We start from the raw sequence: 53,666 nt of genomic DNA on the forward strand, positions 1-53,666 counted from the left end.
GTCGGTCCATTACCAACCGTCGCAAATGCGGGCACAGTCGATATAGCTCCGCGAAGTAGTCAAAGGGGGACAACTCCCCGCGTCCGAAAGGGGGACAGAATGCCGTCCCTGGCCTTGCTGAGCGCCGTATGCGTCATCGTCGCCATTCTCTGGCTCACCTACTACGCGATCAGGCGACTGTCAGACGTCGCCCCGACGGCCATCGCGGCCGTGATCGCCGCACTGGCGGCGTTGCTGACCGCTGCCGCCGACCTGTTCGGGCTGCTGCCCATCTGACCCGCGACCGGATCGCCTCCCTCCGCCCGAGCGGTGGAGGGAGGCCCATGCACCGGCCCGCATCGACGTGCCGGGCCCGTCCGAGCCCCGCCCGAGCCCCGCCCGAGCCCCGCTCAGTGGCCGCCGCCCGCCAGGTTCAGGCCGACGACGCCGCAGACGATGAGGGCGATCGACACGATCCGCACCGGCGAGGCGTCCTCGCCGAGCAGCGCCATCCCGAGCACCGCCGTGCCCACCGCGCCGATGCCGGTCCACACCGCGTACGCCGTGCCGACGTCCAGGCTCTTCAGCGCGTACGCCAGCAGCCCGAAGCTGAGCAGCGCGAACGTGACGAAACCCGCGCTGGGCAGCGGCCGGGAGAACCCGTCGCTGAGCTTGAGCGAGTAGGCCATGGCGACCTCGAACAGACCGGCGACGATGACCACGAACCAGGCCATGACGGCTCCTTCCACGATCAGGGAGCGTCGTCTTGGCAGTCCGGGTACGGCGCGTCTCGTCCGGGCCGACCCGGGAGCGGGTCCGCGTTCAGGACAACGGCCCCCGCTCCGGGTCGATTCCCGCACCGGACGGTTCCAGGTTGAGCAAACGGGCCAGCCGGCTGCCGGGCCGGGACATCAGCTCGGCGTAGCCGCCCTGTTCGGCCACCCGGCCATCCTCCAGCAGCACGATGTGGTCGGCCCGGCGGATCGTGGCCGGCCGGTGGGCGACGACTAGCGTGGCCCGGCGCGCGGCCGCCGCCTCCAGGGCACGGGCGAGGCGGGCCTCGTTCTCCGGGTCGAGGTTGGCCACCGCCTCGTCGAGGACGAGCACGGGCGGGTCACCGGCGAGGGCCCTGGCGATGGCGACGCGCGCCCGCTGCCCGCCCGACAGGGCGACACCGCGCTCGCCGGCGGTCGTGTCCGGGTCCAGGTCGAGCTGCGCCGTGCGCAGCGCCGACGTCACGTCGGCTCCGGGGGCGCCGAGGCGCACGTTGTCCGCCACCGTGCCGGCGAACAGGTGCACGTCCTGCGGCACCACGCTGACGTGGGCCGGCAGGTCGGCGACGCGGTCCAGCGGGACGCCGCCGAGCAGGATGCGCCCGCCGTCAGGATCCCAGTAGCGCAGCAGCAGCGACACGCAGGTGGACTTGCCCGCGCCGGAGGCGCCCACGAGGGCGACCGTCCGGCCGGGGGCGACGGTGAACGACACGCCGCGCAGCACCTCGGGGCCGTCCGGGGTGTAGCGGAACCGCACGTCCTCGAAGACCACGGCGTACGGCTCGGCGGGCGGCACCGGGTCGCGCGGCTCGGCGACGTTGGCCGGTGCGGTGACGAGGGCGTGCACCCGCCCGGCGGCCGCCCGCAGCGTGCCGTACTCCTTGAGCAGCGTCGCCACCTGGGCGGCCGGGCCGAGCGACCCCGCCGCGACGACCATCGCGAGCGGGCCGTCGGCCACGGCCAGCTCGCCGGAGCGCACCAGCAGCGCCACGACCAGCAGCGTCCCCGCCGCCGCCAGCGCCAGCAGCGCGTCGATCAGGGCCGCCTCCGCCCCGCCGCGCGCCGCCGCCGCGGCCTGGGCGCGGGCCAGGGCGCGCGTGCGCCGGGCCAGCAGCTCCCTGCGCCGGTCGAGCGCCCCGAACGCGGTCAGCTCCCGCAGCCCCTGAACGGTGTCCACGACGTCGGAGGTCAGCTCCGCCGTGGCCGCGCGCAGCTCGTCACCGTGCCGGCGTGACAGGCGGCGCAGCCACAGCGGGAGCGTGAGCACGCACAGCGCGACCGGCAGGCAGACGGCGAGCAGCCACGGGTGCAGCGCCGCCGCGACGGCCGTGCCCGCGGCGAGCACCACCGAGCCGGTGACGAGCTGGGCGAGGGTGTGGGCGAACAGCCACTCCAACGTCTCCACGTCCGACAGCAGGGCGGCGGACAGGTCGCCGGTGCGCCGTCCGAGCAGCCGGGCCGGGGCGATCCTGGCCACCGCGTCGTACACCTGGCCGCGCAGCCCCGCCAGGACGAGGTAGGCCAGATCGTGCGAGACGTACATCTCCCACCAGGTCGCCAGCGTCACCACCAGCACGAGGACGGCGAGCACGGCGGCGAGCGGCCCCAGCGGGGACGCCTGGCCGGTGACGACCCGGCCGAGCAGCCAGGCCGCGCCCGCGGCGGCCGCCAGGGTCGCGGTCTGGCCGACGAGGTTGGCGACGAGGGTGGCCGTGAAGGCGCGACGGTGACCGCCCACGGCCCCCGCCAGCCACCGCATCGGCGCACTGGGAGGGGTCACGGGGACACCTCCTGGGCGGCGAGCAGACGGTGGTAGCCGCCGGCCGCGGCGGTCAGCGCGGCGTGGTCGCCGCTCTCGGTCACCGCGCCCGCGTCCAGCACGACGATCCGGCTCACGTCCCTGACCAGGGCCAGGCGGTGGGCGATGAGCAGGCAGGTACGGCCGCGGCGCAGCCTGGCCAGCGCCTCCTCGGTACGCGGGTCCACGTGGGAGGTGGCCTCGTCCAGGAGCAGCACGGGAGCGTCCGCCAGCAGGGCGCGGGCGATGGCCAGCCGCTGCCGCTGCCCGCCGGACAGGGTGGCGCCGCGCTCACCCAGCGGGGTCGCGTACCCCTGCGGCAGCGCGGCGACGAAGTCGTGGGCGTGTGCCAGCCGCGCGGCGCGCTCCAGGTCGGCGTCGGAGGCGTCGGGGCGGGCCAGCCGCAGGTTGTCGGCCACCGTGCCGTGGAACAGGTAGGTGTCCTGGGCCACCACGGCGATCCCGGCGCGCAGCGTGGCCAAGGTCAGCTCCGCCAGCGGCAGGCCACCCACCGTGATGACGCCGGCGTCGGGGTCGTGGTGGCGCTGGAGCAGCGCGGCCAGCGTGGACTTGCCCGCGCCGGACGGACCCACCACCGCGACGGTCTCCCCCGCCGGGACGGTGAACGAGACGTCCCGTACGGCCGGCCGCCCGGAGCCCGGGTAGGTGAAGGCGACCCGGTCGAACCTGATCTCCGGCCGGGCCGGGAACGCGGTGACCGTGCCCCCGTCGCGGACCGCCGGCCGCGCCGACAGCAGCTCCTCCAGGCCGTCGGCCGCCGTCAGGCCCAGGTATCCGGCATGCCACGAGTCCGACAGGCCGCGTACGGGCCGGAAGCACTCGACGGCCACCAGCAGCACCGCGAACGCGCTCCACGGGTCGCCCGGCGTCACGGCGACGGCCAGGACCGCGCCGGCGGTGCCCGCCTGGACGAAGAAGGCGCTGAGCCCGCTCTCCACCAGGGAGATCCTGAGCTGGCCCATCGTCGTCAGGTAGAGGGCGCGGGCGCGGGCGGCCAGCTTGGCGCCGATCCGGCCGACCGCGCCGAAGGCGCGCAGCGTGGCCATGCCCTGCAGCGCCTCCAGGTAGTCGGCGGCCAGCTCGGCGAACGCCGTCCATCGGGTCCGGCCCCGGCGCAGCAGGGTGGCGTCCCAGAACCTCGGCACGACGAGCACGCCGCCGACCGCCGCCGCCAGCACGCCGGCCGCGGGGGCGTGCACGGTGAACAGCCAGCCGACCAGCGCCACGGGCACGCAGCAGGTCACGACGACCTGGGGCAGGTAGCGGCTGAAGTAGGCGTCCAGGCCCTCGACGCCGTCCACGAGCGTGGTCTGCACGCGCCCCGTCCGCGCTGCGGTCAGGTGGGCGGGCCCGAGCGCGCCGAGGCGGGCCACCAGCCGGTCGCGCAGCCGGGCCCGGATCAGCGCGCCCGCCCACGCGGCCACGCTCTCCCGCGTCCACAGCAGCACCCCGCGCACCGCGATGGCGGCGAACGCCCAGGCCAGGGGGATGGCCGCGGCGCCGTACCGGCCGGCGGCCAGCTCGCTCAGGGCGGCGGCGAGCAGCAGCGCCTGCGACACGTAGGCGGCGGAGACGGCGAGCCCCACGCCGGCGCAGGCGGCCACGGGGGCCCGCACGTCGCCGGCGAGCTGGAGCAGCCGCCGATGGACCATCACCGGCGACGGCCGCTTCTGAGGAAGGACTTTGCACACACAGCGGCAAATGGTAATCATTACCGGAACCATTTTCACCTTTTTGGGGAGGCTTGACGGTGATTCGTACCGGTGTGGCGGTGTTGCTGCTGCTCACGGCCGCGATGGCGGCCTGCGGACGACAGGACGCCCCCGCGAACACCTCCGCGAGCAGCCCTCGACCGGCCGCCACCACGACCGCCCCCGCGACGCCGGTCACGCCTTCGCTGACCGTCACCGACGCGTCCGGCAAGGCCCTCACCCTGCCCAAGGCCCCCCGGAGGATCGTCTGCCTGACCGGCATCTGCGACGACATGCTCGTCGAGCTGGGCCTGACCCCCGCCGCGACGGCCACACCGAAACTGCTGTCGCGACCCGACTACCTGGGCGCGGCGGCGGCCCGGGTACCCGTGATCCCCGGCGGGTTCGGCGCCGAGGACGCCGCTGCCATCGCCAGGGCCGAGCCCGACCTGGTCATCGGCCTGGCCGGAGTGCACGACCAGCTCCGGGCGGCGGTGGAGAAGTTCGCGCCGCTGTGGGTGGTGAAGGTGGGCGGCCACGAGGACTCCGTCGCCCACCTGCGCGCCCTCGCCGCGCTCACCGGGCGCGGAACGCAGCAGGCCGAAGCCGAGAACCGCTTCCGCGCCAAGCTCGCCGCCGGCCTCGCCACCTCGCGCGCCAAGGGACTCGACCGGGTGACCGCCCTGGCCATGTACGGCAGCACGTCCGTGGGCGTCAACACCACCGACGACGTGCTGGGCGGGTTCCTGTCCGGGTTCTTCGCCTACCCGTGGCCCAGCAAGGGCGGCGGCTTCGAGACCGCGCAGGCCTACAGCGTCGAGGAGATCCTCGCCAAGGCCCCGCAGGTCATCTTCGTGCAGTCGTTCGCGTTCGGCGGCGGCAAGCCCGTGACCGAGACCTACCGGGACAACCCCGTGTGGAAGCGCATCCCGGCCGTCGCCCACGGCAAGGTGTTCGAGGTGCGGCCCGAGCTGTGGGCCTCCGGACGGGGCACCAGGGCGTTCGGGATCATCCTCGACGAGGCGATCGCGAAGGCCGCGGGGTGACCGGCGCCCGCCTGGCGGCCCGCGGCCGGTCGCCGGCGTCCACCGTGGTGGGCGCGGCGCCGGCCGTGCTCGTCACAGCCGGGGTGCTGGCCGCGCTCGTCGCGGCGGGGCTCTGCCTCGGCACGCCGTCCATCGCGCCGCAGCGCCTGCCCGCCGTGCTCGCCGATCCCGCGTCGCTGGAGTACGTCGTGCTCTGGGAGCTGCGCCTGCCCCGCGTCCTCGTCGGCCTGCTCGGCGGCGCCGCCGTGGGCGTGGCCGGGCTGCTGCTGCAGGAGGCGCTGCGCAACCCGCTGGCCGTGCCCGAACTGGCGGGCGTGTCCGCCGGGGCGGCGCTGGCGGTGGTGGTGTGCGTGGTGTGGGCGCTGCCGGTGCCGGTCGCGCTGCACCCCGTCGCCGGGCTCGCCGGGGCCGTCGCCGGGGGCGCGGTGACGCTGGCCGTGGCCGGCACGGCGCGCAGCGCCCAGGGGGTGCTGCTGGTCGGGGCGGCCGTGTCGACCGGGATCCAGGCACTCATGCTGGCGGTGCTCGCCACGGCCGACCGGCTCCAGTACGACCTGCTGTTCCGCTACCTCGTCGGCAGCCTGAACGGCCTCATGTGGGAGCAGGCCGGCCGGGTGCTCCCCTGGTTCGCCGTCGCGGCGCTCCTCGCACCGGCCTGCGTTCCCGCCCTGAACCTGCTGCGGCTCGGCGACGAGGCGGCGGCCGCGCTCGGCAGCCGTGTCCGGGCCGCCCGGCTCGGCGTGCTCGCCGTCGCCGCGCTGCTCGTCGGCTCCGTGGCCGGCCCGTGCGGCCCCGTGGCGTGGGTGGGCTTCGTCGCTCCGCTGCTGGCCAGGCGGCTGCGCCCGTACGGTGGGGCGCGCACGTGGCTGCCCTGGACGGCGGCGCTCGGCGCGGCCGTCACGGTGGCGGCCGATCTGGTCGCCCGGCTGGCGTTCGCGCCGGTCGAGACCCCGCTGGGCGCCTGGACGGCACTCGCCGGCGTCCTCGTCGGCACCGCCCTGCTCCGCCATCGGGCGCGGCCATGAACGGCCCCAACCGGCCCGCTCCCCCACCGACCGCACACACGAACAACCCCAACCCACCCGCTCCCCCACCGACCGCACACACGAACAGCCCGAACCGGCCCGCTCCCCCACCGACCGCAGACACGAACGGCCCGAAGCGGACGGACGGCGTTCGGCCTGGTGTTCCTGGGATGCCTTTCGTCGCGATGCTCTGCGTCGCGGTCCTCGTCGTGGCGGCGGCCGTGGCGCACCTGCTCTCCCCCGGCGTCGCGCCCCGCACGCTGGCGGGCGTGCTCGACGGCTCGCCGCACGGCCTGGCGGAGCGGATCGTCTGGGAGCTCGGACTGCCGCGCCTGCTGACCGCCGCGCTCACCGGGGCGGCGCTGGGCGTGGCCGGGCTGGTGCTGCAGGGAGCGCTCCGCAACCCGCTGGCGGCCCCCGAGTTCACCGGCGTCAACCCCGGGGCGGTGCTGGGCGTGCTCGCCGGGGTGGCGTCCGGAGTCGTACCCGCCGACTCCCCGGCGGGCACCCTGGCCGCCGCCGTGCTCGGCGGAGCCGTAGGCGGCGTGCTGAGCTGGGTGTTCACCGCACGCGGCGGCCCCGAACGGCTCATCGCCGGCGGCCTGCTGTGCTCGGCCGTGCTCGCCGGGCTCAGCACCATGCTGCTCGCCTACCAGCCGGCCCGTTTCGGCAACGCGCTGCGCTGGCTGGTCGGTTCGGCCGAGGGCCGGGTGTGGGATCACCTCGGCGTGGTGAGCTGGTGGATCGTCGCCTGGATCGCCGTCATGTGGGCGTGCTCGCCGGCGCTGGCCGTACTCGCCGGGGGTGACGATCACGCCGCCTCGCTCGGACTGCCCCCGCACGCGGCGCGCGCGGCGGCCCTGGCCGGCGCGGTCGCGCTGACGGCGGGCGCGGCGGGCCTGGCCGGAGCGGTCGCGTTCGTCGGGCTGGCCGTCCCGCACGCCGCCCGGTGGCTGGCCCGCCGCGAGCCCCGCGCCGGTGTCCCCGCCGCCGCCCTGACCGGCGCGGTCGCCCTCATCTGCGCCGACGCCCTCGCCCAGGTCCTCACCCGGCTGGTCTCCGGCGGCGTGCTGGCCCAGCGCGTCGGCGTGCCGACCGGCGTGGTCACCGCCCTGGCCGGCGCCGCCGTCCTGATAGCGCTCGTCCGCAGAGAAAGGACCCCATGACCACCATCGAGGCCCGCGGCCTGGCGTTCTCCTACGGCGGCGATCCGGTGCTGTCGGGGGTCGACCTGACCGTCTCCTCGGGCGAGTTCGTCGCCCTCGTCGGCGTGAACGGCTGCGGCAAGAGCACCCTGCTCAAGATGTTCGCCGGGCTGCTCGGCCCCACCGAGGGAACCGTCCTGCTGGACGGCGTCCCACTGTCCGGGCTCTCCCGCCGCGAGGTGGCCCGCCGGGTCGCCGTCCTGCACCAGACCCTGCCCCCGGTGCCGGGGCTGACCGTGCGCCAGCTCGTCCGGCAGGGCCGCTTCCCCACCCGCGGCGCCCTCGGCATGCTGTGGGAGCCCGACGCCGACCACCACGCCGACCAGGCCCTCGACCTCACCGGCGTGGCCCACCTGGCCGACCGCGTCCTCGACACCCTGTCGGGCGGCGAGCGTCAGCGCGTCCGGCTCGCCCTGGCCGTCGCCCAGCGGGCGCCCGTCCTGCTGCTCGACGAGCTGACCGCCCATCTCGACCTCCGCCACCAACTGGAGGTCCTCAGCCTGGTCCGCGAGCTGCGCGCCACCCGCGGCCTGACCGTCGTCGCCGTCCTGCACGAGATCGACCACGCCGCCCGCTTCGCCGAACGGGTCGTCGCGCTGCACCAGGGCCGGGTGCACGCCGACGGCCCGCCCGGCCAGGTGATCACGCCACGGTTGCTGGCCGAGGTGTTCGGCGTGGCGGGCCGGGTCGTCGTGGACGAGCTGCACGGCACGCCCCGATGCCTCCCCGACCACCCCCTGACACCGAGCTCGCCGAACCTGTGACCCCTGCTGGAACCAGCCTGACCGCAGGTCGCTCACGTGATCTCGTTCACGAAGTATCCGATGACCCCACCGACGGCCGCCATCACCGAACCGGTGATCCAGTCATCCCGGGTGCGCTGGAAGAACGAGGGCCGGTCGCGGCGGTAGGCGTTGATCAGGTGAGCCCCGTCCTGGCGGAACGGCCACCCGAACCTGCCACGGCGTCGCGCCGCGCAGATCTCGTCGATCCGGAAGGCGATGCCATAGCTGCGCGTGTCGGGTTCCGTCAACACCAGAGCCGCGGCACCTCGGTCGAGCCGTACGTCGAGACGAGCGGCAGAGCCTTGCCCAGCGCTCATACAGACCTCGCCGAGGCGCTCAGGGAGTTCGTCGAAGTCCCCCGGCCCCGTGGCGGCGAACCCCGCGCACCGGATCTCCAGCCCGCCCAGTTCGCCCATCAAGCGAGCGATGCCCTGAAGATCTTCCCTGTAGAGGACGACATTCCCGAGAGAACGGATCTCGACGTGTTCGTCCACGCGCTTGATAGCCATGAGGGAATGATCGCCACCACCCGCACCCGACGTGAAGGGCAGGGTCGCGGTCACCGCGTCCACGGACGCCTTGCCGCGCTCGGCCGCGAGACATCAGGTCCAGGTGATCATTCAGCCCTGGGCGCGGACCGGCGGCGCCGATGGCCCCCTGCGCCAAGGATGCCTTGCAGCGCAGGCAGCGCGAAGCCCCGACGCGCCGTCGAAAGCGGGCGAGATGCTGGGGTTTGTCGGCTCGACGGGCGCTACTTCTCGTAGTGGTATCGACAGGCGGCGATCATGATGGTGTCGTCGTTGACACGGTAGACGAGCCGGTGTTCTGAGGTGATACGCCGGGACCAGTAGCCGGACCATTCGTACTTGAGCGGCTCCGGTTTGCCGATGCCTTCGTTCTCGTTGCGGCCTATGTCGGCGATCAGCTGGTTGATCCGTTTGAGGATGCGTCGATCTTCGCGCTGCCAGAAGCAGTAGTCCTCCCAGGCAAGTTCATCGAAAAGGATCTTCATGAGATGGCGTCCTCGTCGGCCAGTTCGCGGACGGCGCCACCTCCGGCCTCCAAACGGGCGACCGCCTCCGACAGACGCCTGCGGTTGACGGGAGAGGCCATCAGATAGAGCGTCTCGCGCATCGACTCGTATTCGCGCTGCGACACCATGACGACGCCTTCTCCGCCAGGGCGGGTGATGAGGACTTCTTCCTGGTCGTCGATGACGGCGTCGAGGGTGGCGGCGTAGTTGGCCCGCGATTCGGACATGGTCATCACCTTCATATCATCAGTGTACACAATGATGTACATCAAAGCCGGAATGGGCCCGGGCGCACCACGACGCCACAGCCTCGGCGAGATGCGCTTCCGCCGCACCTGCGCGACGCTCCTACTCACCCTCGGCTTCCCGCCCCAGGTCGTCCGCGACGCCGCCGGCCACAGCAACATCGAGGCCACGTGACACGTCGTGCTCAGGACGTGCGTGATCATCCGACTGGTGCGGTAGTCAGCTCAGCGGGAGCCCTGAGAGCCGCCTGCGAGGCCCGGTACGGCTCGTTCCAGCTCGACCAGGGCAAGTGGCGGGCCGTCGCCGAAGTCGTGGTCGTGGGTCCTGCCGGTCTCGGCGAAGCCGTTCTTGGCGTAGAAGCGGCGTGCTTGGGCGGAGTCCCGGAGGGTCCACAGATGCACGTCGTCGTATCCGGCGTCTCGCACTCGGTCCAACACAGCCGTCAACAGGACCATCGAGATGCCGCTGCCCCAGACGTCTGGGTGGGCGAAGAAGGTGTGGATCTCCGCGAGGCCGGGGCGGGAGGTGGAGGTCCCGAACCAGGCGAAGGCCGCCGGCCGCTCGTTCAAGTGCGCCAGCAGGATCCCCTCCCCGCCCTCGGCCAGAATGCCGTGCCACTTGGTGCGCCGTTCCTCGATCCCGGCCGCGGCGACCTTCGGCGTGCAGAACGGGCCGTGGGAGACACCCCAGGACAGGGCGTGGATCTCGCCGAGGACGTCCCCGTCACCGGGTTCCGCGGGGCGGACGGTGATCGCATCAGGCATGGGGCCGACCCTACAAGTAGGGTCTACGCGTCCTGGTTGCAGGGCGGGATGACGATGGAGCCTTTGCCGGACTCGACAGTGAAGGAAGCATCTGGCCTCGGAAGGAACGGGTACGCCGACTTCATCCAGGCCACCACTGGAACGGTGAAGCGCGTGCAGGGCTCAGCCCGGACCCAAGAGGACGCCAGGAAGAAGCTGACCGAGCTTTTCCGCCAGGCCGACGAGGAACGTATGGCTACGGTAATGAACGTTGCAGTCAGGGTTGTCGTCGGCGTTCAGCGAGGTACTACCTGAGCGCGCACGCCCGGGAGATCGTCGAATGCAGCAGACGCATCCATCGTCAGCACCGTTCTCGCGGTGGCCACAGCCGTAGCTGCGATCAGCAGATCGTACGCGCCTCGAGACTTGCCCTTTCGCCGGACATGCGCCAGAAGACGGGCGTGGACTCTGGCCACGTCCGTCGTGTACTCCTCGACAGGGATCAACGCGAGAACTTCATCCACAAAGGCCTGCCGATCGGGCCGTCGTGCCGCATCGGCCAGTTCCACGCCGACAAGCAACTCGGCCACAGTGATCGCCGAGATCGCCACGTCATCGGCGTCTCCTATGACCGCGTCCACGGATGCCTTGCCTCGCTCGGCGGCAATGAGCACACCGGTGTCAAGGATCAGGCGTCGGGCCATGTGCCCCTCATCTCGTTGTCGATCACCTCGCGGGCCGCCGCTACGTCAGCTTCGAAATCGGCGTCCAACGTCCCCGCCCTGCTTGCCAGAAACGCCTTGACCATCCGTCCCGGCGCTGTAGGCGCTGGGCCGATCACAGCGATCTGCTTCCCACCGCGAGTCACCACGATCGTTTCCCCATGCTCGACCTCATCGAGAACCGTCGCGAAGCTGCGAGACGCTTCAGTGGCAGTCATCACCTTCATGGAATCAGATTATCTGATCCCTCAGATCGGGCCGCGGAATCCAGGATCCCTTGCGAAGGGCGCCTGGTAGCCGCCCACTGGAGCCGATCTTCCGCCTGACCACCGGAATGGGCACCCCCGAGGTCTACTCGACTCGCCCTGTCAGGTACATCGTGGGCCTCATGGCTTCCTGATTCGCTCCCCGCGGGCGACCATCCGTCTGGCGTTGCCGTCAGTAGACGCGAAAACGCCCCGGAGCGATCTTCGCTTCGGGGCATCTTGGCTGGTCGTGTGAGGTGGTCAGGGGCGGGGTCGAACCGCCGACCTTCCGCTTTTCAGGCGGACGCTCGTACCAACTGAGCTACCTGACCCAGAGCGGTCCTGACGGGACTTGAACCCGCGACCTCCACCTTGACAGGGTGGCGAGCACTCCAAACTGCTCTACAGGACCTTGCGTTGTCTTTCCTTGCCTTGCGACTCGTTTAGCTTACCAGTCTTTCGGAGGTCTTCGACCATCCGTTTCCCGGTGCGCCAGGCGCGTCGCGGTGCCCCCAACGGGATTCGAACCCGTGCCGCCGCCTTGAAAGGGCGGTGTCCTAGGCCGCTAGACGATGGGGGCTTAGGATTCCCTGTCGCCTTCCGTCGGAGACCTCTGAAGCATAGGGGACGATCGCCCCTGATGCCAAAGTGGCGGGCCGGCGGCCGGCGTCGGGGAGCCGCTCACGGTCCCCGTTGGCGACGGGGCGTTCGTTGGCTCAGGGGAAATCATACGTCCAGGCTCGTCCTCCACGTGACGCTGGACGTACACCGACTGCTCCCCGAGCCCGCCCAGCGTGATGTCGTCCCAGGCCTGCAGGCGTCTGGTCTCCCGGTCGAAGTAGAGGACGGAGGCCTGGACGGGGGTGGGCGCGGCGTGTTCGAGGGCGCGCAGGCCGGCGCCGCCGGTGGAGCCCTGGACCATGACGCGGGTGCCGGTGGGCAGGAGCGCGGTGGACCGCTTGTGGGCGTGCCCGGCCAGGACGAGCGGGGTGGCGCCGGAGAAGCCGCGGGCGACGATGTCGTCGTGCACGGCGACCAGGTCGGCCCCGGCCAGGTTGGGGACGCGGGCGCGGCCGTACTGCCGCAGGTTGGCCGGATCCGCGTCGGCCGCCACCGACTTGTCCGGGGTGAAGCGGGGATCGCCGAGCCCGTAGATCTTCAGGCCCGCGACCGTCCGGGTCCGGTCGTCCAGCACGACGGCGTTCTTCTGCCTGGCCACGGCCTGCTGCGTGACCATCGAGTCGTGGTTCCCGCGGACGAACACGTACGGCACGCCGAGGCGGCCGATCTCCTCGACGAACTTGTTCTCGGCCTTGGTGCCGTGGTCGGAGATGTCGCCGGTGTCGACGATCAGGTCCACGGAGAACTGGTCCTTCAAAGAGCGGATGACGTTCCAGCCGATGGGGTTGATGTGGATGTCCGACACGTGGAGCACCCGGATGGAACGCGGGTCCGCGTCGTACACGGGCAATGTCGAGACCGTGTCGTACAGCTTGGAGACGTTCGTCACGAGCTTGGTGAGCTGCGACCGGTACGACTCGAACTTCGTCACGATCGACTCGGCGCTACCGACCAGGGACGGCGCGGCGGCCACCAGGCCGGAGTAGCGCGGTTCCACCAGCGAGCCGGGCCGGAACGTGAGCGCCGCGAGGGCACCCGTGGCGGCGAGCCCCACGGCGGCGGCCAGCAGGCCCGACAGGGCGACGCGCGGGCGCCGGTAGACCATGAGGACGGCCAGCAGCGCCCCCGCGCCGGCGCACAGCAGCGAGCGGATGACCAGCGCCCGCACTCCGTCGAGCAGATCGCGCTCGACGATCTCGGGGAGGCGGTCGGCCAGCCGCGGGTCCTCGAGCAGCGACTTGGCGCGCTCCTGGTCGATGTTCTCCAGCGTGATGCGCAGGCGCAGCGGGGCGTCGTGGGTGCGGAAGGTCAGCGTGCCCAACGGGCTGGCGTCGACGACGGTCTCGCCGCCCCACGCCGGGCGGAGCGACATCCCGGTCTCCACGGGCCCGATCTGGGTCCTGACGGTGCCGCTGAGGAAGATCCCCAGCCAGGCCCCGACGGCGGCGACGAGAAGCACGACCAGCGCCCTCGACGCGCGTGAGCGGATGACTGCGTTCAAGCTGCGGACGAACTTCATACGGACTTACCTGACCAGCGGGGCAGAATGGCAACTGTGATCGACGTATCGCGGGAGAGGTTCGAGGAGCTCGTGGCCGAGGCGCTCGACACGATCCCACCCGAGCTGACGCAGGCGATGAGCAATGTCGTCGTCACGGTGGTCGACGAACCCCCCGAGCCGGACCTGCTGGGCCTCTACACAGGTGTCCCCCTAACCGAGCGCGGCGACTGGTACTCAGGGGTTCTGCCCGACCGGATCGAGATCTACCGTCATTCGATCTGCCGAGTGTGCGACACGGAGGACGACGTGGTCGACGAGGTGCGCATCACGGTCGTGCACGAGGTGGGCCACCACTTCGGCATCGACGACCAGAGACTGCACGAGCTGGGCTGGTGATCCGCCCGGCGGGTTGACCGCTTCCGCTTGCGGTGCGGGCCGGGTTCAGGCACCTTAGGTGACATACTGAACACGCTCAGTCAGGCACAGCGGAGTCCAATGGGGGCCATGCGGACGCGACGGCTGCCGGGGCGGCATCGCCGTGCTGGAGACCATCACGCCACCTACGGCGAGGTCATCGCCATCAGCGAGTTCCGCGCGCTCTGGTACGGCCAGGGCCTGTCGCTGCTGGGCGACCAGCTCGCCCAGGTGGCGCTCGCGGTGCTCGTCTACGACCGCACCGGCTCGCCGCTGGCGACCGCCGCCGTCTACGCCCTGACCTACCTGCCGTCCATCGTGGGCGGGCCGGTGCTGGCCGGCCTGGCCGACCGGTTCGCCCGCCGGGGCGTGATGCTGGCCTGCGACCTGGCCCGGGCCGCGCTGGTCTCCGTGATGGCGCTGCCGGGCATGCCGTTCTGGCTGTTGTGCGGGCTGGTGTTCCTGGTCGTGCTGCTCAGCGCGCCGTTCTCGGCGGCCCGCGCGGCGTTGCTGCCCGAGGTGCTGGAGGGCGACCGGTACGTGGTCGGCTCCGCGTTGCAGAACATGACCAACCAGGCCGTGCAGATGCTGGGGTTCGCCGCGGGCGGGGCGGTGATCGCCGGCATGGGCCCCTACCGGGCGCTGGCGCTCGACGCGGCGACGTTCCTCGGCTCCGCGCTGATCCTGGTCACCGGCGTACGGCGGCGCCCGGCCGCGAGCTCCGACGGCCCGAAGGCGTCCATGTGGACGACGACCAGGGCCGGCGCGCGGCTGGTGTTCGGCGATCGGAGGCTGCGCACGCTGGTGCTGTTCGCGTGGCTGTGCGGGTTCTACATCCTGCCGGAGGGGCTGGCCGCGCCGTACGCCGCGCGGCTCTACACCGGCACGCTGCCGGTGCCGGTGATCACCGGCCTACTGATGGCGGCGATGCCGCTGGGGACGGTGGTGGGGGCGTTCGTGTTCAGCAGGTTCGTCGCGCCGTCGAGACGGCTGCGGATGATGGGCTGGCTGGCCACTCTGAGCTGCCTGCCGCTCGTGGTGACCGCGCTGCGGCCGCCGCTGGCCGTGGTGCTGGCGGCGTGGGTCCTGTCGGGGATCGGAGGCGCCTACCAGCTCGCGGCCAACGCCGCGTTCGTCCAGCGGGTGCCCGCCGAACGTCGTGGGCAGGCGTTCGGCCTGGTGCAGTCGGGGCTGATGGCCGTACAGGGCGCCGGGATCCTGCTGGGCGGGCTGGCGGCGGAGAGACTCGGCCCCGAGCCGGTGATCGCGCTCGCCGGCGTCGTGGGAGTGGTGTGCGCGGTCGCGCTGGCCCTGGTCTGGGCCGAGTCCCGCCGTGACAAGGACGCCCGTGCCGGTGCCCCGGCCACCACCTGATCACTGCTGGGTCTTCGGCCGGTCGTCCCAGGTGTCGGTGGTGCCCTGCCAGGTGTCGGCGGACGTGGACTTGGCCTGCTGCTTGTTGATGAGATCCTGGACGATGGAGGAGTCGCTGCCCTCGTCCGGCATGAGCAGCCAGCCGATCGCGTACACGCCGATCCCCATCCCGCCGAACAGCGTCGCGATCGCCAGTCCGATGCGGATCAGGTTGGCGTCGATGCCGAGGTAGTGTCCGACGCCCGAGCAGACGCCGGCGATGATCCGGCCGTCGCGGGTCCTGCGCAGCTGCTTGATGCTCTTTTCGTTCATGCCTCCAGACTGCCCCTGCGCAGGGCGTTCGCACATCGGGATTCCCCCTGGTAGAACCCTGGTAGTCCCTTACGCGAAGGAAGGACACGGCATGGACGACCTGCTGCGCGTCGACGACCGGCTCAGCGGTGACCAGCGGTTGATCCGCGACACGGTGACGTCGTTCGTCGCCGACCGGGTCCTGCCGCACGTGGCCGACTGGTTCGAGGAGGGCACCTTCCCAGCGCGTGAGCTGGCGCCCGAGCTGGGCTCGCTCGGCCTGCTCGGCATGCACCTGGAGGGCTACGGCTGCGCCGGCACCGACGCCGTCTCCTACGGCGTGGCCTGCCGCGAGCTGGAAGCCGGCGACTCGGGCCTGCGCTCGTTCGTGTCGGTACAGGGCTCGCTCGCGATGTTCCCCATCTGGCGGTACGGCTCCGAAGAGCAGAAGCAGGAGTGGCTGCCCCGGATGGCGGCCGGCGAGGCGATCGGCTGCTTCGGCCTCACCGAGCCCGACCACGGCTCCGACCCGGCCGGCATGCGCACCTACGCCAAGCGCGACGGCTCCGACTGGGTGCTCAACGGCTCCAAGATGTGGATCACCAACGGTTCCGTCGCCGACGTGGCCGTGGTGTGGGCGCAGACCGACGAGGGTGTCCGCGGGTTCGTGGTGCCCACCGACACGCCCGGCTTCTCCGCCCCCGAGATCCACAAGAAGCTGTCCCTGAGAGCGTCGATCACCTCGTCGCTGTACCTCGACGACGTCCGGCTGCCCGGCTCCGCCGTTCTGCCCGGCGTCACGGGCCTCAAGGGCCCGCTGTCGTGCCTCACGGAGGCCCGCTTCGGCATCCTGTGGGGCGTCGTGGGCGCCGCCCGGTCATGCCTGGAGGCCGCGGTCGAGTACGCCAAGACGCGCGTGCAGTTCGGCAAACCGATCGGCGCCTTCCAGCTCACCCAGGAGAAGCTGGCCTGGATGTACGTCGGGATGACGCAGGCGTCCCTGACCGCCTTCCACCTGGGCGAGCTGAAGGACGCCGGGCGGCTGGAGCCGCGCCAGGTCAGCTTCGGCAAGCTGGCCAACGTCCGCGCGGCGCTCGACATCGCCCGCCAGTCCCGCTCGGTGCTGGGCGGCAACGGAATCACCCTGGAGTACCCGGTGATCCGGCACATGAACAACCTGGAGTCGGTGCTGACGTACGAGGGCACGGAGGAGATCCACACGCTGGTCCTGGGCGAGGCGCTCACGGGGATCGCGGCCTATCGGTGAGCTTGCGGGCTTCTCGCCGGAAACCGGCGGGAAGCCCCATCCGTTACTGTGATGAGGGCCGTTACGACGTCGCGTACCAGGCGGTAGTCTCTGTACCCTTGCTGTGCATGGGGCGTTAGCTCAATTGGCAGAGCTGCGGACTTTTAATCCGTAGGTTCCGGGTTCGAGCCCCGGGCGCCCTACCACTCCTCGCCTCGCATTCTGGCCCTGAGCTGGGCTTTCACCTTGATGCTGCGTGTGGCCCGTAGGCAGGTGAATGCCGTCCGAAGCAGCCGTATGCCAGGCGTCGCGGAACATACGCGGAATGGATCTCGGCGCGTTTCTCCAGGTCGGCTCTGAGATTCGGCGGCGTTCCGGAGGCATTCCGGGGGCCGACACGACGAAGGACCCCGAGGCGTCTCGGGGTCCCGCTGCCAGGTGAGCTGTCACGCGACGAGGGCATCCAGGATGCGCTGATTGGCGACCTCGCGTTGGCCGTCGATGCACTTGGCGTACACCCTGAATGATTTTCATCCTCGGGCGGCGTGGGCGACACGGTGGTTCTGAAGGACGGCGATGGCCTTACAGAGGTGGCCGGCCTTGGAAGGGCTGTAGCGTAACTTTCGCAGGATCTTCCAGCCTTTGAGCTGGGCGTTCGCGCGTTCGCCGGGTCCGCGAAGTCTGGCGTGGGCGCGATTGGCCCGCCGGCGCCCGCCGTCTCTCGCGACGGCGGGGCGGGCGGTCCGGATCAAATGACGCCGCTCTTCCCGACGCAGCTCGTGACACCGTTCCTACCGGCCAGCTTCACGAAGACCCGATGCGCCCTCGGCCGGGTCGCCGAGATCGCCCTGCTGCCGGCGTTGCCCGTGATCACGGTCGCCAGGAACTCGGCGTCCGGAAGGCCGCCCCGATCCTGGACGAGGCTGACCTTGACCGTGGTGGGGCCTCCGGAGGCCGTCCAGTGGACACGGCTGAAGCGGTGCCCATACGTCGTGTCGATGTAGGTGACGGTCACCTTCAGCCTGTAGGACCCCTTCGAACAGGTCGCGACGAGGGCCTTGGCTGCCGACGTGGTCACCGACGCCGCCGGCGCGGACGCCGAGGCGGACGCGGTCACCGACGCCGACGCGGGCGCGGGCGCGCCCATCATGGCCACGGCCCCCATGGCCCCGAGGACGACCGCGGTACGCATGATCTTCATATGGTTCCCTCCGTTGATTTCCCGTCGAGGTGAGACCATACGGAGACGCGGTATGGCGGAGGTATGTCCCAATCAGACCACTCGGAGCGCGCTACTGCTGTGACCGGAAACAATCACCGGGTTGGGTGAAGGGTTCAGGCTGCTGTTGCGAGTGGTCGTCTGCCCCAGCGGATGCCTTTCTCGCTGCGTACGCGGGCGCGTTCGCGGCGTTGGGCGGTCGATCGGGTTGGCCCGGGAGGCGTGGGTCGGCGTGAACAGCAGCCTGACCTTGTGCTTCTCAGCCCAGGCGCGGATGCGCCAGTTCTTGTGCGCCGACAGGTTATCCAGGATGACGTAGCTCGGGGCGCCGTCCGGACTCCACTCCCGTAGACGGCCCCATCGACATCGAAGCGCTCGCGGGCGCGGTCGCCGCCGCCAACCGCAACTACCAGGCGTGCCGATACGCCGAGGTGACCGCCAAACTGCCGGTCCTTTTGCGCCGGCTCCGCGCCGCCTGCGCCTGTCTGCACGGCGACGAGCGGCTACTAGCTCACGCCCTGTGCGCCGAGGCGTACCACGTGACCGCCTCCCTCCTGCTCAAGCAGGAAGACAAGGGCCTGGCATGGCTCGCCGCGGACCGCAGCGTCCAAGCCGCGAACGCCAGCCAGAGCCCCCTCATGATCGGCTCAAGCTCCCGGATCATCACTCACGCCCTCATTGACGGCGGACACCACCGCGCCGCCACCGACAACGCACGCGGCCTGGTGATCACCAGCGGCGGCGTGCAGCACAAGCGACTGTTGCGCCTGCAGCCCGCCCTGGTCGCCGGCTTCAGCATCACGTGCCCCGCTGACGCGACGACCCGGCGCAGGTCAGCGATATACCGGCAATATACCGCCGCTCTCTATCGTCTCTCAGGCAATGCAGGTCAACGACGACGAGAGAAGGCATCATGCGACTGACCACCGTTCTACGGAAGGCGGCGATCGTCGGGCTGGCGGTGGGGGTGTGCGGCGCCATGGGCGCCTCGGCCTCCGCGTCCGCGTCCGCGTCCGCGTCCGACAATCGGTATCTCAGCGGTGAGTGCTCGAAGGACAACAAGAGGCTCGGCGGCACCGCGCGGTACTACTACAACAACGCCGGAGGCGACGTCTTCACCAAGTTCAGCTGGAACATCTCCGGCAGCGTCGGATCGAAGAACAACGTGGCCATCGACGTGTACGTCGACAAGAACAACGCAGTCGACCCTTGGGAGGGCGGGTACTACACGGACAGTGCGAAGAAGGGGTCGGGCAGCACGACGGTCCATATCAATGCGCCGGCCAAGGAGAAGGTCTACGTGCGCTTCGGCGTGGACTTCGACAAGGCCAACGCCGTCGACCCCTCGTGCAGCTTCCAGACCAAGCGGATCTAGGGGCCGATGAACCACCGCGCACTCGCCGGGTTCCTGCTCGCCGCGCTGGCTGTCGCCTCGTGTTCCGCCACGGACGAGCAGGAGCGCATCGCCCCGGTCTTCGTCGCCGCCTCCTCGACGGGGGCGATCCTGTACGACCCGGAGGCCGGTTCGTACCTCGGATACTCCTCGGACGGCCGGCGGGTGTGGACGGACGATCAGGCCGCGATCTGCGCAGCCCGCTGCCCGGAGGCGGCCTTCTCCACCGCCACCCGGAAGGTGCTGAGCTGGGTGGGCGAGCGAAACATGGTGGTCGCTGAGGGCGATGAGCTGCGGATCGTTCGTCCTGACGGGACGAAGGACCGCCGTCCGGTCGCCGACGCGGGCAAAGCCCTGTGGCGGGAAAGCCCGGACAGGCGGGCGGCCCTGCTGCTGTACGCCGATCCCACCGCGGCCGGCGGGGAGATCCTGCGCTTCCGGCGGGACGCTCGCGGGTGGCGGGAGACCGGGGAGCGCCTGCCCTCCGGAGGGTACTGGGGTGCCTGCGTGGGCGGGGACTGGGCGATCCTGACCGGTGAGCGCGGCGGGCTTTTCAAGGGGGGAGCCGTAGCTCCGCTCCAGGTCGATCTCGACCAGGTGGGGGAATGCGTGGTCGGTACGGCAGGCGGCGCGGTGGTCTCGCGGTACGTCGATGACCGCGGTGTGCATCACACCGAGGTACGCGGCATCGACTCGAGCGGCCGGCAGAGGTGGTCGCGTGACATCGCGACTCGGGCCGGCGTGATCACCGATCCTTCCGGCGCGGTCGGTCTGGTCCACGGTGGTGAGCTGGAACTGCTGGACGCCGAGGGAGAGGTACGGCGGCGGCACGCGGACGTCGTCGCGGCCGGCTTCACCGAGACAGGGCAACTGGTCACCATGAACGCCGAAGGCAAGGTCACCTGGACCGCGTAGGCGCGGCCGGTGTTGCGCGACCCCTGAGCCAGCGGAACCGTACTTCGGGTTCGGGTGGTTGATGGCGCCGGAACCGATCTCCACCGGGGTGGGTCAGCGGGTACGGCGGGCGATGAAGGTGATCACGCCGGTGGCCGTCGCCACCGCCGCGAGCCAGATGAGGACGTCCCCGGCCGACAGCCCACCCCCGCCGCCGTCGGCCGTGGCCTGGGGCGACGCCTTCGGCGTGGTCGCGGCCCTGGCGGGGCTTGGGGGTGGGGGCGGGCGTGGGCTGGGCGCGGGCCGGCAGCGGGACCCGGTAGACCGGGCTCTTCGGCCCCTCCGTGCCGGTGAGCAGCGCCTTGCCGTCCCTCGTGTACGCGATCGACTCGGCCTGTTCGAGCTCCGGCATCATCACCCTGAAGATCGTTTCGCCGGAGGGTTGTAGAGGGTGGCGGAGAATGCAGCCTGTCTACTCCACGCGACGGTCCGCGTCGAGCCACTCCGCGTCGTTCCATGCAACGGCGGTCGCCCCCACCGGCTGGAACACGATGCGCGGATCGTCGGACTGCACCAGGCAGAACATGCGGTGGCCCACCAAAATCGCCGATCGCGCGTTCCAGGCGATGATGTCGAGGGCCCTCTGGGCAACCTCCGGACAGCGTGCTGCGAAGCTGTCGTACCCGATGAGCACCAGGACCAGCCCGGTCGCTTCGGGTGACATCCCGTAGTCACCGGACGCGACATCGTCCAGGCAGTCATTGAGCGCATTCAGGTTGCCGGAAGGTCAACTGAAGGGCGCGGCGGAAGAGGTCGCCCGGCACGCCAGGTTCAGCTTGATCGCAGACACGTCCAAGCACCGGCAAAGCCGCCTTTCGGCGGCGTCGCCCCTGGCCGGCTGGAGCCGAGACCGCGGCGGGAGGCGTCCCCGTCTCGGCCGACCGCACGCACATCACCGTGTGCGACCTGGATGGTGACGGTTATGCGGTCGAGGCCGAGTACGCCGCCTCGATGCTCGGCAATCCCCCGACGCAGCTGGATCTCGGCGGGGCCGCCGTGGCCGCAACCGGCGCACGCGTCAAGGTCGCCGCGGTGACCGATGACCTCACCCCTACCTGGGACCACGTCTGCCAGGCGATCACCCCCGCCACAGAAGCCGCGGTCATCGCCCACCTGCGCGGCGCCCTGGCCACCCTGCCGGCGAGGAACCGCCGACGGCCGGCCGCTGCTGATGGCGGCTCAGGAAGGTGTCGACGCCGTCAGCGATGAGGCGGTCGGTGAGGTCCTGGCCAAGGGCGGCCCCGATGGTGCTGACGATCAGGTGGGGGTAGACGGTCAGACCGAAGAACTGGATGACCGCGACCTCCATGTCGGCGATGTCCAGCTGGCCGCGTTCGCACATGTCGCCGAGGACCTCGCCGAGGACGCCGGCGGACTGGCCGGGCCCGCGCTGCCGGTAGGCCTGGCCAAGCTCGGGGAAGCGGCGCAGTTCGCTGGTGACGAGGTTGCGCAGCGCCACTCTGGCCGGGTCGGTGGCCGCGACCACCATGACGTGCGCGGTGCGGATCAGCGCCTCGCGCACGTCGTGGGTGTCGGCCAGGTGGGCGCGGAGCTCGGCCAGCGTGGCGTTGGCCTCGTCCATGGCCTGCCCGATGACCTCGGTGAAGAGGTCCTCCTTGCTGGCGAAGTGGTTGTAGACGGTCATCTTGGACACGCCTGCCGCGGCGGCGATCGCGTCCATGTTGGTGTCGAAGCCGTCGCGGACGAACATGTCCCGGGCGGCGGCCATGATGGCCTGCCGGTTGCGTTCGGCGCGCTTGCCCGACGGCGCGGACGTTCTGCTGCTGGCTTTGGTCACCTCGGCACCCTACCCCTAACTTGACGCTTCAGTACAAGAGAACTTTCCTGTACGGTACAGTCAAGTTACTCTTGGAGACTCATTCCCATCGGAGAAGCAGATGCCTTCCAGCTCGCCCATCACCACCTCCACCGGACACCTTCGCGTCCCCGGCGCCCATCTGCACTACGAAGTGCGTGGGCACGGCCCCCTCGTCGCACTCGTCGGCGCCCCGATGGACGCCGGCTCGTTCGCACGGCTGGCCGACCTCCTCGCCACCGACCACACCGTGCTCACCACCGACCCCCGCGGCATCAACCGCAGCCTCCTCGACGACCCCGAGCAGGACTCCACCCCCGACCTGCGCGCCGACGACCTGTTCCGGCTCATCGCCCACGTCGACGCCGGCCCTGCGGCGATCCTGGGCTCCAGCGGCGGCGCCATCACCGCGCTGGCCCTCGCCCAGACCCACCCCGAGCAGGTCCACACTGTCATCGCCCACGAGCCTCCGCTGGTCGAACTGCTCGACGACCGCGACCAGATCCACGCCCAGACCGACGACATCATCGCCACCTACCTCGCCGGCGACGTCATCGGCGCCTGGACCGCATTCATGACCCAGGCCAACATCGCCCTGCCCGAAGGCGCGATCGAGTACATGTTCGGCGGCGAGCGCGACCCCCAGCAGGTCGCCGACGAACGCCGCTGGTTCGCCCACGAGCTGCGCGCCACCAACCACTGGCAGCCGGATCTGGCCGCCCTTCGCGCGGCCAAGACCCGCATCGTGGTCGGCATCGGCGAGAACTCGACCGGCCAGGAATGCGACCGCACCTCCCGGGCGCTGGCCGCGGCCCTCGGCATCGAGCCCATGCTGTTCCCCGGCGACCACACCGGCTTCGTCGACGACCCCGGCCACTTCGCCACCCGACTGCGCGCAGTCCTGCGCGATGAGATCAACAGCGGCGCGGTACGAAGGGAGAGCTGAAGAACAGCCTTCCCCGTGGAAGCCGATCAGCGAGTCAGGTCTGTGTCGCGTTCAACGAGGTAGACGTTCGTCAGCCCAGGCAGAACTCGTTGCCTTCGATGTCCTGCATCACGAGGCACGACTCGTTTTCTTCATCGGCGGGCAGAAGCCGCACGCGTTTCGCGCCGAGAGGAATCAATCGTGCGCATTCGGCCTCAAGGGTTGCCAGGCGCTCCGCACCGACGAGTCCGGTGCCGACCCGCACGTCAAGGTGCAGCCGATTCTTGACGACCTTGCCTTCGGGAACGCGCTGGAAGTACAGCCGCGGACCGACACCCGAGGGGTCGCTGCAGGCGAACCATGAGTCCCGCTGCTCGGGCGGCAGCGTGCGATTGAAGTCGTCCCAACTGGCGAACCCCTCAGGCGGCGGCGGCGCGACATACCCCAACACCTCGCACCAGAAGCGACCGACACGCTCAGGTGAAGCGCAATCGAAGGCGACTTGAATCTGCTTGACGGATGCCATGGGAAAACCCTTCCATAAATCACCACGCATACCGTAATCGCCCACCGTGCACCCCAGCCGGAAAGATCCACAGCTCCGGCCTCGCGGGAGCATCGTGTGCTTCTGTGACTCGCCGTCCCTCTGACGATCATCTGGATGGACTGATCGACCGCTGACCACACCGGGTTCGTGGCGCGATGTCAGGGGGCGGGCAGGTGGGGTGGCCGCCAGCGCCAGGTGGCGTTGCCGTCGGGGGTCAGGCCCTTGCGCCACAGTGCGGGCGGTACCAGTCGCACCGTGGTCGTCAGCCATCGGTGGACGGCCGGTGAGGTGGTGCGGCGGCCGTCGGCGCGGGCGCCTCGCGCGGTCGCCTGGGTGCGGGGGCGGCGTTCGGCGTCGTAGCGGCGCAGCGCGGCCTCGACGGCCGGCTCGGCGGACAGGGCGGCGGCGAGCACGACGGCGTCCTCCAAGGACTGCCCGGCGCCCTGCCCGCGGTCGGGGCTCATGGCGTGCGCGGCGTCGCCGAGCAGCACCGCCCGCCCGTGGACGTAGGTCGGCAAGGGGTCGAGGTCGTGGATGTCCACGCGGATGACGGCGCCGTCCGGGGTGGCGGCGATGAGCGCCGGGATCGGGTCGTGCCAGTCCCGTACCTGGTCGAGGAGCGCGGCCTTCTCGTCGTCGTGGCGGACGCCGGGCCGGGGGCAGGTGGTGACGTAGGCCCAGTAGGCACGGTCGCGGCTCAGCGGGTGGATGAGGAAGTAGGCGCCGGGCCCCATGGTGACGCTGCCCGGCGGCCCATCTGCAGGGGCGACGCCCAGCCAGGCTGTGCGGCCGAGGTAGCGGGGCGGTGGCGCGTCCGGCCACAGCAGCCGGCGCACGCTGCTGCGGATGCCGTCGGCGCCGATCAGCAGGTCCGCGGTGGCCTCGCCACCGGTCCAGGTGACCGTCACCTGGTCCCCGCCCTGATGAAGCCCGGTGACTTCGGCGCCGGTACGCACCCATCCCGCGGGCACCGCTTCCAGCAGCAGCCGGTGCAGGTCGGCGCGGTGGAAGGCGAGCAGCGGTGTCGGGTCACCGGCGCGGGCCCGTTGCAGGTGGCGGCCGCCCGGCAGTCGCAGATTGCCGGCCGAGTAGGTGGGCACGCCGATCGCGCGGGCCTGCCCGCCGACACCGAGCGTGTCCAGGCAGCGCATCGCGTTCGGCGCCTGCGACATGCCCGCGCCGATCTCGCCCAGTTCGGCGGCCCGTTCCAGCACCACCGCCTGCCAGCCGATCCGGTGCAGCGCCACCGCGGCGGCCAGCCCGCCGATGCCTCCGCCGACCACGATCGCCTGCCCGCTCATGAATGCTCCTCGTCTGAACTCGCCTCGTCTGAACTCGCCTCGTCCGAATGCGCCTCGTCGTCGGTGCGCAGGGGCGGCGCCTTGGCGAACACGTCGGCCATCCAGGTGAAGGCGGTGTGCGCCTGCCGGATGCGCGCCGCGCGGTCGTCGTCCGGGCCTGCGAGGTCCAGCCCGTCCCTGGTGATGGCCAGGAACGAGGTGATCCCGGCGATCTGCTGCCGCACCACCACCTCCCAGGCGTTCTCGGCCATCCGGTAGTAGACGGTCCGTTCGCCAGGCCGGGTCCGCCAGGTCAGGAAGCCCATGCTGGTCAGCAGCCGCAGGTTGGAGGTCAGCGAGGCGCGGCTGGCGCCGATGGCCTCGCTGATCTGCCCGGCCGACTGCTCCGGCGGATCGCAGATCATCAGCCAGCCCAGCACCCGTCCTGCGATGGGCGGGACCCCGTCGCGGGCCAGGTACATGGCCACGCGCTCCACCCACTCCAGCAACCGATCCTGTTCGCTCATACACACCCCTGTTACAGCTATTTCAGTATGAACTAAAACTCATGCAACCAGATTACCCTCGAATGTCTCGGGACGTGCACATGGAGAGCCGGGAAGGCTGGTCGGCCCGCGACGCCAGCCTGCCGGACGACGCTGGGCCGCCGCGCCCGATCGGCGCAGCGACATCTACGACGCGCGCGGCCGCACGGCCCCGGTGAGCGAGACCGTGACCGGCTTCCCCGGCGCACCCGGCGTGATCGAGGGCGTCGCCCGGGTGATCTCCAGCCCCGAGCAGGGCGACCGACTCAGAACCGGTGAGATCCTGGTGACCACGCTGACGAACGTCGGCTGGACACCCATGTTCCCGCGCGCCGCCGCCGTGGTGACCGACATGGGCGCACCCCTGTCACACGCCTCGATCGTGGCCCGCGAGCTCGGCACCCCCGCCGTCGTCGGCACCGGCAACGCCACCATCCGGCTACGGGACGGCGACCGGATCCGCGTCGACGGCGAGCGCGGCACAGTCGAGTTACTCAGGTGATCGCCGAACCCGAGTCACTGAGTGATCGCCGGACCGCGTCCCGGATGATTCCCCAGGTGAGAGAGCTTGCATGGCCGCTCTGACAGGCTCGTCGCCTTGCCGTCTCGACCGTGCGCTCTCAGGGCCAGGCGGGGGCGCCGGTGGCGGTCTGGGAGAGCGACCACAGGCGTTCGCGGGCCGTCCGGTCGTGGGCCGAGGCCGGGGCGCGGACCGGGTTGAGGTGTTCGTCCACGTACGGCCCGGGCAAGCTGCCGTCCCAGGTGGCGAGGCGGGCATAGGTATCGCCCAGGCGTTCGGCGGGGGCGGCCATGCGGTTCTTGGGCGCGTACAGGACGCGCAGCAACCGCGGCATGGCGGCCACCCGGTCCGGGTCGAGGCGTACGGCGGGGACGCGGACGCAGGTCGCCTCCAGGCACCCGCCGGCCTTCTCGGCCAGGGTGAGTGTGGTCATGATCTGGGCGAGTTTGGCGTGGTAGTAGGCGCGGGTCGGGCTGTACCAGCTCGGGTCGTCGAGTTGGTCAAAGCGAATCCGGATGCGGGGCGTCGACAGCAGTCCCTTGCTGGCGACGTTGATCACGCGAGGTCGGTCGGCGGCGGCGAGCAGCGGGCCGAGGTGGGCGGTGAGCAGGAAGGGGCCCAGGTGGTTGGTGGCCCAGAACAGTTCATGGCCGTCCGCCGTGAAGCGCGGCTCGCGGAGTGTCTGGTCGAAGACGGCGGCGTTGTTGATGAGCACATCAAGGTGGCCGACGGACTGAGCGAGCTGGTCGGCGGCGGCCTTGACGGAGTCGGGCATCGACAGGTCGGCGTGGATGAGGGTGGCCGGGTGGGGGGCGTGGGCGTTGATGTCGGCCAGTGCGGCGCGGCCACGGCCGAGGTCTCGGCAGAGTGCCAGTACGTGGTGGCCGGCGGCGGCGAGGGTGCGGGCGGCGCGGAAGCCGATCCCGGAGTTGGCGCCGGTGATGGCGATGGACAACATGTCGTTCATTCTATTCTGTTCGGAACGATCCGAACAGAATAGAATCGGGTGTGTGGCCAGTGCTGAGGAGTTCGTGGAGAGTGCGGGGCTGTACTTCGAGCGGTTGGGACTCAGTCGTACGGCGGGGCGGGTGGTCGGTGTGCTGCTGATCGATTCGGAGGACTCCGTTGACGCCCCGGGGCTGTGCGAGCGGCTCGGCGTGGCCAAGAGCAGCATGAGCGTGGCTCTGGGGCAGCTCGAACGGGGTGGGCTCGTGGAGCGGTTCCGCCCACCCCGAGGGCGGCGCGATCACTACCGGCTTACCGAGGACGTCTTCGGGCGTGCGTTCCGGGCGAAGATGGCGGAGTTTTCGGCGTTCGCGCGGCTCGCTGAGCAAGGGCTGGCCGTCGTCGGCGACAATCCTGAGAGCCGGGCCAGATTGGAGCTGATGCGCGACATGTACGGCTTCATGGGCCGCGAGTTCCCCAAGCTTCTCGATCGATGGGATGGAGAGCGCCGGCCCGATCGTCGACTCTGATCAACCGGTCCTGTCTCGTCCGCGTCAGCCGCGCCCCGGCGTGGGCGGGGGCGTGCGCGGGGACGAGCCTGGGCGACATGAAGCCGGTGGTAGGGCGCGTCATCACCGGCGTGCGAGGCGTGGCAGGATCGCGGCCATGTCCCTCAGCGTTCCCCGCCTCCGGATCGGCTCGACCGAGATCATCGCCCTCGCCGACGGCGAGGGCCCCTTCTTCTCCCCGCGCGCCGAGGCCTTCCCCGAGGCCACGGCCGCCCAGTGGGCCGAGGCCGACCGCTACGACCCCGGCGCGGTCGACGCCGAGGGCCGCTGGCGGCTCCAGTTCCGCGCGTACGCGATCCGCAGCGACAAGGGCCTCACCGTCGTGGACGCCGGTATCGGTCCTGCGGACGGCCCGGCCGCCTCGTGGGCGCCCGTGCCCGGTGCGCTCCCCGAGTCGCTCGCCGCCGCGGGCATCGACCCGGTGGAGGTCGACACCGTGGTGCTCACGCATCTGCACACCGACCACGTCGGATGGGCGGTCGTGACCGAGGCGGTCGTGACCGAGGCGGTCGTGACCGAGGCGGCCGTGACCGAGGCGGCCGTCCCGTCAGCGGGCGCCACGGTGGACGGCAACCCTTCGACCAGCGGCGCCGCCGCGCCCGGCGGCCGCCGCCCGTACTTCCCGAACGCCGAATACCTGCTCCAGCGGGCCGAGTTCGACGCGCTCGACGCGCTCAACCCGCAGCTTCGCGAGACCCTCACCGACCCGCTCGCGGCGGCCGGTCGGCTCCGGCTCCTCGACGGGGACACGCCGCTGCGCGCCGGGCGCACGGTCGCCACGCCCGGGCACACGCCCGGTCACCAGAGCGTGCTGGTCGCCGACGGGGACGAGCTGGCGCTCGTCACCGGTGACCTCCTGGTGCACGCGCTCCAGTTGCTCCACCCCGAGCTCGCCTACTCGCACGAGATCGACCCTGAGGCGGCCAGGCGCTCCAGGGAGCGCCTGCTCCGTCGCGAAACCGCCACCGCGCTGCATCTGGCGACACCGCATCTGACGGAGCCGTTCATCTCGGTGTGATCGCAGCCCTGACGGAGCTCGGCTTGGAAGTTCAGCCCCACGGCCTGCTGACGCTGATCGCCGATCAGCACGACGCGCGAACCGGCCGCGCACAGCCGCTGCGTCAGCCGAGCTGCGTCGGGTCGTGCACCGGGACGCACGGCTTGACCGGGCCCTGGATCACCGACGCGTTGAGCTGGGACTTGAACGGCCCCTTCGGGTTCTCGGTGAACTCCAGCGCCACCGTCTGGCCCTTTCCGACATGGCGGGGATCGATGACGAAACTCTTCGGCCCCGGCCTGGCGACCTTGTAGTGCACGGACTCGCGCAACTCCTCCGGGCTGGGACTCCCGCAGCGCCCGCCGCCGCTCGGCCGACAGCGTGTTGCGCGCGACGCCGTACAGCCACGCGATCTCGCTGCCCCTGCCCGGACGGTACGTGTGCGCCGAGTCGAACACCGCGAGGAACACATCGGCCGCCAGGTCGGCGACCATGTGCGGGTCGTCGACCCGGCGTGACAGGAAACGCGTGACCGCGTCGATGTGCCGCCGGTAGAAGGCTTCGAACGCCACGGGGTCGGTGGCGAGCTTTCCCCGTTTGAGACGCACCGGCCTTGCTCCCTTCGTCGATCTACACCCGTACTTGGTGAGAACCGGCTGAAGGCTTACAGATCAACGGGCTGGGACATGCCGGCTGCCGACGGCGCGGCAGGCCGTCGGCTGGTGATGAGATCATGAGCCGTCCGCCGACAGCCCGTCCCGGGAGCTCCTCAATGTCCACCGACATGTACGGTGTCCGCGTCCTCGGCGTCGATCCCGGCGCGCTACGTGCGCGGCTGCGAATCTTCGTCGTGTACTACCTGACCCACGAGCAGACGCATGCGTCGCTGCCCGACGGCGACGATCTGGGCTTCTTCTTCAAGATGCTGTGGGACGCGGCATACAACCACCCGGAGTTGGAGCCCTACGACGTACTGATGGTCACCATGGACCAGTTCCTCGATGACGACTGGGTCGACGCCAACAGTCAGCGCTACGTCCGGCAGGTCACCCGGGTCGCCGCCCGAAACCATCCGGTGACCGGCGACCACTGGGCCGGTCTGGAGGACTTCTACTACGAGGACGACGGTCAGTGGCAGGACGAGGACCGGCTCGTCCAGGCGGACTACGACGTCGAGGTCACCGATACGCGTTGGCTGGCGGCGCTGTTCCCCGGCCATAGCTGGGGAACCCCGGTGTACTCGACGTCGCCCTCTCCGCCTCCCTCCTGCTGATCGCCTGGTGGCCCAAGTGACCACCGGATCGTGGACGGGGTCGGAGACGTCCCGTATGTGACGCGCCGCCCGGTGCCTGTCACGAGGGCCGGGCACCGGGCGTCCCTCCGGCGAGGGAACCCGCCGGGACGTGCGGGGCGCTCTGCCGGTGGGGCGCTTTCCGTTGCGGGTGGTGGGCTCGTTGGGGCCCGCCCGGCGAGGAGGCCAGCTCGCGGTAGCGGCCGGAGTGGAAGACCAGCGGCTCCCCTCCCGACCGCTCGTAGTGCTCGACCCGGCCGACGAAGATGTGGTGGTCGCCGCCGTCGTGGACGGTCACCGTACGGCAGGCGAACGTGGCCAGGGCTCCGGCGAGCACCGGCAGCCCGGCGGGGGTGGCGAGCACGTCCACTCCGGCGAACTTGTCCGGCGCCGGCGTCGCGAAGCGGCGCGACAGCTCGGCCTGGCCGGCGGCCAGGACGTTGACCGCGAACTGTCCCGCCCGCAGGAAGACCGGCGCGCTGGGCGCGCGGTCCGACAGGCACCACAGCACCAGCGGCGGATCGAGGGAGACCGAGCTGAAGGAGTTCACCGTCACCCCTGCCCGCTCACCGCTCGGGGTCACGGTGGTGACCACCGCGACCCCGGTGGCGAACTGCCCGAACGCCTCGCGTAGCGCCCTCATGCCGCGACCCGGTCGAGGTAGGCCCGCGCCTTGTCGGCGTCCATGAACCATTCGGCGTAGTCGGCGGGCTCGTCGAAGCCGTTGACGAAGCGGGAGGCGATCTCCGGCACCTGACCGGCGGCGCCGAGGAGCGCCAGGTGGTGCGGTTCGGCCGGGGCGAGCAGGGCGTTGGTCCAGCGGGTGACGTGCTGGGCCGCTGCCCAGAAGCGGTCGAAGGTCCGCTGCATCCAGGCCGCGTCGAACGGCTGCTCGCCGCGGTCGAGGATGGCCCGCAGGTAGGTGGCGGCGCACCTGGCGGCGTTGTTGCTGCCCTGCCCGGTGATCGGGTCGTTGAGCACCACCACGTCGGCCACCCCGAGCACCGGCGCGCCCGACGGCAGGACGGCGACCGGGCGGCGGACCGTGGGGCTGAAGCGCCCGGTCAGCACCGCGTCGGCGTCGGTCAGCTCGATGCCGGAGCAGCGCTCCGCCTCCCAGGGGAAGAACCGCTCCACGATCCGGCGGCTGCGCGCCAGGTGTTCGGCGGGGCCGCGCACGTCGTCCCAGCAGTCCATCGGCCCGCCCGGCACACCCTCGAACACCATGATCTCGCACGGGCCGGTGTGCGTGAGGGCGGGGAAGACGAAGTACTCGCCGACTCCGGGCAGCAGGTTGAAGCAGACCGCGGAGTAGCCGGGCCGGGGGGTCATGCCGTTGACGTAGGTGACCGCCAGCGCCCGCTGCGGGGCGCTGTAGGGCGAGCGCGCCGCGTCGCGCTCGAACAGCGAGGCGATCTCCCCCTTCCCGGCGGCGACGAGGACCAGGTCGTACTGGGTCGCGTAGGTCTCCAGGTCTCCGGCGGTGACGTCGTGGATGACGAGCTTGCCGCCGAGCCGTTCGACCTCCTCCAGCCAGGCCGGCATCTTCATCCGCTGGTCGATCGAGACAGCGGGAGCCCGCAGCCGGGCCGCCCAGCCGAGGGCCTGGTCACCCGCCGGGCCGCCGACGGCCAGGGCGATGCCCTCGATGGGCGGGCAGACGTCCGCCCACCGGTCCAGGCCGAGCGCCCGCTCGTGTGCCCGGGCGGTGCCGAACATGCACTGGCCCGACATCACCCGGCCGTCGCGGATCGACTCCGGGGTGCGGTTGGAGACCACGGTGACGTCGTAGCCGTTCTGCAGCAGACCGATGGCCAGGTGCAGACCGGCCTGACCGGCGCCGACGACGAGGATTCTGCGCATGGGCGGTGTCCCTTCGGTACGGTGGAGTGTCACCTGAAGCTACGGCCGGGGCCACCGGGTGAGCCATCCGCTCAGCGCGGATCCCGTCCCGCCGGCGCGGGATGCGCTTCACCCGTGTCGCAGGGTCTGCGACGGGTGCCGGTCGTACCTCTGGCGGTAGAGCGCGGCGAACCGGCCCTGGTGCAGAAAGCCCCAGCGGGCGGCCACGCTGGTGACGGTGCAGCGGGCCGGGTCCCCGGCGGTCAGGTCGGCATGCGCCCTGGCCAGCCGTACCTCTCTGAGCTGCGCCATCGGCGTGCGGCCCACGTGGGCGCGGAAGCCCTCCTGGAGGGAGCGGCCGCTGACCGCCACAGCGCGGGCGACGTCCTCGGTGGTGATCGGGAGATGGGCGTGCTGCTCCATGAACTCCAGCGCGCGGCGCACCACCTTGGGCAGCGCGGGCGGGCGGGGCGCCGCCAGCCGTTCCCAATAGTTGGAGGGCTGCATGGTGAGCAGGGAGGTGAGCAGCCCGTTCTCCAGGTGGGCGACGGCCAGTGGTTGCGCGGCCAGCCCGTCGTCGTACTCGGCCTCGCGGACGATCAGGTCGGCCATGCCCCGCCAGGCGCGCGCCCAGCCCGTGGTCAGGTCCATGCCCAGGTGGAAGACGACCGGCCGGTCGAGCGGTTCGCCGAGCAGTTGCTCCAGCGAACGCTCGACCGCCGCGCGCTCGAACTTGACCAGCAGTTGGGGGTTTCCCGCCGCCCACCGCATGTCGAGGTGCCGCGTCGGGGAGGGCAGGGCGGCCGTCGCCGGGGTCGAGACGATCTCCTGGTCCCCGCAGCGGATCAGGCTGCGCCCGGCGAGCGGGATCATCACCAGGAAGAAGGTGTCCAGGTCGCCCGGCTCGATGCGGACGTCGGCCCCGTAGTCGAGGTAGCTGATCCGGACCGAGCCGAACTGGACGGAGTTGAACCGGGCCGACAGCGGGGACGCCGTGCCGGCCAGGTCGAGCCGGTGCGGGCAGAAGACCCGGGCCACCTCGTCACGGACCTCGTCGAGGTCGCTGCTGGCGAAGACGGGCCTGTTGCCGAGCAGCACTTCCATCGACTCCCCCACTCCGGCGACCTGTCAGTCGGATCATCGCTGGGGACGTCTCGGCGTTCCACGTAAAAGGACGGGTTTCGCGCGGGCCGGCGTCGCCCTGCGCGATCACGGGGTGATGCGGGCACAGGTCCAGGACCATCGGTGGGTCGCGCCTCATCTCAGCGGCCGGGTCCGGCTCACTTTCGGACGACCCTTATGGTGAGGAAGGCGTATGCGAGGGACCTTGGAGAGCACGTGTTGCACGAGAAACTGTCATCGATCTACGACAACGTCCTGCACCGCAACCCTGGGGAGATCGAGTTCCACCAGGCGGTGCGCGAGGTGCTCGAAAGCATCGGCCCGGTTCTGGGCAAGCATCCCGAGTACGCCGAATCCAAGATCATCGAGCGGATCTGCGAGCCGGAGCGGCAGATCATCTTCCGGGTGCCGTGGGCGGACGACCGGGGCGAGGTGCACATCAACCGCGGCTTCCGGGTCGAGTTCAACAGCGCGCTCGGGCCGTACAAGGGCGGGTTGCGCTTCCACCCGTCGGTCTACCTGGGGATCGTCAAGTTCCTCGGGTTCGAGCAGATCTTCAAGAACAGCCTGACCGGCCTGCCGATCGGCGGCGGCAAGGGCGGCTCCGACTTCGACCCGAAGGGCCGCTCCGACGGCGAGGTGATGCGCTTCTGCCAGAGCTTCATGACGGAGCTCTACCGGCACATCGGCGAGTACACCGACGTGCCGGCCGGGGACATCGGCGTCGGCGGGCGGGAGATCGGCTACCTGTTCGGCCAGTACAAGCGCATCACGAACCGCTACGAGTCGGGCGTGATCACCGGCAAGGGGCTGGTGTACGGCGGCGCGCAGGTGCGCACGGAGGCCACCGGCTACGGGTGCGCGTTCTTCGTGGACGAGATGCTGAAGGCGCGCGGCACGTCGTTCGACGGCAGGCGGGTCGTCGTGTCCGGCTCCGGCAACGTCGCGATCCACACCATCGAGAAGGTGGAACAGCTCGGCGGCGTCGTGGTCGCCTGCTCCGACTCCTCCGGCTACGTCCACGACGAGAAGGGCATCGACCTGGCGCTGCTCAAGCAGATCAAGCAGGTCGAGCGCGGCCGGCTGGACGGGTACGCGACGCGCCGCGGCTCGGCCGTCACCTTCGTGCCCGGCCGCAGCGTGTGGGAGGTGCCGTGCGAGGTGGCGATGCCGTCCGCCACGCAGAACGAGATCACCGGCCGCGACGCCGCCTTCATGGTGGACAACGGCTGCGTCGCGGTCGGCGAGGGCGCGAACATGCCGACCACGCCGGAGGGCATCAAGGTGTTCCGGGAGGCGGGTGTCGCGTTCGGCCCGGGCAAGGCGGCCAACGCGGGCGGCGTGGCGACCAGCGCGCTGGAGATGCAGCAGAACGCCAGCCGCGACTCGTGGACGTTCGAGTTCTCCGAGCACCGGCTGGAGGAGATCATGCGGGACATTCACGACCGTTGTCTGCAGACGGCCGACGAGTACGGCATGCCGGGCGACTACGTGGCCGGCTCCAACATCGACGGGTTCCGCCGGGTCGCCGACGCGATGCTGGCACTGGGTCTGATCTAGGCCGGCTCAGCCGCGCCGGGCGGCCACCGCGCGGCGGGTCTCCTCGGCGATCAGGTCGGCGTTGATCGCCGCTCCCGCCTTCACGCCCGCCGCCGCCGACCCGATGACCTGCTCCAGCGGGTTGGCCACGTTCCCGGCCACCCACACTCCGGCGACGGAGGTCGCCCCGGTGGGGTCGGCCGGGACGTGGCTGCCGACGACGTGACCGTCCCTCTCCAGGTCGGCGGCCTCCAGACCCAGCGCGGCCAGCATCCCGGCGCGCGCGGTCATGCGCGAGGTGATCGCGACCGCGTGGCAGTCCACCACCCGGCCGTCGGCCAGCTCCAGCCCGGCGATCCGGTCGTCGCCCACCCGGACGCCGGTCACCCGTCCCTCGACCACGGTGATGTCCCGGGCCGCGAGCTGCTCGCGGTCGCCGGCGGTGAGTTCGGGCGCGGTGTGCGTGAAGAGCTTCACGTCCCCGCTCCACTGCCGCCACATCAGCGCCTGGTGGACGCCCAGCGGACCGGTGGCGAGGACACCGATGGCCTGGTCGCGCACCTCCCAGCCGTGACAGTACGGGCAGTGCAGCACGTCGTGCCCCCACCGCTCGGCCAGGCCGGGCACGTCGGGCAGCTCGTCGACCAGGCCGGTGGTGACGAGCAGCCGGTCGGCGCGCACCGCGGACCCGTCGCCGAGGACGACGCGGAAGCCCCCGCCGTCCAGGCGCTCGGCGCTCACCACCTCGCCGGTCACGAACTCGCCGCCGTAGCCGGCGACCTCGGCCCGCCCGACGGCCAGCAGCTTCTCGGGCGGGGTGCCCTCGTGGCCCAGGTAGGCGTGCACGCCGTCGGCGGGCGCGTTGCGCGGGCTGCCCGAGTCGACCACCAGCACCGAACGGCGCGCCCGGCTCAGGGTCAGCGCCCCGCTCAGCCCGGCGGCCCCGCCGCCGACGACCACGACCTCGTACCTCTCGTTCATGCGATGTCCTCTCTCGTGGGATGCACCACTATCGGCCGGGTGCCGCTGAGTGAGCAAACCTGTTTGCCAGAACGGCAAACCGGCCCGCCGGGTGAGGAGTCGCCCGGCTGCGGGAGAATGGATGCCCGAGAAGGGCCGCGCCGGATGAGGCCGGCACGGCCGGCGAAGGAGGCGTGTGGACGAGCGCGTGTCGCTGGCCCAGCTCGCCCGGCGGCTGGAGGAGGTCGTCGGCGAGCTGCGCGGCATCCCCGTCGAGGTGGAACGGCTGGACGACAACGAGCTCGTCCGGCAGCAGATCGCGCGGGCCGCCGCCACCGCGGCCGAGTTACGCGCCATGCACCCGATCGGCTCGCCGGACAAGGGCCGCCAGGAGCAGCAGAGCAGGCGCCACGTGCTCGACGAGCTGCGACGCGGGATGGCGATGCGCACGATCGTCCATGCGAGCGTGCTGGACGACCCGCGCAAGGCGGCCCGGATCAGGGAGCTGCACGCCTCCGGTGACCTGCACCGGGTCATCGACGAGCCGATCCAGCAGCTCCTCGTCTTCGACCACGCGGTGGCGTTCGTCCGGATCACCCCCGTCCCCCGTTCGCCGGGCGCGCTGATGATCCGGCAGCAGGGACTGATCGCCAACCTCATCGACCTGTTCGAGCGGACCTGGGCCAGGGCCAGGGAGGTCAACGAGCCCACCCACCGGCTGAGCCCGCGCGAGCGCGAGGTGCTCGCGCTGATCGCCGAGGGACGCTCCAACGGCGCCATCGCCCGCGCCCTGTCGATCACGGAGGCGGCCGTCGGCAAGCACGTGGCCAGCGTGTTCGCCAAGCTCGAACTGCCCACGACCCAGGACGACAACCGGCGGGTGCTGGCGGTGCTCGCCTACCTGCGGGGCACGGCGAGGTAGGGCCTGCCCGACCCCGGCCTCGCCCCAACCCCCGTGCGGGCGAAACGCTGCACGCCCTTCAATGGGGTCATGCAACGAATGAATGGATTACTGGTGGGTGCGGTCTTCGGCGCGGTCTTCGTCGTCGTGAACGCGCAGAGCCCGCTGAACAGCGTGACCGTGAACGTCCTGCGGGTGGTCGCCGTCCTGGCCGCGGCGAGCGTGGTCGCCATGTGGTTCGCCACGGCCCGCCGTGAACGGCCCACCGCCGCGGGGCCGCGGCGCAACATGTTCGGCCGCGGCTATTTGATCATCGTCGCCGCCGAGGTGATCCTGCTCTTCGGCGGGATCCGGCTGCTCGCCGCCTGGGAACAGCCCGAGCAGATGAACGTGGCCTGGGTGGCGTTCGTGGTGGGCGTGCACTTCGTCGCCCTGGCGCCCGTCTGGAAGGACTGGGGGATCGCCGTCCCCGGCGCGGTGCTCACGGTCCTCGGCGTCGCCGGTCTCGTGATGGCCGCCACCTCCGCCGTCACCTGGGTGCCGCTCGTCAGCGGCGTGCTGTCCGGAGCGGTTCTGCTGGCCGGCTCGGTCACCTTCGGCTGGCGCGGCATGACCGCCGCCTCCCCGCGGGGCGTGGCCGCCTAGCCTCCGCCGCGCCGACCGCGGCGGAGGCGGGGTCACTCCGAGGGCCGGTTCCTCTCCCGCTCGTCGACGAGCCGACGGAACTCGGCCTCCGAGGCGGCGAACTTGAGTGTCTTCGGGCCGGTGGCGACGAAGTGCAGCCAGGGGCCGGGTGCCGGATTCAGGGCGGCGCGCAGGGCGGCCTCGCCCGGGTTCGCGATGGGGCCCGGGGGGAGGCCGCGGCGGCGGTAGGTGTTGTACGGGGACCGCGAGGTGACGTCCCGATCGGAGGCGGCGACGCCGTGCTTGCCGAGGCCGTACAGGACCGTGCTGTCCAGTTGGAGGGACATGCCGCGGTCGAGGCGGTTGCGGATGACGCGGGCGACCCTCGGCATGTCGCGTTCGTCGGGCGACTCGGCCTGGACGAGGGAGGCGATGATGACGACGTCCCGAGGGGCTCGGTCCGCCGCCAGCCCGACCTTCTCGGCGGTCCGGGTGAAGCGGGCGACCATCGAGGCGAGGACCTCGGAGGGCGTGGCGGTGGCCGGGATGTCGTACGTGCCGGGGTGGGCGAAGCCTTCCATCCCGCCCTTGGCGTAGGGGGGCAGGCCGAGGGCCGTGCCGTCCTTCGCGGCCTCGGTGAAGACGCCGACCGGCTTGCCGGTGGCGGAGGCGAGCCGCTGCAGGGTGTCGGAGAGCCGCAGCCCTGGAGCGACGGTCACCCTTGCCGTCGCCGGGGCGGGCTGCGCGGCCGCGTGCGAGGTTCGGGGAGCAGGGTCGGACAGGGCCCGGACGGCGAGGGTGGAGCCCAGGGCCAGCACGGTGACGGCGGCCGCCGCGGCCAGGGCCAGGGCGGGCCGATGGAAGGGCCGGTGGGCGGGCCGCTCGCGGCCGGACCGGAGGAACCGGTCCGGGTGCGGGGGCGGCTCCTCGGCGGCCATGTCGGCGAGGGTCTCGCGCAGCACCTTCTCGATGGTCATCCGAACTCCTTCACGGCACTCAATTCGGGGGCGGCCTTCTTCAGGCGGTCCAGCGAGCGGTAGATCTGGCTGCGCACCGAGCCCACCCGGACTCCGAGCAGCCGCGCGATCTCCGTCTCCGACAGGTCCTCGAAGTAGCGGAGCACGAGCATGGTCCGCTGGCGGGGCGTCAGCCGGTTGAGCGCCGCGCGCATCACCAGGCGCAGGTCGGCGGCGTCGGCGTGCCCGTCGCCGGGCCGGTCGGGCGGCAGGCCGGTGGACACCTCGGCGACGCGGGACCGGCGCCGCCACCAGCTCACCTGCTCGTGGTACATGGCGCGGCGGACGTATCCCTCGATGGCCGCCGGGTCGCGCAGGTCGCGCCATCGCGCGGCCGTCTTCGCCAGCGCCGACTGCACCAGGTCCTCGGCGGCGTGCCGGTCGCCGGTCAGCAGGTACGCGGTGCGGAACAGCGCGCCCGACCTGTCGATGACGAACTGCCGGAAGTCCGCCTCAATGCCTGGATCCACCCGTCCTCCTCGCGATGTCACCCACCAAGGACGCGGGCGACACGCCGATCTATGCCTGGGTGCCGGAAAGAGTCTGCGCCGGCACGCGCCCAGGGATCAGCCCGGGGAGCGCGTCAATGGACGTTGTCGGGCCCGGTGGAGGTGGGCGTGAGCGAGCCGTCGTCCGGCGGCGTCGCCGCTTCGGCGGCGACCTTCGGCAGGTGCTCGGCGAGGTGGTCGCGCAGCAGTCGGTGCCGGAACTCGTAGGAGCCGCTGACCCGCTGGAGCACGCCACGCCTGCGCGCGTCCTCCAGGAAGCGCATGAGCCGCAGCGGAGCCGAGCCGTGCGCTGCCAGCCACAGCCGGGTGGTGGTGAACCGGCCCCAGGCGCTGGAGCGCAGCGCCATCAGCCCGAGACCGGCGGCGCCGAGCCCGCAACCGGCGACGGCGCCCAGCAGCGCGAGCGCGGTGGGCGGCAACTCCATGATCGGCAGTGCCCCCAGCTCCGGGCGGTGCCCGTCCTGCAACGCCGCTCCCAGGTATGCGCCGCTGAACGCCCCGGACACCCCGCCGGCCACCCAGGCGGCCAGCACGGCCCGCCGGTCGTTGGCCAGCAGGGACGCGGGGGTCACGACTTCCAGCGGGTTGACCGGCTCGCTGACGTGGCGGGCCATGGCGAAGGTGAGCCCGCTCAGCGCGCCGCCGACGACGACGTGGAAGGGTGACGCGTACAGGAACGAGACGATCAACACGCAGGCGGCGGCGCCCATCGCGCCGAAGCCGAGCAGCCGGAACAGCTCGTGCGCCGGGGCTCCGGGGAGCAGGCGGAACCCCGGGCGCGCCCGGCGCGGCGCGTCCTGCGGGGCCGGTTTGACGACGAGCGCGCCCACTCCGCCGGCGGCGAAACCGATCCAGAAGCCCAGCCACGGACGGCCGAAGACGCCGAAGTGGGCGGCGGCCAGGCCCGAGCAGACCACGACGGCGAGGACGACGGCCTGGACCCGGAACACCCAGCCCGGCACCGCCCGGTGCAGCCGCCACCAGGCGAGCCGGCCCGATTCGTCCACCTGGCCGGCCAGGAACTCCAGGTAGCGTCGGGCCTCGTCGGGCGGGGTGGGCGGCGGCTTCTCGTCGGGTCGGGGGGTGAACGCCTTGCCGACGAAGCTGTCCAGCAGGTGCCGCCGGATCCGGTCGGCGGCGTCCGGCCCGGTCGCGGCGAGCAGCTCGGCGGGGACCGGCTCGCCACCGCGGGCCACCGCGAGGGAGAGCATGAGCGGCGTGCGCAGCGCCTCGGCGAGCGGACCGGCCGGGTTCTCGCGGAGCCGGGCGGCCAGCGGCGCCAGCCGGTCACCGTTGGCGCCGGGTTCGTGGCGCAGGAGGTGGTCGCGGCTCTCCTCGGCGCGCAGCGGCTGCAACCGCACGACGAGGCCACGCCGGAGCACGTGACCGGCGTTGGCCACGGCGAACGTCTCCGTCCGGCAGCTCAGCACGAAGGACCGGCCCTCCGTCTCCTCGTCGATGCGTCGCAGCGCCGAGACGGGGTCGGCCACCTCGTCCAGGCCGTCCAGGACGGGCAGCACGTGGCGCAGGGCCAGCTCGGCGGCGACCCGCCCGCCGTGCCTCGCCGAGCCGACGAAGGGGTAGGCGGTGCGCAACTCACCGGTCATCCACTCGTACAGCGGGACCTCCGGGTCCCACGAGGAGAGCTGGAACGGCACCGGCACGAGGGGCCCGGTGTCGCCGAGTTCGAGGGTGAGCAGCACGCACGCCGACGTCTTGCCGGCGCCCGCCTCGCCGGTCACCACCAGCCGGGTCATCGCCCCGGTGCGCACGTGGCGGGCGAAGCCGCCGGTCAGCCGGGCGAGGGTGCCGTCGGTCGGCAGGGCGGCCGCCAGCCGGGTCGTCCGGTCGGAGCCGGGCGCCGCCTCCCAGCGCAGCTCGGCCCGGACGCCCTCGTACAGGCCGCGGTGGCGCTCCTCGTCCTTCCAGCTTTCGGTGACCTTCTCGGCCAGCGCGGGCACGCACGCGCGCACCGCCTCCTCCAGAGACTCCTCACGCCGGTCACCGCCGCGCAGCAGCGGCACCGCCACCGCGATGATCGCCGCGAACACGGTGATCACGCCCGTCCACGTCTCCTGTGGCGCGAGCGTGCCGTCGCGCGTCCCGATCCAGGCCACGGCCACGGTGGCGGCCAGGGTGGCGGCCAGGGTGAGCGCGAGCAGGAGGGAGGCGAGGGCGACAGGCCGCCTGCGGAGATTCACGACCGTTCCCCTTCGGGCAGCACGGACATGGCCGGTACGGCGGGCGAAGTCGGCGGTCGCGGTAATCCCGCGGCCAGTCGCGCGCAATGCGCCGAAGCCCTGAAATCGGCGTTCCCCTGCCTCATCCCCACTCCCGCCGGCCCGGTATCCGAGCCTGTCACACGAGGGTCGGGCGGTAAAGCACACCTTTTCTCGAAACCCCCCGAGAAACCGTCAATTCGGTTATTTCACCTTTAATGATCATGGGGCAGTACACTGGCAGCCATGTCGGTCGCCCCCGAGGTCGCCGAGACGACCACCCTGGCCGCGAGACGTCACCGATTCTCGGCCCTCCTCCTCGACCACCTGCTCTTCTCGCTGCTGTACGCACCCGGCTACCTGCTGTCGAGCGGGACGGAGAGAACGGACACGCCGAAGCTCGAAGACATTCTCCAGCCCTATGCCGGAAATCACGACTGGTGGATCGAGGCGGTGTCCATCATCCTTTTCGCCGCATACTTCTGCGTTCAGCACGCCCTTTGGGGACAGACGCTCGGCAAGCGGCTGTGCCGCCTCAAAGTGGTGTCACGGGCGACCGGAAACCCGCCGGGTCTGGGCCGCTCCGCGATTCGCGCCCTCATCCATCCCGCGCTGTTCGGTGTGCCGCTCGTCGGGCTGCCGCTGTTCCTCGTCAATGCGATGTCGATAATGGCCCATCCGAAACGCAGGTGCCTGCACGACATGGTCACGGGCACCGTGGTGATCGACCTCAGCGACCGCGCCCACCGGCCCGGCGGCGGGTTCCTCTTCGCGCTGGGTCTGGTCGTCTCACTGCTCGCCGCTCTCGCGCTCGCCTCCGTGTTGCTGACGCGGTGATCACGGCCGCCGGCCCTGGTAGACGAGCCTGCCCGGGGCCGTGCCGAGCAGTTCGCTGACCGTGACGAAGTGGTAGCCGCGGGCGGACAGCTTCTTCAGCACGCGCGGGATCGCCTTCACCGTCGTGGGGTGGATGTCGTGGAAGAGGATGATGCCCCCGGGCCGCGCCTGCTTGACCGCCACCCGGGCCACCCGCGCGCTGCTGCGGTAGCGCCAGTCCAGGGTGTCGACGCTCCACATGATCATCGGCTGCTTGGCGTGCTTGCGCACGTAGGCGTTCTGCGCGCCGTACGGCGGGCGCATGATGGTCGGCGCGACCCCGGTGGCAGCCTTGATCGCCTTGGCGGTGCGGGCCAGGTCGGCGCGGATCGAGGCGGCCCGGAGCGTGGTCAGGTCGCGGTGGGACCAGGAGTGACCGCCGATCTCATGGCCGGCCGCCGCGGCTCGGCGCACCAGGTCTGGGTGGGCGACGACGTTCTGCCCGACGACGAAGAACGTGGCGCGGGCCTTGCGGGCGGCGAGATGGCGCAACAGGGTCGCGGTGTGGGGGCCGGGCCCGTCGTCGAAGGTGAGGGCCACGCACTTGACCCGCCGGCAGTCGGGCCCGGTAGGCGCGGGCGTGGCGGGCGCCGGGGTGGGCGTGCCGAGGGCGCCGCGGATCGCGTCGGCCAGGGTGTCGGCCAGGCTCCTGGGCGGGGTGCCCGGCGAGGTCGTGGTGGTCGGCCCGGCCGTCGGCGGGACCGTGGTCGGCGGGGCGGTGATCGTCGGCGGGACCGTGGCCGGGGGGACCGTGGCCGGGGGGACCGTGGCCGGGGGGACCGTGGCCGGGGGGACCGTGGCCGGCGGTGGAACGGTGGCCGGGGGGACCGTGGCCGGCGGTGGAACGGTGGCCGGCGTCGCCGGTGACGGGGTGGCCGCGGCGCTCACCGGCGCCGGCGCGGTCCCCGGAGTGCCCCCCACGACGGGGCGCGGCAGCGCCGCCAGCGCGCCGCCCCCCTGGACGTCGACCACCCCCGCGTCACCCACGCCCGCTAACCCGCCCGCCGCGACCGGCGCCGGCGACTCCGCCGGGCCGGCCACCGGCCGCCCCGGCCGGTCGACCGCGCCAGGCCGGTCCGGGCCGTCCACCGCGCCGGGCCGCTCCGCCGCGTGCCCGGCCCCGCACGCCGTGGCCAGCAACCCCACCGTGGCGAGCACCGCCGCAGCGAGCCGCGCCGTGCCCCGCCGCGTCCGCCGGCCCGACCTCGCCCTGTCGCTCATGCGCTTCCTTCCGTGCACCGTGTCGTGCGCTCCCCCACCCGGACCGGAACCCCCGCGACCACGGTGATCCGGGCGTTCCAGTCGGTTGGACAACCGTCGTGCCCAGATGGTTCGCGATGATCCGCACGTGACCGAAGTCGTCGCGCGGAGGCGGCGCGGAGCGTGGTGGAGCATACGTGACAGAGTGGTGACAGCGCCGCCTACGAGGCTGCCTCTCGTACCCGTCGAGAGGAGTGAGGCAGATGACCACGATGAGCAGAGCGCTGACGGTTCCGGCGCACTACAGCGGCCCGGGCGGGACGGCCGACGGCGGCTGGGTCGCCGGCACGGTCGCGTGTCATCTGCCCATGGGCGCGACCGTCGAGGTGACCTTGAGCGCGCCCGTCCCGGTCGGACGGGCGCTGCGCGTCGAACGCGCGGCGGGTGACGACGGCTCGCAGCATGTGCGCCTGTACGCCGAGGGGGGCGGCGACGTGCTGGCCGAGGCGCGGGAGGTCGACGAGCGGCCGCTACCGCCGCCGTTCGTGCCGCCCGAGGAGGCGGAGCAGGCCGGCCGGGCCTTCCCCGGGCGGGGCGGGCACCCGACGCCCGGCTGCTTCGTGTGCGGCCACCGCCCGCCCGGCGAGGGCCTGCGCGTGCGTCCCGGGCCGACGGGGTGGCCGGACGAGTACGCGGCGCTCTGGCGGGTGCCCCCCGAACTGGCCGAGTGGTCGGCCACGCTGCCGCTGAGCCACGTGTGGGGCGCGCTCGGCTGCCCCACCGGTTGCGCGCACCTCGGCGCCGGCGGGTACGCCGTGCTGGGCCGCCTCACCGCCCGCGTCCGCGGGTCGGTCTTCACCGGCGCCCCGTACGTGGTCGTCGCGCGGCAGGAGGCCCGGCGGGGAGGCAGGCTGTACGCGGGCGCCGCCCTCTACGAGACCGGCGGCGCGCTGGTCGCCGCGAGCCGGGCCGTGTGGGTCGAGGAGACGCCGTCCTCTTGGACCGGCGCAGGGTCGCGTGGGACGCCGCCGTCACGGTGACGGCGGGCGGCTGGGGGGCGGCGGTCCGGGCCGGCCGCCGGTCAGCGTGTCCTCGGGGAGCAGCGGCACGTTCGCGTCCCTCACGACGTAGCGGGGCAGGCGGTCCGACTCGCGCAGCAGCCGCTGCACGTACCGGCCGAGCAGCGCCACCGCCGCGAGCGTCAGCGCGGACAGCAGGAGCTGGGCGGACAGCAGGAACGGCGCCGGCCCGGCCAGCCCGACGGCGGCCAGGACCACCGCCGCGACCACGCCCGCCGCCGCGGCCGCGTACACCAGGGACAGCGGCCGCCAGGAGAAACCGAAGAACAGCTCGAAGGCGTGACCGGCCAGCCGCACCGGCCGGAGCTTGGACCGGCCCGCCGTGCGCGGCCGGTGGGCGACCGGCGTGACGGCGTAACGGGCGCCGACGAGGGGCACCGCCGGGATGAACCACGGCAGCCGCAGGTCGGTGATCGTCCGGGCCACGGCGGTGCGGACGAGCCGGAACGTGGAGGCGCCGCGTGGCAGGTCGATGCCGAAGACGCGGCGGGCCGCCCAGTGCAGCCCCGCCGAACCGGCCCGGCGGACCAGCGGGTCGCGCCGGCCGCGCCGCTCGCCGAACACCACGTCGTAGCCCTCGGCGGCTGTGGCGAGCAGGGACCAGATCTCCTCCGGCGGCACCTGGAGGTCGGCGTCGCACTGGACGGTCCACGGCAGACCGGCGTAGCGGAAGCCCGCGGCCATGACGGCGTCGTAGCCGAAGTTGCGGGTGAAGGACAGGTAGCGCACCCGCGGGTCCGTCTCGGCCAGCCGGCGGATGCGGTCGAGCGAGTCGTCGGTGCTGCCGTCGTCGACGAACAGGATCTCCAGCTCGCCGACCTCCTTCAGCGCCTCGACCAGCTCGGCGTGGGCGGTCTCGACCTGGGCGCCCTCGTTGTAGCAGGGGACCAGCACGGTCAACCCGGTGTTCACATGTGCCTCCTCAGCACGAGTCCCAGGACCAGACCCTGCGCGCCGAGCGCGTACACGGCGCCGGCCGCGCCCGCGTACGGGATCGCCAGCGCCCCCAGCGCCGCCACCACCGCCCACGCTGCCACGACCGCGCCGGCGCTGGCGCGCAGCCCGGCCTCGCCGGTGTTCTCCAGCACGAAGATTCCGAAGCTTGCCACCGCGTTGGCGGGGAGCAGCGACAGCAGCAGGGCGCCGAGCGCGACCGGCGAGCGGGTGCCGGCCAGCCCGGCGAGCAGCGCGGCGCCGGCCACGACGAGCCACCCGGCGCTCACCAGGACCGACACCCCGGCCACCCGGCGTGCCAGCGCCCGCGTGCCGCCGCCCGCCGAGCCGAGGTGGAGCACCAGTCGCGGCTGGTAGATGCGTTGCACCGTGTAGATCACCGAGGTGGCGAAGCCCCAGCCGAGGACCATCACGTAGAGGTCGCCGCTCTGCCCCGCGTACGCGCTGACCGACAGTTCCACGAACAGGGTGCCGATCATGGCGTTGGCCATCACGTCGGCCGCGCCCATCAGCGCCACGGTGCCGGCGACGATCCCGCGCAGCCTGGAGCGGGCCCGGCCGCGACTGCGCGGCAGGCCGGGCAGCAGGGCCATGTTCAGCGCGGTGACCAGGGCGAGCAGACCGGCCAGGTAGCCGGTGGGGCGCAGGTGGACGGCGAACGCCAGCCCCGCCATGGCGATCATGCCCACGCCCAGGAGGGCGAAGTGGACGGTGTCGCGGGTGTAGCGGCCGAGCGCGCGGTGGACGGCGACGCCCAGCATGCCGCACCCCAGCGAGACGTAGTAGGCGACGGCCAGCAGGTAGATCGTGACCGTGGAGTCCGGCGCGACGGCCAGCGCCGCCGCGGCGGCCACGGTGAACGGCAGGGGGACGTAGGCGACGACGGCCCGCAGCATGGCGGCGATCTGGTCGCGGGTACGGCGGGCGCGCGGCAGCAGGGTGAGCGCCGCCTTCTCCGGGCCCGACTGGACCACCATGCTCAGCCAGCCCACCGCGCCCACGGCGGCGGCATAGGCGTTGAAGTCTGCGCGGCTCCAGGCGACGACCAGGACGGCCGCCGAGCCGTACAGCAGGAGGCGGAAGGTGGCGCGCCCGCCCAGCAGCGTCAGCAGGCGGCGCGCCCCGATGCGGTGAGAGGCGGCTGCCTCGGCCGCGCTCACCCGCCCTCTCCGCCGGTCGCGCCGGGGGGTCGGGCTGCTGCGACGTCGGTCGGAGCCGGCACCGGCGCGTCCCCGTGGACGGCTGTGGCGGCGCGGGCGAGGTCCGCCGCCACGGCGTCGCGCAGGGGGCGGGCGCCGGCGTCGAGGTAGGCGAGCAGGGCCTCGCGGACGCCGTCCGCGCCGAAGCGCTCCCGCACCCCCGGCACGGACGGCCCCTTGTCCACCCCGAACAGGGCCGCGAACAACGTTCTGACCTGCTCGGTGGTGAACGTCTCGGGCGGCGTCAGCAGTTCCTCGACCGCCTCCGGGGCGGGCGGCGGCGCGGGCGGCGCCTCCAGCCAGGTCGTGGACCGGCCCGCCGTGGCCAGCCAGCGCCGCAGGTGGGCCACCCGCTCGGTCACGTACGGGGACTCCTGGCCGCCCAGCCTGGCCACCGCGAGGACGGGGTCGTAGCAGGTGGCGTGCAGGGCGGCGCACACCTTGTTGAACGCGGGCGGCTTGGCGGGCAGCCGGTCCAGCGGCACGTCGCTGACCCGTTCGAGGACGGCGCGGGCCTCGGCGGCGGTGGCGGCACGGGCGACCAGGGCGTCGAAGTCCTTGTACCAGCGGGCGAGGGTGGCCCGGTCCGGCGCGTCGGGCACGATGGCCTGCCCGGTGGCCTGCCCGGATGTCTGCCCGGATGTCTGCCCGGGGCCCGGCGGGGCCTCCTGTCGTACCCAGCGGACCATGCGGGCGGGCATGAACGCCGCCAGCGGGTCATCGGACTCCGCCGCTCCGGCGGGCGCGGGGACGGGGGTGGGAGTGGACTCGGGGGCGGGCGGACGCTCCTCGCGCCCCGGGTCCGGGGTCGCAGGCGGGTCCGGGGCGGGGGGCGGGGGCAGGGCGGCGCGGAACACCGCGCCGCACGACCGGCAGGAGTAGCGGGCACGGCCGATTCGCCAGGGGTGCGGGTGCCCGCACTGCACGCAGTTCATGACGGAGTTCCGCAGTCTGTCCACAGGATCTCCACAGGCTCAGAGGGGCACGACGAGCGCGGAGGAGGGAACCAGTTCGGCGCCGAGGCCGCTCTTGACCTCCGCCTGGCCCTTGCCGAGGACCAGCCCCGCCTTGCCGGCGGCGATGGCCCACTCGACCATCCGGACGTAGCCGTCGAAGTAGAGGTGCTTGCGCCCGCCGTCCTCCGGCGGCAGGGCGCCCCAGCTGAGGCAGACGGGCCAGGCGGGGTGGTCGAGGATCAGGGAGAGTCCGAGGAGCCGCCGGCCGGCGTCACGGTAGGCGATCGCGACCACCTCGTCGCTCGCCACGAGGGCTTCGAGGTACGGCTGGGGCAGCGGGGCGAGCGGGAAGAGCCGGCTGCGGTACTTCAGGTCGTTCAACGCGCGCAGTTCGGCCGCCTCGGACGCGCCGACCAGTTCGCGGGCCGGTCCGACCGCCACGGACAGGCCCGGGTCGGCGGAGAAGCTCCTGGCCCGCCGCCGCAGCGACTCCCTGCGGGGCCGGTCGAGCAGCGCGTACCACTCGTCCATGCCGGCGAAGGGGGTGGCCAGCTTGGCCAGCGGCGCGGTCGGCAGCGCCACCTTGACCAGGCCGGGCAGCAGCGTCCGCTCGCCGGGCGACACCTCGCGCCACACGACGCTCCGCCAGCCGGGACCGAGCCGCCGGCGGACGCCGCGCACGTACTCGCGCAGCAGCTTCCCGCGTTCCTCCCGCTCGATCGCGGCGGTGAACCACCAGCCCTTCTGCGAGCGGTTGCCGGGCGCGTGCACGTCCAGGACGCCGGCGGGGTCGCGCCGGTCGGCGTAGCGGCCGCGGTGCGGCAGGGCGCCGCGCAGTGAGGCCGACACGGCGCCGACCGCGACGCCGTCCAGGCTCAGCACGGTCAGCAGGACCGGGGCCTGGGCTGCCCAGGCGTAGGCGCGGAGCAGGTCGTAGCGCCAGGTCACGCACTGGCCGGCCGCGGTGCGCAGCTCCTCCCAGCCGGTCGGCTCGGGGTCGTGGCGGGGGTCGAGCGTGTGCAGGGTGACGCTCATCCCATCGCCCATCTGGGTACGACGACGAATCTGAGGGGCACGTGCGCCATCCCGAGCGAGCGCTTGATGTCAACCCGGCCCCGGCCGAACAGGACACGCTCGGCGCCCTTCTCGACGGCCCACCGCACGATCCGCGGGTAGACGTCGAAGTAGAGGTCCTGACGGCCGCCCTCCTCGGGCCGAAGCGCCGCCCAGGGCCCGCTCACGGGCGTGTCGGGGTGCTCGTACACGACGGAGAAGGCGAGCAGCCGCTCCCCCTCGTGGTAGGAGATGAGGCGGACGTCGTCGCGGCGCAGGAGTTCGTGGAAGTAGGCGGCGGGCAGCGGCGCCCGCGGGTCGAGGCGCGACGCCAGCCGGTCGGTGTGCCTGCGGTTCAGCTCGGCCAGCTCCACCGCGTCGAGGTCGCCCCGGGCGGTGCCGTCACGGACGACCAGGCCGGGGATCTCGGCGATCTGCCTGATCTGGCGACGCAGCGACTTGCGGCGGTTCTTGCTGAGCGAGGTGATCCAGCCCTCCACCGAGTCCCAGCGCACCGGCAGGTACATGCTGCCGGGCGAGTCGCGCACGACGCAGCCGCGCCGGGCCACCTGGGGCAGTTCCGGCTCGGTCACCATCCGGTAGAGCACCCCGGCGAGCCCCCAGCCGAGGTGCCGCCGTGCCGCCCGTTCGAACTCCCGGAGCAGGGCGCGGCGCCGTTCGGGCGGCACGTCGCCGGCGAAGTGCCAGGTGGGGCCGTTGGAGTGGCCGGGCAGGCGGACGTCGAGCAGCAGCGGCTCGCGGCGGGGCCGCGGGACGCGGCCGGAGTTCGGCGTCCGCAGGCCGACGTAGACGGCCCCGACCACCCCCGCCAGGCGCGGGCCGTCGCGGAAGACGGCCAGCAGCGGGCGCGCCCACGATCCCCGTGACGACGCCGCGATGACGTCGTAGGCCCAGATGGCGCTCAGTCCCTCAGCCTGCCGGAAGGCCTCCCACCCGGGAGGTTGGGCATCCCGGCAGGGATCCAGTAATTCCAGTTGCACGTAATGGCCTTCAGCGAACGATTACAACATGGACACGACGGTCTAGTCGGCAACGATTCTCGCAGACTATGTCTGCTGTGATCATGTCGTACATGTCCGACACCACGGACACGGTTTCTCACACTCAAGAGGTGTCATGAAAGTTGGAGTCACCGGCGGGAACGGCTTCATCGGCCGTTACGTGTGTGAGGAACTCGCCTCCCGCGGCCACATCCCGCTCGTTTTCGACCACCGCGGCCAGGCCGAGCGCGACCTGCCCTGGGAGGTGATGCGAGGAGACATCCGCGACGCCACCGCGATGACCGAGTTAGCGGCACACTCGGACGCGATCATCCACCTGGCGGCCGTCCTCGGCACCCAGGAGACCATCACCAACCCCCGCCCCGCCGCCGAGACCAACCTCATGGGCGGCCTGAACTTCCTGGAGGCCATCGCCCAGTACGACCTCCCCGGCGTCTACATCTGCGTGGGCAACCACTGGATGGACAACAGCTACAGCATCTCCAAGACGGCCGTCGAGCGCTTCGTCAGGATGTTCAACGCCCACCGCGGGACGCGGGTCAACAACGTCCGGGTCGTCAACGCCTACGGCCCCCGCCAGCAGGCGGCGCCGCCGTTCGCGCCGGGCAAGGTCCGGAAGATCACGCCGGCGGTCATCTGCCGCGCGCTGTCCGGCATGCCGGTGGAGCTGTACGGCGGTGGAACGCAGATCTCGGACATGGTCTGGGTCGGCGACGTGGCGCGGGCCCTGGTCTCCTCCCTGGAGACGGCCGCCGACGGCAAGGTCCTCGACCATGTCGTGGAGGTGGGCCCGACCACCTCGTCCACCATCCGCGAGGTCGCCGAACTGGTCATCGACCTGTGCGTGGCGCGCGGCTACCCGCGGGTGCCGATCGCCGACCTGCCGATGCGCCCGGGCGAGACCCCGGACACGGCGGTCACGGCGCAGACCAAGACCCTGCTGTCCGTCGGCATCGAGCCCGACTCGCTCGTCTCCCTGGAGGACGGCATGGCGCGGACCGTGGACTGGTTCATCGAGACCCGCGGCGCGCACTGGGACGTCCCGCAGGCGGTGGCCGGCGCGTGAAGCGGCTGGTGGTCCTGGGCGGCTCGGACGGCACGATCAGCTCGTTCCGGGCCGCCCGGCGGCTCGGGCTCGGCACGGTCTGCGTCGACATGCGCGCCGACGCCCCCGCGGTGCGGGAGGCGGACGAGTTCCTGCATCTCAGCACCCGGGACGTCGACGCGGTGACGGCCGCGCTACGTGGCTCCGGCGACGTGGCCGGACTGATCGCGCCGGGGACCGACATCAACCTCCCCTCGCTGGTCGAGATCGCGGGGCGGCTCGGGCTGCCGTGCGGCCTGTCCGCCGCGGCCCTGCGGGCCTCGACCGACAAGGCGTACTTCCGCGAGGTCTGCGCCGGGCTCGGCCTGGGCGGGCCCGGGTACGTCGGCGGCTCGGCCGAGGAGGTCGCCCGCGACGCCGGGCGGCTGGCCTTCCCCGTCATCGTCAAGCCGGTGGACTCGGGCAGCTCCCGGGGCATCACGGTGTGCGCCACCCCCGCCGAGGTGGCCGACGCCGCCACGGCGGCGGCCGCCGCCTCGCCCACGGCGACCGTGATCGTCGAGGAACTCGTGACCGGCCGCGACCTGTGCGGCGAGGCGTTCCTGCAGGACGGCAGGGTGGCCCTGCTCGGGCTGAGCGACCGGGTCGTGGCGGCCCCGCGGGTCGTCGCGGTCGGGCACGACATGGCGCCGCGCGACGAACGCCTCACCGCCGAGGTCACGCGGCAACTGGAGCTGGCCTGCGCCGAGGTCGGCTACCCGGACGGGCCGGTCAACCTCGATCTGTTCGTCACACCGGACGGCTCCGTGGTGCTCATCGAGATGGGTACGCGGATCGGCGGCAACGGCATGGGCGAGGCGCTCGGGCTGATGTACGGGGTGGACACGGTCGCGGCGGCCGTCCAGCTCGCCGTGGGGCAGCGCCCGGACCTGACGCCCCGGTGGTCGCGGCACACCGCCGTCCGCATGCTGCGCTCCGGGTCCGCCGGGACGCTCGTGGCGCTGGACGGCGTCCCCGAGGCGCTGGCGGTGCCGGGGGTGGCCGACATCGTGGTGACGGCCCTGCCGGGCGAGCCGGTCGTGCCGTACACGGAGTGCCGGGCCAAGCTCGGGTACCTGCTGGCGTCGGGCGACACGGCCGGCGACCTGGCGCGTGCGCTGGCCGCCGCCGAGGACCTCGTCCAGGTCAGGGTCGATGCCGGCTGATCCCCCGACCGGACGGCCCTCGCACTCCCGGCCCTCGGGTGCGGGGTTCCCGGGTGCGGGGTTCTCGGGTGCGCGGTGGGAGCGGCGGTACCGGCGAACGGTGGACGGGGCCTTCCGGCGGGTGCCGTTCTACCGGGACCAGTGGGTGGCGGCCGGTCGGGCGCTCGACCGGCCCGAACCCACCGAGTCGGCCGCGCTGGCCGGGCAGGCGCACCGCCTCTGCCCGTTCGCGCGGCCGTTCGACCCCGCGGCGGAGCCTTCGCCGTGGATCGGCGACGGGCGGTCGCTCCGGGACGCGCTCGCCCTCGCGGGCGCGCCCCGCCGGGCTCCCGTGCTGGAGGTGCGGGCCGCCGTGCTGGACCGGCGCTCGCTCGGCCGGTTCCCGTGGACCGGCCCCCGGTACGGGGTGCTGCTCGCGCCCGGCGCCAGGGTGGTCGACGACGGGCGGCGCCGGGAGCTGAACGCGGTGGCGCTGCGGCTCGCGGCCCGCGCCGGCCGGGCGGTGGTGGTGGGCGAACGGGCCGCCGTCGAGGCGTTGCTGCCCGACCTCGACGGGGTCGAGGTGACCGTCGTCTGCCGCGTGACCGCCGGGGAGGCCGTACGAGCCGGTGAGACCGTACGAGCCGGTGAGGCCGTACGAGCAGGTGAGGCCGCGCTCGCCCACGACCCGCACCTCGGGTACTTCGCGGCCACCGTCCCCGGCTGCGGCGGCGCCCACCTGCTGTGGCGGGACTTCCACGCTCGCATGGCCGATCGCGGGCCCGGCCGGGTGCCCGCGGTCACCGCGCTGCGGCGGTCCAGGCCCGTGCTGGTGGACGTGGTGCCGCACGGGGCGGAGGAGCTGGGCCTGGACCTGTGCCCCCGGCACGGGACGCCCGTCCTCGTCCCCGGCCGTACGAACTGATCGCCCAACCGACACACTGACGGGAATGTGATGGTGACCTCTCCTCCCCCGCGTCCGGCCGGCTCGTTCTGGCTGGACAACCGGACCGCGCTGCTGGCGGGAGCGCTGGCGGTGGCGCTGGCCGGGCTGGTTCGCTTCGTCATCCCCTACGAGCGGGAGATCTCCTCGCTGTGGATGCTGCTGGTCAAGCTGACGCCCCAGCTCGCGGCCTGCGTCGCCGTCGCCTGGCTGGACGTCGCGTGGGCGAGGTGGCTGCGGCTGCACCTGGTGGCGCTGCCGGCGATCTTCCTGGCGTTCCTGTGCTACTTCGTGCCCAAGACGTTCATGACGGCCCTGGACATGGTGGACGGGACGGCCGCGTTCGAGGACCTCTACCTGCACGTGGTCGTCTTCGTGCCTTTCATGATCGTGGGGCTGGTGCTGTCGTACCGGCTCGGCGGCGGCTCGCGCGAGGGGGTGCTGCGGATCGGCGCGGCGATGACCGTCCTGCAGATGTCCGGCCTGGAGGACCTGGTCGCGGTCCTGATGAACAGCCGGCTGGACGGCGTTCCCGAGGTGTGGGCGTGGGCGCACCACATGACGGTGCGACTCGGTCACGTGGCGACGCGGACCGAGGCCTACGTCTTCATCGCCGTGCACCTCGTCCTCGCGGTGCTGGTGCTGGTGGTCCCGGGCCGGGCCGTCACGGCGCTCGGCCGGCGGATGCGGCGGCGCGCTCCCTCCGCCTGACGGCAGGCGCACGTCGTGATCGCTTTTCCCGTCCGGAGCCATATGGCTCAGGTTCGATCAGATTCGATCGGTACTATGGGACGGCCGGCGAGGAGGACGTATGACGAAGACTGATCAGTCGCCCGGGCCGCTCCTGGCGGCCTGGGGCCCCGCGGCCTCGCGGGAGGGGCTGGCGCGCGTCCTGCTCCCGCCCGGCGAGGCGATCCCGGTGCCGCCCGGCGGGGCCGGGGTGTGGGAACGCGTCCGCGAGTCGGGCGTCCTGGACGCCGTGCGCGAACGGGCCGACAGCGAGCTGGGCACGCCCTGGCCGCAGCCGCTCGCCTCGCGGTACGCGCGCTACTTCCGCGACGGCGACCGCACGGGGTACGAGGCCGAGGTGTTCGGGCGGCAGGACCGGCTGACCCGCGCCGTGCTCACGGCGGCCCTCACCGGCGAGCCCGAGTGGCTGGACGAGGCGGCCGACGGCGTCGTGCTGCTGTGCGAGCAGAGCTCGTGGTGCTGGCCGGCGCACGAGGACACCTGCCGCCCCCGCGGCACCGTGCTGCCCGACGTGGCGACCCCCTGCCTCGACCTGGGCGCCGCCGACGTCGCCGCCCAGCTCGCCTGGGCCGACCAGGTGCTCGGCGACCGCTTCGCCGAGCGGTACCCCGGCCTGCGTGAGCGGGTGCGGGCCGAGGTGCGCGCGCGGGTGTTCGAGCCGTTCCTGCTGCGCGACGACTGGCACTGGCTGGGGCTCGACGGCGACGTGCACAACTGGTGCCCGTGGATCTGCAGCAACGTCCTCGTCGCCGCGCTGCGCCTGGCGCCCGACGGAGACGGACGCGCTCGGCTGGTGGAGTGGGCGGTGGCCGGCGTCGACCGCTACCTCGCGTCACTGCCGGCCGACGGCTCGGTGGACGAGGGCTACGAATACTGGTGGAACGGCGCCTGCCGGGCGCTGGAAGCCCTCGAC

58 protein-coding genes, 4 tRNA genes, 3 pseudogenes and 1 riboswitch (1 of these 66 running past the window's edge) are annotated in these 53,666 nt (G+C 72.3%); of the genes and pseudogenes, 27 read left to right on the plus strand and 38 right to left on the minus strand.

What is annotated here, in order from left to right:
* Window positions 1–99: 99 nt before the first annotated feature.
* A complete protein-coding gene (locus ACGF0J_RS28795; RefSeq protein ID WP_180903821.1) occupies window positions 100–276 on the plus strand; it encodes a hypothetical protein in 177 nt (58 codons plus the stop codon).
* 113 nt (window positions 277–389) lie between these two features.
* Here the strand turns inward: ACGF0J_RS28795 and ACGF0J_RS28800 are convergent, their stop codons facing one another.
* From ACGF0J_RS28800 to ACGF0J_RS28810, 3 genes are all read right to left on the minus strand, one after another.
* Complete coding sequence (locus ACGF0J_RS28800) at window positions 390–713, minus strand: DMT family transporter (protein WP_393150626.1); 324 nt, start codon at window positions 711–713, stop codon at window positions 390–392.
* A 21-nt stretch (window positions 714–734) separates the two neighbouring features.
* Window positions 735–801: riboswitch (guanidine-III (ykkC-III) riboswitch) on the minus strand.
* Window positions 802–2,532, minus strand: coding sequence for an ABC transporter ATP-binding protein (locus ACGF0J_RS28805; protein ID WP_393150628.1), 1,731 nt, complete (start codon window positions 2,530–2,532; stop codon window positions 802–804).
* Window positions 2,529–4,223 carry an ABC transporter ATP-binding protein/permease gene (locus tag ACGF0J_RS28810; RefSeq protein WP_393150998.1) on the minus strand — a complete coding sequence of 565 codons (1,695 nt, stop codon included), beginning with the start codon at window positions 4,221–4,223 and terminating at the stop codon, window positions 2,529–2,531. The genes ACGF0J_RS28805 and ACGF0J_RS28810 overlap by 4 nt, the downstream gene beginning before the upstream one ends.
* Window positions 4,224–4,321: 98 nt before the next feature.
* Here ACGF0J_RS28810 and ACGF0J_RS28815 point away from each other — a divergent pair, with 98 nt between their 5' ends.
* From ACGF0J_RS28815 to ACGF0J_RS28830, 4 genes are all read left to right on the plus strand, one after another.
* A complete protein-coding gene (locus ACGF0J_RS28815) occupies window positions 4,322–5,308 on the plus strand; it encodes an ABC transporter substrate-binding protein (protein ID WP_393150630.1) in 987 nt (328 codons plus the stop codon).
* Window positions 5,305–6,333 (plus strand): FecCD family ABC transporter permease, encoded by a 1,029-nt coding sequence (locus tag ACGF0J_RS28820; protein WP_393150632.1) that lies wholly within the window; start codon window positions 5,305–5,307, stop codon window positions 6,331–6,333. Before ACGF0J_RS28815 ends, ACGF0J_RS28820 begins: the two co-directional genes overlap by 4 nt.
* 170 nt (window positions 6,334–6,503) lie before the next feature.
* The gene (locus ACGF0J_RS28825; protein ID WP_393150634.1) at window positions 6,504–7,499 is read left to right on the plus strand and encodes a FecCD family ABC transporter permease; all 996 of its coding nucleotides are present in this window, start codon (window positions 6,504–6,506) and stop codon (window positions 7,497–7,499) included.
* Window positions 7,496–8,302 carry an ABC transporter ATP-binding protein gene (locus tag ACGF0J_RS28830; protein ID WP_393150636.1) on the plus strand — a complete coding sequence of 269 codons (807 nt, stop codon included), beginning with the start codon at window positions 7,496–7,498 and terminating at the stop codon, window positions 8,300–8,302. The genes ACGF0J_RS28825 and ACGF0J_RS28830 overlap by 4 nt, the downstream gene beginning before the upstream one ends.
* Window positions 8,303–8,334: 32 nt before the next feature.
* On the opposite strand, the gene ACGF0J_RS28835 is transcribed toward ACGF0J_RS28830, so the two are convergent.
* The 10 genes from ACGF0J_RS28835 to ACGF0J_RS28880 form a co-directional block, all read right to left on the minus strand.
* On the minus strand, window positions 8,335–8,832 hold the full coding sequence (locus tag ACGF0J_RS28835; protein ID WP_393150638.1) for a hypothetical protein: 498 nt from the start codon (window positions 8,830–8,832) through the stop codon (window positions 8,335–8,337).
* Between the two features lie 242 nt (window positions 8,833–9,074).
* Window positions 9,075–9,335 (minus strand): Txe/YoeB family addiction module toxin, encoded by a 261-nt coding sequence (locus ACGF0J_RS28840; RefSeq protein WP_393150640.1) that lies wholly within the window; start codon window positions 9,333–9,335, stop codon window positions 9,075–9,077.
* Entirely contained in the window at window positions 9,332–9,625 is a 294-nt protein-coding gene (locus ACGF0J_RS28845) for a type II toxin-antitoxin system Phd/YefM family antitoxin (RefSeq protein ID WP_393151000.1), read from the minus strand. The genes ACGF0J_RS28840 and ACGF0J_RS28845 overlap by 4 nt, the downstream gene beginning before the upstream one ends.
* Window positions 9,626–9,826: 201 nt before the next feature.
* Window positions 9,827–10,366 (minus strand): GNAT family N-acetyltransferase, encoded by a 540-nt coding sequence (locus ACGF0J_RS28850; RefSeq protein WP_393150642.1) that lies wholly within the window; start codon window positions 10,364–10,366, stop codon window positions 9,827–9,829.
* Between the two features lie 275 nt (window positions 10,367–10,641).
* On the minus strand, window positions 10,642–11,049 hold the full coding sequence (locus tag ACGF0J_RS28855) for a PIN domain-containing protein (RefSeq protein ID WP_393150644.1): 408 nt from the start codon (window positions 11,047–11,049) through the stop codon (window positions 10,642–10,644).
* The gene (locus tag ACGF0J_RS28860; RefSeq protein ID WP_393150646.1) at window positions 11,034–11,294 is read right to left on the minus strand and encodes a type II toxin-antitoxin system Phd/YefM family antitoxin; all 261 of its coding nucleotides are present in this window, start codon (window positions 11,292–11,294) and stop codon (window positions 11,034–11,036) included. Before ACGF0J_RS28860 ends, ACGF0J_RS28855 begins: the two co-directional genes overlap by 16 nt.
* A 276-nt stretch (window positions 11,295–11,570) precedes the next feature.
* Window positions 11,571–11,644 (minus strand) — tRNA-Phe (locus tag ACGF0J_RS28865).
* A gap of 5 nt (window positions 11,645–11,649) precedes the next feature.
* Window positions 11,650–11,724, minus strand: a tRNA-Asp gene (locus ACGF0J_RS28870).
* Window positions 11,725–11,819: 95 nt separating this feature from the next.
* Window positions 11,820–11,892 (minus strand) — tRNA-Glu (locus ACGF0J_RS28875).
* The gene (locus ACGF0J_RS28880) at window positions 11,893–13,434 is read right to left on the minus strand and encodes a metallophosphoesterase (protein WP_393150648.1); all 1,542 of its coding nucleotides are present in this window, start codon (window positions 13,432–13,434) and stop codon (window positions 11,893–11,895) included.
* Between the two features lie 45 nt (window positions 13,435–13,479).
* On the opposite strand from ACGF0J_RS28880, the gene ACGF0J_RS28885 reads away from it, so the two are divergent.
* The gene (locus ACGF0J_RS28885; RefSeq protein WP_393150650.1) at window positions 13,480–13,830 is read left to right on the plus strand and encodes a metallopeptidase family protein; all 351 of its coding nucleotides are present in this window, start codon (window positions 13,480–13,482) and stop codon (window positions 13,828–13,830) included.
* A gap of 108 nt (window positions 13,831–13,938) precedes the next feature.
* Entirely contained in the window at window positions 13,939–15,222 is a 1,284-nt protein-coding gene (locus ACGF0J_RS28890; RefSeq protein WP_393150652.1) for an MFS transporter, read from the plus strand.
* Here the strand turns inward: ACGF0J_RS28890 and ACGF0J_RS28895 are convergent, their stop codons facing one another.
* Window positions 15,223–15,534 carry a PspC domain-containing protein gene (locus tag ACGF0J_RS28895; protein WP_393150654.1) on the minus strand — a complete coding sequence of 104 codons (312 nt, stop codon included), beginning with the start codon at window positions 15,532–15,534 and terminating at the stop codon, window positions 15,223–15,225. It abuts the gene before it with no gap.
* 91 nt (window positions 15,535–15,625) lie between these two features.
* Here ACGF0J_RS28895 and ACGF0J_RS28900 point away from each other — a divergent pair, with 91 nt between their 5' ends.
* On the plus strand, window positions 15,626–16,780 hold the full coding sequence (locus ACGF0J_RS28900) for an acyl-CoA dehydrogenase family protein (protein WP_393150656.1): 1,155 nt from the start codon (window positions 15,626–15,628) through the stop codon (window positions 16,778–16,780).
* Between the two features lie 109 nt (window positions 16,781–16,889).
* A tRNA-Lys gene (locus tag ACGF0J_RS28905) sits at window positions 16,890–16,965 on the plus strand.
* A gap of 324 nt (window positions 16,966–17,289) precedes the next feature.
* On the opposite strand, the pseudogene ACGF0J_RS28910 reads toward ACGF0J_RS28905, so the two are convergent.
* The 3 genes and pseudogenes from ACGF0J_RS28910 to ACGF0J_RS28920 all read right to left on the minus strand — a co-directional run.
* Window positions 17,290–17,517: pseudogene (locus tag ACGF0J_RS28910) on the minus strand (transposase family protein); the annotation flags it as partial.
* Window positions 17,508–17,960, minus strand: coding sequence for a hypothetical protein (locus tag ACGF0J_RS28915; protein ID WP_393150658.1), 453 nt, complete (start codon window positions 17,958–17,960; stop codon window positions 17,508–17,510). The pseudogene ACGF0J_RS28910 and the gene ACGF0J_RS28915, both read right to left, overlap by 10 nt.
* 134 nt (window positions 17,961–18,094) lie before the next feature.
* Window positions 18,095–18,329: pseudogene (locus tag ACGF0J_RS28920) on the minus strand (transposase); the annotation flags it as partial.
* An 80-nt stretch (window positions 18,330–18,409) separates the two neighbouring features.
* Between ACGF0J_RS28920 and ACGF0J_RS28925 the strand changes: the two are divergent.
* From ACGF0J_RS28925 to ACGF0J_RS28935, 3 genes are read left to right on the plus strand one after another with little or no spacing between them, the layout of a single operon-like run.
* Window positions 18,410–18,901, plus strand: a complete 492-nt coding sequence (locus ACGF0J_RS28925; RefSeq protein WP_393150660.1) for a hypothetical protein — start codon at window positions 18,410–18,412, stop codon at window positions 18,899–18,901.
* A complete protein-coding gene (locus ACGF0J_RS28930) occupies window positions 18,892–19,353 on the plus strand; it encodes a hypothetical protein (protein ID WP_393150662.1) in 462 nt (153 codons plus the stop codon). Before ACGF0J_RS28925 ends, ACGF0J_RS28930 begins: the two co-directional genes overlap by 10 nt.
* A gap of 6 nt (window positions 19,354–19,359) precedes the next feature.
* Entirely contained in the window at window positions 19,360–20,286 is a 927-nt protein-coding gene (locus ACGF0J_RS28935) for a hypothetical protein (protein WP_393150664.1), read from the plus strand.
* Between the two features lie 451 nt (window positions 20,287–20,737).
* Here ACGF0J_RS28935 and ACGF0J_RS28940 read toward each other — a convergent pair whose 3' ends face one another.
* Together ACGF0J_RS28940 and ACGF0J_RS28945 are read right to left on the minus strand one after the other, a co-directional pair.
* Window positions 20,738–21,040 (minus strand): barstar family protein, encoded by a 303-nt coding sequence (locus ACGF0J_RS28940; protein ID WP_393151002.1) that lies wholly within the window; start codon window positions 21,038–21,040, stop codon window positions 20,738–20,740.
* A gap of 387 nt (window positions 21,041–21,427) precedes the next feature.
* Window positions 21,428–22,123 (minus strand): TetR/AcrR family transcriptional regulator, encoded by a 696-nt coding sequence (locus tag ACGF0J_RS28945; protein WP_393150666.1) that lies wholly within the window; start codon window positions 22,121–22,123, stop codon window positions 21,428–21,430.
* Window positions 22,124–22,223: 100 nt separating this feature from the next.
* Here ACGF0J_RS28945 and ACGF0J_RS28950 point away from each other — a divergent pair, with 100 nt between their 5' ends.
* Window positions 22,224–23,087: an alpha/beta fold hydrolase gene (locus ACGF0J_RS28950; RefSeq protein ID WP_393150668.1), complete on the plus strand. Its 864-nt coding sequence runs from the start codon at window positions 22,224–22,226 to the stop codon at window positions 23,085–23,087.
* A 70-nt stretch (window positions 23,088–23,157) separates the two neighbouring features.
* Here ACGF0J_RS28950 and ACGF0J_RS28955 read toward each other — a convergent pair whose 3' ends face one another.
* The 3 genes from ACGF0J_RS28955 to ACGF0J_RS28965 all read right to left on the minus strand — a co-directional run bounded on the left by ACGF0J_RS28955 (window position 23,158) and on the right by ACGF0J_RS28965 (window position 25,420).
* The gene (locus tag ACGF0J_RS28955; RefSeq protein ID WP_393150671.1) at window positions 23,158–23,592 is read right to left on the minus strand and encodes a VOC family protein; all 435 of its coding nucleotides are present in this window, start codon (window positions 23,590–23,592) and stop codon (window positions 23,158–23,160) included.
* A 179-nt stretch (window positions 23,593–23,771) separates the two neighbouring features.
* The gene (locus ACGF0J_RS28960) at window positions 23,772–24,914 is read right to left on the minus strand and encodes an FAD-dependent monooxygenase (RefSeq protein WP_393150673.1); all 1,143 of its coding nucleotides are present in this window, start codon (window positions 24,912–24,914) and stop codon (window positions 23,772–23,774) included.
* Window positions 24,911–25,420 carry a GbsR/MarR family transcriptional regulator gene (locus tag ACGF0J_RS28965; protein WP_393150675.1) on the minus strand — a complete coding sequence of 170 codons (510 nt, stop codon included), beginning with the start codon at window positions 25,418–25,420 and terminating at the stop codon, window positions 24,911–24,913. Before ACGF0J_RS28965 ends, ACGF0J_RS28960 begins: the two co-directional genes overlap by 4 nt.
* Before the next feature lie 193 nt (window positions 25,421–25,613).
* On the opposite strand from ACGF0J_RS28965, the gene ACGF0J_RS28970 reads away from it, so the two are divergent.
* The gene (locus ACGF0J_RS28970) at window positions 25,614–25,940 is read left to right on the plus strand and encodes a PEP-utilizing enzyme (protein WP_393150677.1); all 327 of its coding nucleotides are present in this window, start codon (window positions 25,614–25,616) and stop codon (window positions 25,938–25,940) included.
* Window positions 25,941–26,058: 118 nt separating this feature from the next.
* On the opposite strand, the gene ACGF0J_RS28975 is transcribed toward ACGF0J_RS28970, so the two are convergent.
* The gene (locus tag ACGF0J_RS28975; protein ID WP_393150680.1) at window positions 26,059–26,916 is read right to left on the minus strand and encodes an SDR family NAD(P)-dependent oxidoreductase; all 858 of its coding nucleotides are present in this window, start codon (window positions 26,914–26,916) and stop codon (window positions 26,059–26,061) included.
* A 52-nt stretch (window positions 26,917–26,968) separates the two neighbouring features.
* On the opposite strand from ACGF0J_RS28975, the gene ACGF0J_RS28980 reads away from it, so the two are divergent.
* Both ACGF0J_RS28980 and ACGF0J_RS28985 read left to right on the plus strand, forming a co-directional pair.
* The gene (locus ACGF0J_RS28980; RefSeq protein WP_393150682.1) at window positions 26,969–27,433 is read left to right on the plus strand and encodes a GbsR/MarR family transcriptional regulator; all 465 of its coding nucleotides are present in this window, start codon (window positions 26,969–26,971) and stop codon (window positions 27,431–27,433) included.
* Window positions 27,434–27,569: 136 nt separating this feature from the next.
* The gene (locus tag ACGF0J_RS28985) at window positions 27,570–28,490 is read left to right on the plus strand and encodes an MBL fold metallo-hydrolase (protein ID WP_393150684.1); all 921 of its coding nucleotides are present in this window, start codon (window positions 27,570–27,572) and stop codon (window positions 28,488–28,490) included.
* A gap of 103 nt (window positions 28,491–28,593) precedes the next feature.
* On the opposite strand, the gene ACGF0J_RS28990 is transcribed toward ACGF0J_RS28985, so the two are convergent.
* Entirely contained in the window at window positions 28,594–28,800 is a 207-nt protein-coding gene (locus ACGF0J_RS28990; protein WP_393151012.1) for a hypothetical protein, read from the minus strand.
* 37 nt (window positions 28,801–28,837) lie between these two features.
* Window positions 28,838–29,077: pseudogene (locus ACGF0J_RS28995) on the minus strand (RNA polymerase sigma factor); the annotation flags it as partial.
* 164 nt (window positions 29,078–29,241) lie between these two features.
* Between ACGF0J_RS28995 and ACGF0J_RS29000 the strand changes: the two are divergent.
* Window positions 29,242–29,742: a hypothetical protein gene (locus ACGF0J_RS29000; RefSeq protein ID WP_393150686.1), complete on the plus strand. Its 501-nt coding sequence runs from the start codon at window positions 29,242–29,244 to the stop codon at window positions 29,740–29,742.
* Window positions 29,743–29,821: 79 nt separating this feature from the next.
* Here ACGF0J_RS29000 and ACGF0J_RS29005 read toward each other — a convergent pair whose 3' ends face one another.
* From ACGF0J_RS29005 to ACGF0J_RS29015, 3 genes are all read right to left on the minus strand, one after another.
* On the minus strand, window positions 29,822–30,403 hold the full coding sequence (locus ACGF0J_RS29005) for a flavin reductase family protein (protein WP_393150688.1): 582 nt from the start codon (window positions 30,401–30,403) through the stop codon (window positions 29,822–29,824).
* Window positions 30,400–31,623 carry a styrene monooxygenase/indole monooxygenase family protein gene (locus tag ACGF0J_RS29010; protein WP_393150690.1) on the minus strand — a complete coding sequence of 408 codons (1,224 nt, stop codon included), beginning with the start codon at window positions 31,621–31,623 and terminating at the stop codon, window positions 30,400–30,402. Before ACGF0J_RS29010 ends, ACGF0J_RS29005 begins: the two co-directional genes overlap by 4 nt.
* Window positions 31,624–31,731: 108 nt before the next feature.
* Window positions 31,732–32,706: an AraC family transcriptional regulator gene (locus ACGF0J_RS29015; RefSeq protein ID WP_393150692.1), complete on the minus strand. Its 975-nt coding sequence runs from the start codon at window positions 32,704–32,706 to the stop codon at window positions 31,732–31,734.
* Between the two features lie 234 nt (window positions 32,707–32,940).
* Between ACGF0J_RS29015 and gdhA the strand changes: the two genes are divergently transcribed.
* Window positions 32,941–34,284: an NADP-specific glutamate dehydrogenase gene (gene gdhA, locus ACGF0J_RS29020; RefSeq protein WP_393150694.1), complete on the plus strand. Its 1,344-nt coding sequence runs from the start codon at window positions 32,941–32,943 to the stop codon at window positions 34,282–34,284.
* A gap of 6 nt (window positions 34,285–34,290) precedes the next feature.
* Here gdhA and ACGF0J_RS29025 read toward each other — a convergent pair whose 3' ends face one another.
* Window positions 34,291–35,244 (minus strand): NAD(P)/FAD-dependent oxidoreductase, encoded by a 954-nt coding sequence (locus ACGF0J_RS29025; RefSeq protein ID WP_393150696.1) that lies wholly within the window; start codon window positions 35,242–35,244, stop codon window positions 34,291–34,293.
* Between the two features lie 175 nt (window positions 35,245–35,419).
* On the opposite strand from ACGF0J_RS29025, the gene ACGF0J_RS29030 reads away from it, so the two are divergent.
* Window positions 35,420–36,145 (plus strand): LuxR C-terminal-related transcriptional regulator, encoded by a 726-nt coding sequence (locus tag ACGF0J_RS29030; protein WP_393150698.1) that lies wholly within the window; start codon window positions 35,420–35,422, stop codon window positions 36,143–36,145.
* A gap of 69 nt (window positions 36,146–36,214) precedes the next feature.
* Window positions 36,215–36,769 carry a hypothetical protein gene (locus ACGF0J_RS29035; protein ID WP_393150700.1) on the plus strand — a complete coding sequence of 185 codons (555 nt, stop codon included), beginning with the start codon at window positions 36,215–36,217 and terminating at the stop codon, window positions 36,767–36,769.
* 32 nt (window positions 36,770–36,801) lie between these two features.
* On the opposite strand, the gene mltG is transcribed toward ACGF0J_RS29035, so the two are convergent.
* The 3 genes from mltG to ACGF0J_RS29050 form a co-directional block, all read right to left on the minus strand.
* Complete coding sequence (gene mltG / locus ACGF0J_RS29040; RefSeq protein ID WP_393150702.1) at window positions 36,802–37,725, minus strand: endolytic transglycosylase MltG; 924 nt, start codon at window positions 37,723–37,725, stop codon at window positions 36,802–36,804.
* Window positions 37,722–38,234 (minus strand): SigE family RNA polymerase sigma factor, encoded by a 513-nt coding sequence (locus ACGF0J_RS29045; RefSeq protein WP_393150704.1) that lies wholly within the window; start codon window positions 38,232–38,234, stop codon window positions 37,722–37,724. Before ACGF0J_RS29045 ends, mltG begins: the two co-directional genes overlap by 4 nt.
* A gap of 113 nt (window positions 38,235–38,347) precedes the next feature.
* On the minus strand, window positions 38,348–40,474 hold the full coding sequence (locus ACGF0J_RS29050; protein ID WP_393150706.1) for an NACHT domain-containing protein: 2,127 nt from the start codon (window positions 40,472–40,474) through the stop codon (window positions 38,348–38,350).
* A 264-nt stretch (window positions 40,475–40,738) separates the two neighbouring features.
* Here ACGF0J_RS29050 and ACGF0J_RS29055 point away from each other — a divergent pair, with 264 nt between their 5' ends.
* Entirely contained in the window at window positions 40,739–41,329 is a 591-nt protein-coding gene (locus ACGF0J_RS29055) for an RDD family protein (protein ID WP_393150708.1), read from the plus strand.
* On the opposite strand, the gene ACGF0J_RS29060 is transcribed toward ACGF0J_RS29055, so the two are convergent.
* Complete coding sequence (locus tag ACGF0J_RS29060) at window positions 41,330–42,589, minus strand: polysaccharide deacetylase family protein (protein ID WP_393150710.1); 1,260 nt, start codon at window positions 42,587–42,589, stop codon at window positions 41,330–41,332.
* A gap of 242 nt (window positions 42,590–42,831) precedes the next feature.
* Between ACGF0J_RS29060 and ACGF0J_RS29065 the strand changes: the two genes are divergently transcribed.
* Entirely contained in the window at window positions 42,832–43,608 is a 777-nt protein-coding gene (locus tag ACGF0J_RS29065) for a hypothetical protein (RefSeq protein WP_393150712.1), read from the plus strand.
* On the opposite strand, the gene ACGF0J_RS29070 is transcribed toward ACGF0J_RS29065, so the two are convergent.
* From ACGF0J_RS29070 to ACGF0J_RS29090, 5 genes are read right to left on the minus strand one after another with little or no spacing between them, the layout of a single operon-like run.
* The gene (locus tag ACGF0J_RS29070) at window positions 43,600–44,559 is read right to left on the minus strand and encodes a glycosyltransferase family 2 protein (protein WP_393150714.1); all 960 of its coding nucleotides are present in this window, start codon (window positions 44,557–44,559) and stop codon (window positions 43,600–43,602) included. The genes ACGF0J_RS29065 and ACGF0J_RS29070 overlap by 9 nt on opposite strands.
* On the minus strand, window positions 44,556–45,761 hold the full coding sequence (locus ACGF0J_RS29075) for a hypothetical protein (protein ID WP_393150716.1): 1,206 nt from the start codon (window positions 45,759–45,761) through the stop codon (window positions 44,556–44,558). Before ACGF0J_RS29075 ends, ACGF0J_RS29070 begins: the two co-directional genes overlap by 4 nt.
* Window positions 45,758–46,759, minus strand: a complete 1,002-nt coding sequence (locus tag ACGF0J_RS29080; protein WP_393150718.1) for a hypothetical protein — start codon at window positions 46,757–46,759, stop codon at window positions 45,758–45,760. Before ACGF0J_RS29080 ends, ACGF0J_RS29075 begins: the two co-directional genes overlap by 4 nt.
* Before the next feature lie 15 nt (window positions 46,760–46,774).
* Entirely contained in the window at window positions 46,775–47,791 is a 1,017-nt protein-coding gene (locus ACGF0J_RS29085) for a hypothetical protein (protein WP_393150720.1), read from the minus strand.
* Window positions 47,788–48,810, minus strand: coding sequence for a GNAT family N-acetyltransferase (locus ACGF0J_RS29090; RefSeq protein ID WP_393150722.1), 1,023 nt, complete (start codon window positions 48,808–48,810; stop codon window positions 47,788–47,790). Before ACGF0J_RS29090 ends, ACGF0J_RS29085 begins: the two co-directional genes overlap by 4 nt.
* A gap of 136 nt (window positions 48,811–48,946) precedes the next feature.
* On the opposite strand from ACGF0J_RS29090, the gene ACGF0J_RS29095 reads away from it, so the two are divergent.
* The 5 genes from ACGF0J_RS29095 to ACGF0J_RS29115 form a co-directional block, all read left to right on the plus strand.
* Window positions 48,947–49,897, plus strand: coding sequence for an NAD-dependent epimerase/dehydratase family protein (locus tag ACGF0J_RS29095; protein WP_393150724.1), 951 nt, complete (start codon window positions 48,947–48,949; stop codon window positions 49,895–49,897).
* Window positions 49,894–51,081 (plus strand): ATP-grasp domain-containing protein, encoded by a 1,188-nt coding sequence (locus ACGF0J_RS29100; RefSeq protein WP_393150726.1) that lies wholly within the window; start codon window positions 49,894–49,896, stop codon window positions 51,079–51,081. The genes ACGF0J_RS29095 and ACGF0J_RS29100 overlap by 4 nt, the downstream gene beginning before the upstream one ends.
* Window positions 51,082–51,181: 100 nt before the next feature.
* Window positions 51,182–51,985, plus strand: a complete 804-nt coding sequence (locus ACGF0J_RS29105) for a hypothetical protein (protein ID WP_393150728.1) — start codon at window positions 51,182–51,184, stop codon at window positions 51,983–51,985.
* A 33-nt stretch (window positions 51,986–52,018) separates the two neighbouring features.
* Window positions 52,019–52,714 (plus strand): hypothetical protein, encoded by a 696-nt coding sequence (locus ACGF0J_RS29110; protein ID WP_393150730.1) that lies wholly within the window; start codon window positions 52,019–52,021, stop codon window positions 52,712–52,714.
* Window positions 52,715–52,814: 100 nt separating this feature from the next.
* A protein-coding gene (locus ACGF0J_RS29115) for a heparinase II/III family protein (RefSeq protein WP_393150732.1) crosses the window boundary here: on the plus strand, window positions 52,815–53,666 show its start. Its footprint extends 1,047 nt past the window's final position; only the first 852 of its 1,899 coding nucleotides appear in the window; its start codon is at window positions 52,815–52,817; its stop codon lies off the right edge, out of view.

It is taken from the genome of Nonomuraea sp. NPDC047897, from assembly GCF_043204415.1.
Lineage (GTDB): Bacteria > Actinomycetota > Actinomycetes > Streptosporangiales > Streptosporangiaceae > Nonomuraea.

What these genes read in the sequence shown, in the direction of transcription:
- ACGF0J_RS29010 (WP_393150690.1), bottom strand. Translation starts at nt 31,623, where the DNA reads ATGCGCAGAATCCTCGTCGTCGGCGCCGGTCAGGCCGGTCTGCACCTG.
- ACGF0J_RS28850 (WP_393150642.1), bottom strand. Translation starts at nt 10,366, where the DNA reads ATGCCTGATGCGATCACCGTCCGCCCCGCGGAACCCGGTGACGGGGAC.
- ACGF0J_RS28985 (WP_393150684.1), top strand. Translation starts at nt 27,570, where the DNA reads ATGTCCCTCAGCGTTCCCCGCCTCCGGATCGGCTCGACCGAGATCATC.
- ACGF0J_RS29065 (WP_393150712.1), top strand. Translation starts at nt 42,832, where the DNA reads ATGACCACGATGAGCAGAGCGCTGACGGTTCCGGCGCACTACAGCGGC.
- ACGF0J_RS28835 (WP_393150638.1), bottom strand. Translation starts at nt 8,832, where the DNA reads ATGGCTATCAAGCGCGTGGACGAACACGTCGAGATCCGTTCTCTCGGG.
- ACGF0J_RS28960 (WP_393150673.1), bottom strand. Translation starts at nt 24,914, where the DNA reads ATGAGCGGGCAGGCGATCGTGGTCGGCGGAGGCATCGGCGGGCTGGCC.
- ACGF0J_RS28800 (WP_393150626.1), bottom strand. Translation starts at nt 713, where the DNA reads ATGGCCTGGTTCGTGGTCATCGTCGCCGGTCTGTTCGAGGTCGCCATG.
- ACGF0J_RS29025 (WP_393150696.1), bottom strand. Translation starts at nt 35,244, where the DNA reads ATGAACGAGAGGTACGAGGTCGTGGTCGTCGGCGGCGGGGCCGCCGGG.
- ACGF0J_RS29060 (WP_393150710.1), bottom strand. Translation starts at nt 42,589, where the DNA reads ATGAGCGACAGGGCGAGGTCGGGCCGGCGGACGCGGCGGGGCACGGCG.
- ACGF0J_RS29000 (WP_393150686.1), top strand. Translation starts at nt 29,242, where the DNA reads ATGTCCACCGACATGTACGGTGTCCGCGTCCTCGGCGTCGATCCCGGC.
- ACGF0J_RS28830 (WP_393150636.1), top strand. Translation starts at nt 7,496, where the DNA reads ATGACCACCATCGAGGCCCGCGGCCTGGCGTTCTCCTACGGCGGCGAT.
- ACGF0J_RS29055 (WP_393150708.1), top strand. Translation starts at nt 40,739, where the DNA reads ATGTCGGTCGCCCCCGAGGTCGCCGAGACGACCACCCTGGCCGCGAGA.
- ACGF0J_RS28895 (WP_393150654.1), bottom strand. Translation starts at nt 15,534, where the DNA reads ATGAACGAAAAGAGCATCAAGCAGCTGCGCAGGACCCGCGACGGCCGG.
- ACGF0J_RS28845 (WP_393151000.1), bottom strand. Translation starts at nt 9,625, where the DNA reads ATGTACATCATTGTGTACACTGATGATATGAAGGTGATGACCATGTCC.
- ACGF0J_RS28915 (WP_393150658.1), bottom strand. Translation starts at nt 17,960, where the DNA reads ATGAAGATCATGCGTACCGCGGTCGTCCTCGGGGCCATGGGGGCCGTG.
- ACGF0J_RS28825 (WP_393150634.1), top strand. Translation starts at nt 6,504, where the DNA reads ATGCCTTTCGTCGCGATGCTCTGCGTCGCGGTCCTCGTCGTGGCGGCG.
- ACGF0J_RS28975 (WP_393150680.1), bottom strand. Translation starts at nt 26,916, where the DNA reads ATGTTGTCCATCGCCATCACCGGCGCCAACTCCGGGATCGGCTTCCGC.
- ACGF0J_RS28885 (WP_393150650.1), top strand. Translation starts at nt 13,480, where the DNA reads ATGGCAACTGTGATCGACGTATCGCGGGAGAGGTTCGAGGAGCTCGTG.
- ACGF0J_RS28795 (WP_180903821.1), top strand. Translation starts at nt 100, where the DNA reads ATGCCGTCCCTGGCCTTGCTGAGCGCCGTATGCGTCATCGTCGCCATT.
- ACGF0J_RS28950 (WP_393150668.1), top strand. Translation starts at nt 22,224, where the DNA reads ATGCCTTCCAGCTCGCCCATCACCACCTCCACCGGACACCTTCGCGTC.
- ACGF0J_RS29005 (WP_393150688.1), bottom strand. Translation starts at nt 30,403, where the DNA reads ATGAGGGCGCTACGCGAGGCGTTCGGGCAGTTCGCCACCGGGGTCGCG.
- ACGF0J_RS28900 (WP_393150656.1), top strand. Translation starts at nt 15,626, where the DNA reads ATGGACGACCTGCTGCGCGTCGACGACCGGCTCAGCGGTGACCAGCGG.
- ACGF0J_RS29015 (WP_393150692.1), bottom strand. Translation starts at nt 32,706, where the DNA reads ATGGAAGTGCTGCTCGGCAACAGGCCCGTCTTCGCCAGCAGCGACCTC.
- ACGF0J_RS28965 (WP_393150675.1), bottom strand. Translation starts at nt 25,420, where the DNA reads ATGAGCGAACAGGATCGGTTGCTGGAGTGGGTGGAGCGCGTGGCCATG.
- ACGF0J_RS28890 (WP_393150652.1), top strand. Translation starts at nt 13,939, where the DNA reads ATGCGGACGCGACGGCTGCCGGGGCGGCATCGCCGTGCTGGAGACCAT.
- mltG (WP_393150702.1), bottom strand. Translation starts at nt 37,725, where the DNA reads ATGACCATCGAGAAGGTGCTGCGCGAGACCCTCGCCGACATGGCCGCC.
- ACGF0J_RS28955 (WP_393150671.1), bottom strand. Translation starts at nt 23,592, where the DNA reads ATGGCATCCGTCAAGCAGATTCAAGTCGCCTTCGATTGCGCTTCACCT.
- ACGF0J_RS29085 (WP_393150720.1), bottom strand. Translation starts at nt 47,791, where the DNA reads ATGAGCGTCACCCTGCACACGCTCGACCCCCGCCACGACCCCGAGCCG.
- ACGF0J_RS29035 (WP_393150700.1), top strand. Translation starts at nt 36,215, where the DNA reads ATGCAACGAATGAATGGATTACTGGTGGGTGCGGTCTTCGGCGCGGTC.
- ACGF0J_RS28810 (WP_393150998.1), bottom strand. Translation starts at nt 4,223, where the DNA reads ATGGTCCATCGGCGGCTGCTCCAGCTCGCCGGCGACGTGCGGGCCCCC.
- ACGF0J_RS28860 (WP_393150646.1), bottom strand. Translation starts at nt 11,294, where the DNA reads ATGAAGGTGATGACTGCCACTGAAGCGTCTCGCAGCTTCGCGACGGTT.
- ACGF0J_RS28935 (WP_393150664.1), top strand. Translation starts at nt 19,360, where the DNA reads ATGAACCACCGCGCACTCGCCGGGTTCCTGCTCGCCGCGCTGGCTGTC.
- ACGF0J_RS29095 (WP_393150724.1), top strand. Translation starts at nt 48,947, where the DNA reads ATGAAAGTTGGAGTCACCGGCGGGAACGGCTTCATCGGCCGTTACGTG.
- ACGF0J_RS28930 (WP_393150662.1), top strand. Translation starts at nt 18,892, where the DNA reads ATGCGACTGACCACCGTTCTACGGAAGGCGGCGATCGTCGGGCTGGCG.
- ACGF0J_RS28855 (WP_393150644.1), bottom strand. Translation starts at nt 11,049, where the DNA reads ATGGCCCGACGCCTGATCCTTGACACCGGTGTGCTCATTGCCGCCGAG.
- ACGF0J_RS28840 (WP_393150640.1), bottom strand. Translation starts at nt 9,335, where the DNA reads ATGAAGATCCTTTTCGATGAACTTGCCTGGGAGGACTACTGCTTCTGG.